General features: G+C 73.2%; 49 protein-coding genes (2 of these 49 only partly in view). 35 read left to right on the top strand and 14 right to left on the bottom strand.

Annotated elements, in window-relative coordinates:
* The 11 genes from ACOJVX_RS23150 to ACOJVX_RS23100 all read left to right on the top strand — a co-directional run.
* Window positions 1-2,995: the 3' portion of a type VII secretion protein EccC gene (locus ACOJVX_RS23150; RefSeq protein ID WP_026419494.1), read on the top strand. The gene continues 995 nt to the left of window position 1, outside the view; the window shows 2,995 of its 3,990 coding nt (coding positions 996-3,990); its start codon lies off the left edge, out of view; its stop codon occupies window positions 2,993-2,995.
* A gap of 264 nt (window positions 2,996-3,259) precedes the next feature.
* Window positions 3,260-5,173 carry a type VII secretion-associated protein gene (locus ACOJVX_RS23145; protein ID WP_026419493.1) on the top strand — a complete coding sequence of 638 codons (1,914 nt, stop codon included), beginning with the start codon at window positions 3,260-3,262 and terminating at the stop codon, window positions 5,171-5,173.
* 65 nt (window positions 5,174-5,238) lie between these two features.
* The gene (locus ACOJVX_RS23140; protein WP_418155105.1) at window positions 5,239-5,616 is read left to right on the top strand and encodes a hypothetical protein; all 378 of its coding nucleotides are present in this window, start codon (window positions 5,239-5,241) and stop codon (window positions 5,614-5,616) included.
* A 134-nt stretch (window positions 5,617-5,750) separates the two neighbouring features.
* Window positions 5,751-6,062 (top strand): WXG100 family type VII secretion target, encoded by a 312-nt coding sequence (locus ACOJVX_RS23135; RefSeq protein ID WP_035273667.1) that lies wholly within the window; start codon window positions 5,751-5,753, stop codon window positions 6,060-6,062.
* 71 nt (window positions 6,063-6,133) lie between these two features.
* Window positions 6,134-6,421 (top strand): WXG100 family type VII secretion target, encoded by a 288-nt coding sequence (locus tag ACOJVX_RS23130; RefSeq protein WP_026419491.1) that lies wholly within the window; start codon window positions 6,134-6,136, stop codon window positions 6,419-6,421.
* A 683-nt stretch (window positions 6,422-7,104) separates the two neighbouring features.
* A complete protein-coding gene (gene rplM, locus ACOJVX_RS23125; protein ID WP_026419490.1) occupies window positions 7,105-7,548 on the top strand; it encodes a 50S ribosomal protein L13 in 444 nt (147 codons plus the stop codon).
* Between the two features lie 89 nt (window positions 7,549-7,637).
* Window positions 7,638-8,081 (top strand): 30S ribosomal protein S9, encoded by a 444-nt coding sequence (rpsI, locus tag ACOJVX_RS23120; RefSeq protein WP_372493019.1) that lies wholly within the window; start codon window positions 7,638-7,640, stop codon window positions 8,079-8,081.
* 180 nt (window positions 8,082-8,261) lie between these two features.
* Window positions 8,262-9,599: a phosphoglucosamine mutase gene (gene glmM / locus ACOJVX_RS23115; RefSeq protein WP_026419488.1), complete on the top strand. Its 1,338-nt coding sequence runs from the start codon at window positions 8,262-8,264 to the stop codon at window positions 9,597-9,599.
* A gap of 576 nt (window positions 9,600-10,175) precedes the next feature.
* Window positions 10,176-10,490, top strand: coding sequence for a hypothetical protein (locus ACOJVX_RS23110; protein ID WP_155886199.1), 315 nt, complete (start codon window positions 10,176-10,178; stop codon window positions 10,488-10,490).
* Window positions 10,487-13,684, top strand: coding sequence for a WXG100 family type VII secretion target (locus ACOJVX_RS23105; RefSeq protein ID WP_337662261.1), 3,198 nt, complete (start codon window positions 10,487-10,489; stop codon window positions 13,682-13,684). The genes ACOJVX_RS23110 and ACOJVX_RS23105 overlap by 4 nt, the downstream gene beginning before the upstream one ends.
* A gap of 46 nt (window positions 13,685-13,730) precedes the next feature.
* A complete protein-coding gene (locus tag ACOJVX_RS23100; protein ID WP_030104454.1) occupies window positions 13,731-14,237 on the top strand; it encodes a hypothetical protein in 507 nt (168 codons plus the stop codon).
* A gap of 460 nt (window positions 14,238-14,697) precedes the next feature.
* On the opposite strand, the gene ACOJVX_RS23095 is transcribed toward ACOJVX_RS23100, so the two are convergent.
* The gene (locus ACOJVX_RS23095) at window positions 14,698-15,525 is read right to left on the bottom strand and encodes a dienelactone hydrolase family protein (protein ID WP_035292502.1); all 828 of its coding nucleotides are present in this window, start codon (window positions 15,523-15,525) and stop codon (window positions 14,698-14,700) included.
* A 167-nt stretch (window positions 15,526-15,692) separates the two neighbouring features.
* Between ACOJVX_RS23095 and glmS the strand changes: the two genes are divergently transcribed.
* The 5 genes from glmS to tsaE all read left to right on the top strand — a co-directional run bounded on the left by glmS (window position 15,693) and on the right by tsaE (window position 22,281).
* Complete coding sequence (gene glmS / locus ACOJVX_RS23090; RefSeq protein ID WP_026419484.1) at window positions 15,693-17,564, top strand: glutamine--fructose-6-phosphate transaminase (isomerizing); 1,872 nt, start codon at window positions 15,693-15,695, stop codon at window positions 17,562-17,564.
* Window positions 17,565-17,752: 188 nt separating this feature from the next.
* On the top strand, window positions 17,753-19,228 hold the full coding sequence (locus ACOJVX_RS23085) for an NAD(P)H-hydrate dehydratase (RefSeq protein ID WP_422647090.1): 1,476 nt from the start codon (window positions 17,753-17,755) through the stop codon (window positions 19,226-19,228).
* Window positions 19,229-19,299: 71 nt separating this feature from the next.
* Window positions 19,300-20,487, top strand: a complete 1,188-nt coding sequence (alr, locus tag ACOJVX_RS23080; protein ID WP_418152974.1) for an alanine racemase — start codon at window positions 19,300-19,302, stop codon at window positions 20,485-20,487.
* Entirely contained in the window at window positions 20,484-21,572 is a 1,089-nt protein-coding gene (locus ACOJVX_RS23075) for an alpha/beta fold hydrolase (RefSeq protein ID WP_026419481.1), read from the top strand. Before alr ends, ACOJVX_RS23075 begins: the two co-directional genes overlap by 4 nt.
* A 187-nt stretch (window positions 21,573-21,759) precedes the next feature.
* On the top strand, window positions 21,760-22,281 hold the full coding sequence (gene tsaE / locus ACOJVX_RS23070) for a tRNA (adenosine(37)-N6)-threonylcarbamoyltransferase complex ATPase subunit type 1 TsaE (RefSeq protein ID WP_051314125.1): 522 nt from the start codon (window positions 21,760-21,762) through the stop codon (window positions 22,279-22,281).
* 506 nt (window positions 22,282-22,787) lie between these two features.
* Here tsaE and ACOJVX_RS23065 read toward each other — a convergent pair.
* Window positions 22,788-23,288 carry a MarR family winged helix-turn-helix transcriptional regulator gene (locus tag ACOJVX_RS23065; protein ID WP_035292498.1) on the bottom strand — a complete coding sequence of 167 codons (501 nt, stop codon included), beginning with the start codon at window positions 23,286-23,288 and terminating at the stop codon, window positions 22,788-22,790.
* 141 nt (window positions 23,289-23,429) lie between these two features.
* Here ACOJVX_RS23065 and ACOJVX_RS23060 point away from each other — a divergent pair, with 141 nt between their 5' ends.
* From ACOJVX_RS23060 to ACOJVX_RS23045, 4 genes are all read left to right on the top strand, one after another.
* Window positions 23,430-24,944, top strand: coding sequence for an amidohydrolase family protein (locus tag ACOJVX_RS23060; RefSeq protein WP_103055987.1), 1,515 nt, complete (start codon window positions 23,430-23,432; stop codon window positions 24,942-24,944).
* Window positions 24,945-25,365: 421 nt separating this feature from the next.
* Window positions 25,366-26,637: a sensor histidine kinase gene (locus ACOJVX_RS23055; protein ID WP_422647089.1), complete on the top strand. Its 1,272-nt coding sequence runs from the start codon at window positions 25,366-25,368 to the stop codon at window positions 26,635-26,637.
* Entirely contained in the window at window positions 26,634-27,317 is a 684-nt protein-coding gene (locus tag ACOJVX_RS23050) for a response regulator (RefSeq protein WP_026419478.1), read from the top strand. Before ACOJVX_RS23055 ends, ACOJVX_RS23050 begins: the two co-directional genes overlap by 4 nt.
* Before the next feature lie 338 nt (window positions 27,318-27,655).
* A complete protein-coding gene (locus ACOJVX_RS23045; protein ID WP_051314122.1) occupies window positions 27,656-28,837 on the top strand; it encodes an alpha/beta hydrolase in 1,182 nt (393 codons plus the stop codon).
* Window positions 28,838-29,262: 425 nt separating this feature from the next.
* Here the strand turns inward: ACOJVX_RS23045 and ACOJVX_RS23040 are convergent, their stop codons facing one another.
* Window positions 29,263-29,745, bottom strand: coding sequence for a hypothetical protein (locus ACOJVX_RS23040; protein ID WP_103055990.1), 483 nt, complete (start codon window positions 29,743-29,745; stop codon window positions 29,263-29,265).
* A gap of 213 nt (window positions 29,746-29,958) precedes the next feature.
* Here ACOJVX_RS23040 and tsaB point away from each other — a divergent pair, with 213 nt between their 5' ends.
* The 5 genes from tsaB to groL all read left to right on the top strand — a co-directional run bounded on the left by tsaB (window position 29,959) and on the right by groL (window position 34,610).
* Window positions 29,959-30,681 carry a tRNA (adenosine(37)-N6)-threonylcarbamoyltransferase complex dimerization subunit type 1 TsaB gene (gene tsaB, locus ACOJVX_RS23035; RefSeq protein WP_418152965.1) on the top strand — a complete coding sequence of 241 codons (723 nt, stop codon included), beginning with the start codon at window positions 29,959-29,961 and terminating at the stop codon, window positions 30,679-30,681.
* A complete protein-coding gene (gene rimI / locus ACOJVX_RS23030; protein WP_422647088.1) occupies window positions 30,678-31,253 on the top strand; it encodes a ribosomal protein S18-alanine N-acetyltransferase in 576 nt (191 codons plus the stop codon). Before tsaB ends, rimI begins: the two co-directional genes overlap by 4 nt.
* Window positions 31,250-32,329 (top strand): tRNA (adenosine(37)-N6)-threonylcarbamoyltransferase complex transferase subunit TsaD, encoded by a 1,080-nt coding sequence (gene tsaD / locus ACOJVX_RS23025; RefSeq protein ID WP_026419475.1) that lies wholly within the window; start codon window positions 31,250-31,252, stop codon window positions 32,327-32,329. The genes rimI and tsaD overlap by 4 nt, the downstream gene beginning before the upstream one ends.
* 237 nt (window positions 32,330-32,566) lie before the next feature.
* Window positions 32,567-32,863: a co-chaperone GroES gene (gene groES / locus ACOJVX_RS23020; RefSeq protein ID WP_016700712.1), complete on the top strand. Its 297-nt coding sequence runs from the start codon at window positions 32,567-32,569 to the stop codon at window positions 32,861-32,863.
* A gap of 133 nt (window positions 32,864-32,996) precedes the next feature.
* A complete protein-coding gene (gene groL / locus ACOJVX_RS23015) occupies window positions 32,997-34,610 on the top strand; it encodes a chaperonin GroEL (RefSeq protein ID WP_026419474.1) in 1,614 nt (537 codons plus the stop codon).
* A 94-nt stretch (window positions 34,611-34,704) separates the two neighbouring features.
* On the opposite strand, the gene ACOJVX_RS23010 is transcribed toward groL, so the two are convergent.
* The gene (locus ACOJVX_RS23010) at window positions 34,705-35,007 is read right to left on the bottom strand and encodes a WhiB family transcriptional regulator (RefSeq protein ID WP_026065652.1); all 303 of its coding nucleotides are present in this window, start codon (window positions 35,005-35,007) and stop codon (window positions 34,705-34,707) included.
* Between the two features lie 323 nt (window positions 35,008-35,330).
* On the opposite strand from ACOJVX_RS23010, the gene ACOJVX_RS23005 reads away from it, so the two are divergent.
* The 4 genes from ACOJVX_RS23005 to ACOJVX_RS22990 all read left to right on the top strand — a co-directional run bounded on the left by ACOJVX_RS23005 (window position 35,331) and on the right by ACOJVX_RS22990 (window position 39,511).
* Complete coding sequence (locus tag ACOJVX_RS23005; protein ID WP_026419473.1) at window positions 35,331-36,380, top strand: MerR family transcriptional regulator; 1,050 nt, start codon at window positions 35,331-35,333, stop codon at window positions 36,378-36,380.
* Window positions 36,381-36,725: 345 nt separating this feature from the next.
* Entirely contained in the window at window positions 36,726-37,322 is a 597-nt protein-coding gene (locus tag ACOJVX_RS23000) for a response regulator transcription factor (protein ID WP_026419472.1), read from the top strand.
* A 625-nt stretch (window positions 37,323-37,947) separates the two neighbouring features.
* On the top strand, window positions 37,948-38,520 hold the full coding sequence (locus tag ACOJVX_RS22995) for a sigma-70 family RNA polymerase sigma factor (protein ID WP_026419471.1): 573 nt from the start codon (window positions 37,948-37,950) through the stop codon (window positions 38,518-38,520).
* A gap of 1 nt (window position 38,521) precedes the next feature.
* Window positions 38,522-39,511: an anti-sigma-D factor RsdA gene (locus tag ACOJVX_RS22990; RefSeq protein WP_051712979.1), complete on the top strand. Its 990-nt coding sequence runs from the start codon at window positions 38,522-38,524 to the stop codon at window positions 39,509-39,511.
* Window positions 39,512-39,701: 190 nt separating this feature from the next.
* Here the strand turns inward: ACOJVX_RS22990 and ACOJVX_RS22985 are convergent, their stop codons facing one another.
* Complete coding sequence (locus ACOJVX_RS22985; protein WP_103057047.1) at window positions 39,702-40,112, bottom strand: DUF5319 domain-containing protein; 411 nt, start codon at window positions 40,110-40,112, stop codon at window positions 39,702-39,704.
* A gap of 174 nt (window positions 40,113-40,286) precedes the next feature.
* Here ACOJVX_RS22985 and guaB point away from each other — a divergent pair, with 174 nt between their 5' ends.
* Window positions 40,287-41,831 (top strand): IMP dehydrogenase, encoded by a 1,545-nt coding sequence (gene guaB, locus ACOJVX_RS22980; RefSeq protein ID WP_030104435.1) that lies wholly within the window; start codon window positions 40,287-40,289, stop codon window positions 41,829-41,831.
* 151 nt (window positions 41,832-41,982) lie between these two features.
* Entirely contained in the window at window positions 41,983-43,113 is a 1,131-nt protein-coding gene (locus ACOJVX_RS22975; RefSeq protein ID WP_026419469.1) for a GuaB3 family IMP dehydrogenase-related protein, read from the top strand.
* Between the two features lie 24 nt (window positions 43,114-43,137).
* On the opposite strand, the gene ACOJVX_RS22970 is transcribed toward ACOJVX_RS22975, so the two are convergent.
* From ACOJVX_RS22970 to ACOJVX_RS22960, 3 genes are read right to left on the bottom strand one after another with little or no spacing between them, the layout of a single operon-like run.
* Window positions 43,138-44,616: an aldehyde dehydrogenase family protein gene (locus ACOJVX_RS22970; RefSeq protein ID WP_418152953.1), complete on the bottom strand. Its 1,479-nt coding sequence runs from the start codon at window positions 44,614-44,616 to the stop codon at window positions 43,138-43,140.
* 50 nt (window positions 44,617-44,666) lie between these two features.
* Window positions 44,667-44,882 (bottom strand): hypothetical protein, encoded by a 216-nt coding sequence (locus tag ACOJVX_RS22965; RefSeq protein WP_026419468.1) that lies wholly within the window; start codon window positions 44,880-44,882, stop codon window positions 44,667-44,669.
* Complete coding sequence (locus ACOJVX_RS22960) at window positions 44,879-46,339, bottom strand: PspC domain-containing protein (protein ID WP_103055994.1); 1,461 nt, start codon at window positions 46,337-46,339, stop codon at window positions 44,879-44,881. Before ACOJVX_RS22960 ends, ACOJVX_RS22965 begins: the two co-directional genes overlap by 4 nt.
* A 208-nt stretch (window positions 46,340-46,547) precedes the next feature.
* On the opposite strand from ACOJVX_RS22960, the gene ACOJVX_RS22955 reads away from it, so the two are divergent.
* Window positions 46,548-47,969, top strand: a complete 1,422-nt coding sequence (locus ACOJVX_RS22955) for a PspC domain-containing protein (RefSeq protein ID WP_245588882.1) — start codon at window positions 46,548-46,550, stop codon at window positions 47,967-47,969.
* A gap of 51 nt (window positions 47,970-48,020) precedes the next feature.
* Complete coding sequence (locus ACOJVX_RS22950) at window positions 48,021-48,707, top strand: response regulator (RefSeq protein ID WP_026419466.1); 687 nt, start codon at window positions 48,021-48,023, stop codon at window positions 48,705-48,707.
* Between the two features lie 205 nt (window positions 48,708-48,912).
* On the opposite strand, the gene ACOJVX_RS22945 is transcribed toward ACOJVX_RS22950, so the two are convergent.
* The 5 genes from ACOJVX_RS22945 to ACOJVX_RS22925 all read right to left on the bottom strand — a co-directional run bounded on the left by ACOJVX_RS22945 (window position 48,913) and on the right by ACOJVX_RS22925 (window position 53,835).
* A complete protein-coding gene (locus ACOJVX_RS22945) occupies window positions 48,913-50,679 on the bottom strand; it encodes a protein kinase domain-containing protein (protein ID WP_422647087.1) in 1,767 nt (588 codons plus the stop codon).
* Between the two features lie 160 nt (window positions 50,680-50,839).
* A complete protein-coding gene (locus ACOJVX_RS22940; RefSeq protein ID WP_418152949.1) occupies window positions 50,840-51,571 on the bottom strand; it encodes a hypothetical protein in 732 nt (243 codons plus the stop codon).
* Window positions 51,572-51,728: 157 nt separating this feature from the next.
* Entirely contained in the window at window positions 51,729-52,628 is a 900-nt protein-coding gene (locus ACOJVX_RS22935) for a hypothetical protein (RefSeq protein WP_418152947.1), read from the bottom strand.
* Window positions 52,629-52,707: 79 nt separating this feature from the next.
* Window positions 52,708-53,442 carry a PIG-L deacetylase family protein gene (locus tag ACOJVX_RS22930; protein WP_026419462.1) on the bottom strand — a complete coding sequence of 245 codons (735 nt, stop codon included), beginning with the start codon at window positions 53,440-53,442 and terminating at the stop codon, window positions 52,708-52,710.
* A 90-nt stretch (window positions 53,443-53,532) separates the two neighbouring features.
* Window positions 53,533-53,835 carry a hypothetical protein gene (locus ACOJVX_RS22925; protein WP_030104425.1) on the bottom strand — a complete coding sequence of 101 codons (303 nt, stop codon included), beginning with the start codon at window positions 53,833-53,835 and terminating at the stop codon, window positions 53,533-53,535.
* A gap of 91 nt (window positions 53,836-53,926) precedes the next feature.
* Between ACOJVX_RS22925 and ACOJVX_RS22920 the strand changes: the two genes are divergently transcribed.
* On the top strand, window positions 53,927-55,084 hold the full coding sequence (locus ACOJVX_RS22920; protein WP_030226469.1) for a histone deacetylase: 1,158 nt from the start codon (window positions 53,927-53,929) through the stop codon (window positions 55,082-55,084).
* Between the two features lie 34 nt (window positions 55,085-55,118).
* On the opposite strand, the gene ACOJVX_RS22915 is transcribed toward ACOJVX_RS22920, so the two are convergent.
* Window positions 55,119-55,421, bottom strand: coding sequence for a chorismate mutase (locus ACOJVX_RS22915; protein ID WP_026419459.1), 303 nt, complete (start codon window positions 55,419-55,421; stop codon window positions 55,119-55,121).
* A gap of 346 nt (window positions 55,422-55,767) precedes the next feature.
* Here ACOJVX_RS22915 and pcrA point away from each other — a divergent pair, with 346 nt between their 5' ends.
* Window positions 55,768-57,671: the 5' portion of a DNA helicase PcrA gene (gene pcrA / locus ACOJVX_RS22910; protein WP_026419458.1), read on the top strand. 598 nt of this gene lie beyond the right edge of the window; the window shows 1,904 of its 2,502 coding nt (coding positions 1-1,904); it begins with the start codon at window positions 55,768-55,770; its stop codon lies beyond the right edge, outside the window.

Genomic DNA, 57,671 nt, shown 5'->3' with positions numbered 1-57,671 from the left:
CATGGAGGAGGGGCTGATGGGCGTCACGCTCCTCGACCTCTCCAACTCCCTGGGCAAACTCACCGCGCGGCGGGGACTCCGCCTCGTCGTCGACGAGAAGCGGGTCGGCGCGCGGAGCGCGAGCGGGGTGGAGTGGTTCGGCTCGCCGGACGACCTGAGCCTCGCCGAGGCGGAGGCCCTGTCCCGCAAGCTGTCCCCCTACCGGCTCGGCGCGGCCTCGCAGGAGCAGAGCGAGGAGGAGCCGCTGCTGTCCAACCCGGGCGTGCTGGAGATGGCCGGTATCGCCGGCGACGAGATGACCTTCGACGTCCAGGAGGCCTGGCGACCCCGTCCCGTCCGCGACCGCTACAAGGTCGCCTTCGGTGTCGGGGAGCATGGCCAGCTCGTCGAGCTGGACATCAAGGAGGCCGCCGTCGGCGGGATGGGCCCGCACGGGCTGTGCATCGGCGCGACCGGGTCCGGCAAGTCGGAGTTCCTGCGGACCCTGGTGCTCGGCCTGCTGGCCACGCACTCGTCGACCGCGTTGAACATGATCCTCGTCGACTTCAAGGGCGGCGCGACGTTCCTCGGCCTGGACAAGGCCCCCCACGTCGCCGCGACGATCACCAACCTCTCCGGTGACCTCACGCTGGTGGACCGGATGAAGGACGCCATCTCCGGCGAGGTGTCCCGGCGGCAGGAGATCCTGGCCAAGGGGAACTTCAAGAACGTCTGGGACTACCAGAAGGCGCGGGAGAACGGGGCCGACCTCGACCCGCTCCCGGCGTTGTTCATCTGCATCGACGAGTTCTCCGAGATGCTGACCGCCAAACCGGACTTCATCGACATCTTCCTCCAGATCGGCCGGGTGGGCCGTTCGTTGCAGATCCACATGCTGCTGGCCTCGCAGCGGCTGGAGGAGGGCAAACTGCGCGGACTGGACACCTTCCTGTCCTACCGGATCGGTCTGAAGACGTTCTCCGCCTCGGAGTCCCGGGCCGCGATCGGCGTGCCCGACGCCTACGAGCTGCCGCCCGTGCCCGGCTCCGGGTACCTGAAGTTCGACACCACGAGCCTGGTCCGGTTCAAGGCCTCCTACGTCTCCGGCCCGTACCGGCCGGCCGGTGTCCAGGTCGGACCGACCTCGGCCCCGGTCACCGCCGACCGGCGGCCGAAGCTGTTCGTCCCGGACTACGTCGAGATCCCGAAGGAACCGGAGAAACCGGCCCAACCGGCTCCGGCCCAGAAGAAGAAGGAGGAGGAGGCCAACGAGCCCAGCGAGCTGGACGTGCTGATCAGCCGGCTCGTCGGCCAGGGGCCGCCCGCGCACGAGGTGTGGCTGCCGCCGCTGCGGGAGTCCTCCCCGCTCGACCTGCTCATGCCGCCGCTGGCGCCCGCCGAGGACCGGGGGCTCTCCCCAGCCGGCTTCTTCGCCAACGGTCGGCTCCAGGTGCCCATCGGCCTCGTCGACAAGCCCTTCGAACAGCGCAGGGACCTCCTCTGGGCGGACCTCGCCGGCGCGAAGGGGCATGCCGCGGTCGTGGGTGGCCCGCAGACCGGCAAGTCGATGGCGCTGCGGACGCTGATCATGTCGATGGCGTTGACCCACACCCCGGAGGAGGCCAACTTCTACTGCCTCGACTTCGGTGGTGGCACGTTGCAGAGCCTCTCCGGGCTGCCCCACGTCGGCGCGGTGGCGGCCAGGCGCGATCCCGACACCGTTCGACGGACCATCGCCGAGATCAGCGGGCTGATCGCGCAGCGGGAGGCCCTGTTCGGCAGGCTGGGTGTCGACTCGATGGCCGACTACCGGGTGCGCAAGCGCCGGGGCGAGGCCAAGGAGGACCCCTTCGGCGACGTCTTCCTGGTCATCGACGGCTGGCTCAACTTCAAGACGGAGTTCGAGCCGATGGAGAAGCAGGTCCAGAACCTCGCCGGGCAGGGCCTGAGCTACGGCGTGCACCTGGTGCTGACCGCCAACCGGTGGGCCGAGATCCGACCCGCGCTCAAGGACCTGCTCGGGACGCGGTTCGAACTCCGGCTCGGTGACCCGACGGAGTCCGAGGTGGACCGGCGGGTCGCGGTGAACGTGCCCCAGGGCGCGCCTGGGCGGGGCCTGTCCCCGGAGAAGCTGCACTTCCTCATCGGCCTCCCCAGGATCGACGGTTCGTCGAACTCGGAGGACATCGCCAACGGAGTGGGCGACGCGGTGGCGAAGGTGTCGGGCGCCTGGCGCGGCCCGCACGCACCCAAGGTGCGGTTGCTCCCGGAGCGGCTGCCGATCGAGCAGATGCCCCGCCTGGAGATGCCGGCCGGCAAGAAACTGGTCCCCATCGGCGTCGACGAGAACGAGCTCGCACCGGTCGCGTTGGACTTCGACTCCGATCCGCACTTCATGGCCTTCGGCGAGCGCGAGTCGGGCAAGACCAACCTGCTGCGCACGATCATCGAGGGCATCACGAAGGTCTACACGCCGCGTGAGGCGCTGATCCTGCTGGTCGACTACCGGCGCACGATGCTCGGTTTCCTCCAGACACCGCACCTGCTGGAGTACGCGGTGTCGGCGAACCAGCTGAAGGGCTACGTCGGCGACATCAAGAACTCGCTGGCCAAGCGGATGCCCGGCCCGAACGTGACGCAGGAGGAACTGCGGAACCGGTCCTGGTGGAAGGGACCCGACCTGTTCGTCATCGTCGACGACTACGAGTTGGTGGCCCCGCAGGGGGCGAACCCCCTCCAGCCGCTCGCCGAGTTCATCCCCCAGGCCAAGGACGTCGGTCTGCACGTGATCACCGCCAGGAACATCGCCGGCGGCTCGCGGTCCTCCTTCGAGCCGGTGATCGGCAAGATGAAGGAGGTGTCGACGCCGGGCATCATCATGAGCGGGCCCAAGGAGGAGGCGAACATCCTCGGCAACATCAAGCCGACCGCGATGCCACCTGGTCGGGGCACCGTCGTCAGCCGGCGGGTCGGCCAGCAGCTGATGCAGATCGCGTGGCTGGAGCCGAACTTCTGACGAATCGTCACGGCTCCTCGTCGAGCGGGGGAGGGGGCTGTCGAGTGGGACGGCCCCCTCCCGCGCGTCCGGGCGCGCCCCTCGCCGTGCGGTCACCGCGTCGGACCGGGACCAGCGGTGTCGCGGGCTCCCCCGGAACGGTGGCTACCCTGACTGCCAAGAAGGTCGGGAGGCGGTCGGTATCGCCTGTCGTGGCCGGGTGCCCCGGACCGACGGGTGGGCCGGTGCCGGCGGCCGGCGGGGTCCGGTTTGAGGGGCGTTGACGTGAGCTTGCGCGTGGCGGTCGACTTCGGGACGTCCAGCACCTGCGTGGTCGCCTCGGTCGACGGGCGTGAGCCGCAGGTCGTCGTGGTCGACGGACAGCCCCTGATGCCCTCCGCCGTCTTCGCGGCCGAGGACGGGACCCTCTTCGTGGGCGCCGAGGCGGAGCGGCAGGCCGCGATCGACCCCGCCCGCTACGAGCCTTACCCGAAACGGCGGGTCGACGAGGGCGAGCTGCTGCTCGGCACCACGGTGCTGCCGGTGTCGAACGTGGTCCACGCCGTCCTCCGGCGGGCGGTGGACGAGGCCAGGCACCTCGCGGACCGCGCCGTCGTCGACCTCCTCGTGCTCACCCACCCCGCCGAATGGGGCGCGACGCGAACCCGGCTGCTGCGGCAGGCCGCGCACGGCCTGGCCCGCGAGTTCGTCCTGGTGCCCGAACCGGTGGCGGCGGCGGTCTTCCACAGCACCCTCCAGGCGGAGCAGGCGGCGGCGGACGGACCCGCCGAACCGGTCGCGGTCCTCGACCTCGGTGGGGGGACGGTCGACGTCAGCGTGGTCCGCCGCGCCGGAACGGGTTTCGAGGTGCTGGCGACGCGCGGCAACCCCGGATTCGGCGGTGCCGACATCGACCAGGCGCTGCTCGACCACGTGGGTGGAACCGCCTCGGCGGTCGACCCGGCCGGGTGGCAGGAGTTGACCGGAGGACGTGACCTCCCCGACCGCCGCCGTCGACGGGTGCTGTTCCAGGACGTGCGGGGCGCCAAGGAGACGTTGTCCCGCCACAGCTACACCGACATCCCGCTCCCGCCGCCGTTCGCCGACGCGCTCGTCACCAGGAGCGACCTGGAGGCGCTCATCCACGACAGGATCGCGGAGGCGGCGGACCTGGTGGGCCGGGCGGCCCGGGACGCCGGAGTGGAGCCTGGCCGACTCGGCGCCGTCTTCCTGGTCGGCGGTTCGAGCCGCATCCCGCTCGTGGCGCGACTGGTGCACGAGCGGGTGGGAGTGGTGCCCACCACCCTCGACCAGCCCGAGACTGTGGTGGCGAGGGGCGCCCTGCGGGCGGTGGCCCTCGACCCGGAGCGGACCAGCGGGGTCGCCGCCGTCCGGGCACCCTCGGGAACCCCGGCCCGGGGGCTCCGGGGTCCGGTCGCGGCACCCGTGCCTCCGGCGGTCCGCTCGGGGAGCGGCACGCCTCCACCGGGTTTCCCGCCCGCCGGGCCCCCCGTCGCGGCGCCCCCGGGGCACTACGGCCCGCCCGGCCCCGCCCCGCTCGCCGGCGGTCCGTTCCCGCCGCGTGGTGGCGGTCCGGTGGTCGGCCCCCCACCCCATCCCGCGCACGGTCCGCCGCCGGTGGGGAAGGGTCGCGGGCGGCGGGACCAACGCCGGTGGTGGCTCCTCGGCGGTGCTCTCGTCGCTGCCCTCGCGGTCGCGGCGGCGCTGGTGGTCTTCGTCCTCCCCCGGAGCGACCGGGAGATCGCGCTCTACGACTACCGCTTCGCCTACCCGGCCGACTGGGAGCAGAGCGGCGGCGACGCCGCCCAGCGCAAGGTCCAGATCAGACCGGAGGGCGCGGCCGAGGACACGGACCTGGTCGTCGTGCAGGAATGGCGGCTGGACTACGACAGCGACGCCGACCGGGAGCGGGCGGCGAGCGAGCTGCGTCAGAGCTACGAGGAGCGGAACGGGTCGGTCGGTGGTTCCACCTTCGCCGGTTTCGACGTGGACGCGGAGTACGCCGGCCGGGACGTCGTCTACTACCGGCAGGACCGGGCGGACGGGCGGACCGTGGACTGGTACCACCTGTTCGACGGCAGGCTCCAGGTCGCGGTCGGCTGCCAGTACACGCCCCAGGGGGCCGAGCGGGTGGCCCAGGCCTGCGAGCGCGTGGTGGACAGCCTCCGGATCGGTTAGCCGGCGGCCCGCTCGGCCGGTGCCCGCGAGCGGCCCGACGATCCGGTGACAAGCGAGGGAGGACCATGAGTCAGGCAGCGGACGCGCTCACCCGTCTCCGGCAGCAGGTGGCCGGAGCGGTGACCAGGGGGGCTCGCGCGGCGGCCGAGGCGAGGGAACGGACGGCGGGTTTCCGCGAGTCGACCCGGGCGCTCGCCGAGCAGGCACGCGAACGTCCACAGCGGACCGGGCGCGGCGACCTCACCGACGGCGAACTGAGCCGGGAGTCGACGGCCTTCCGCACCGCCGCCGGCCTCCCGGTGGCCGAGTTCCCGTCCGAGGAGGACCCCCGCCCCGCCGGGACGGCGGGCCCCGAGGCGCGGGACGAAGCGTTCCCGCGACGGGGGGCCGATGTGGACGACGGCGACGACGAGGACTTTTCGCAACAGCGAATCCTGTGTTGACCTGCGAGAACACGGGGTCGCGTTAACGGCAGCAACTACTTGGGGGAACTTCGGGACAAAGGGGAACCGCTGCTGGCAGGGTTTGCGTCGCATGAACGTTCCATCGGATTGATCCTGAAGGGGGACTCCTCCAGATGAGCAGCTACGAGGTCACGCCGGAAGAGATGGCGCAGGCCGCTCACGACGTCTTCAACACCAACGACGAGATCCAGGGCGTGCTCAGCAGCCTCCAGAGCACCTGCGGCAACGTCGCCGGCTTCTGGTCGGGTGGTGCGGCCACCGCGTTCCAGAACCTCATGGAGCGGCTGGACCAGGGCGGCCAGAAGGTCAACGAGGCGCTGCGGGAGATCGGCGACCAGCTCAAGGGCTCGGGCGAGGAGTACGCGCGCCTGGAAGAGGAAGAGGCCGCCTCGATGAGCTCCATCGACAGCCGCCTGAACTTCTGAGCCGTCACGGCGCTTGAGTTCTTCCGTACCGACGTCTTTTCCCCGACCCGAGAACTGAGAGGGCACTCGCCATGAGCGGGATCAAGGTTACGTTCGCCGAAATCCAGAACGCCTCCGCGGAGGTGACCAGCGCGGGCAACCAGCTCGAGGAGACGCAGAACGCGCTCAAGAGCCGGCTGGCCCCGATCGAGTCGAGCTGGTCCGGTGAGGCCATGGACGCGTGGCACGCGTCGCAGGCCAAGTGGGACCAGGGTGCCGAGGAGATCCGCACCACCATCGCCGCGATCGGCACCGCGCTGAGCCAGGCCGCCGACAACTACCAGGCTGGTGAGAAGGCGAACGCCGCGCGCTTCGCCTGATCGGCCGTCCAGCCGTGTGTGGCCCCGGAGCTCCGGCCCCGGGGCCACGGGTGTGTCCGGGGCGAGGAGGCGGGCCGGGTGCTCGCCGCCGCTCCGCGTGCCGCCTCCCGGCCCGGGCTGGGTCCGCGACCAGGTGCCGTCGGGGGAGGGACCCGTCCCCCGGCGACCCCGTCGGTGGCGCCTCCGCCCCCTCCCGCCGCACCGCGCCGCCGTCGAGGGGGACCGGGCGGCGCCCCCTGCGCGCCGCCCGGTGGGCGGGTGCGCCGATGTGTTCCTCGTCATGCCCCTCCGGAGGGGGTGGGCGTTCGTGCCGTCCCCACCAGCGCCTCGCCGCAGCTCAACGAGCCGAATCCGCCGTGGCCACCCACCCGGGTGAGACACCTCCGCCCGGGGATGCGATGATGTCGGAAGCCAGGTCGCGGAACCCTTCGGCGGTCCTGGCGGGAGTTGCGCGGTGGACCTGCGGATCGGGTCCGCGGCCAGTACCGGGGTCCTGGTGAGGACCCGTTTTGACCCTTCCAGGCAGCGGCGGGTATGTTCTTCCGTTGTTGTGCGGTGTCCGGTGCGGGCTGCTACCCGCGTCCCTCGGTGCAGGACCCTGAATCACGGGCTGACCAGTCGAGGGCGACCGCCGCAGTAACATCCCGCAGCCAACCCGATGCGAACGACGACGAGGTAATCCTGTGCGCACGTACAGCCCGAAGCCCGGCGAGGTGGAGCGCGCCTGGCATGTGATCGATGCCGAGGATGTCGTGCTCGGCAGGCTCGCCACCCAGGCAGCCACCCTGCTGCGCGGCAAGCACAAGCCGATCTACGCCCCGCACATGGACACCGGCGACTTCGTTGTCGTCGTCAACGCCGAGAAGGTGGCGCTGACCGGCCACAAGCGCGACCAGAGCTTCGTGTACCGCCACAGCGGCCACCCTGGTGGTCTGCGCAAGCGCTCCTTCGGCGAGATGCTGGAGAAGCAGCCGGAGCGTCTCCTGGAGAAGTCCATCAAGGGCATGCTCCCGAAGAACCGGTTGGGCCGGGCGATGGCCCGCAAGCTCAAGGTGTACGCGGGCCCGCAGCACCCGCACGCTGCGCAGCAGCCGCAGCCCTTCCAGATCGGCAAGGTGGAGAAGTGACGACGGCGAACGAGCACCCCGAGAACGAGCTGGCCCCGGAGGTCGAGGTCCCGGTCGAGGACCAGGACCAGGCTCTGGCTGACTTCGACGTGGCCGTGGACGACGAGCCGGAGGCCTACGACGAGGTGGCTGCTGCGCCGCTCGTGGCTGGCCCGGTGCAGACCGTCGGCCGCCGCAAGGAGGCCGTGGTTCGCGTGCGCCTGGTGCCCGGCACCGGCGGTTTCACCCTCAACGGCAAGAGCCTCGAGCAGTACTTCCCGAACAAGGTCCACCAGCAGATCATCAAGGAACCGCTGGTGACGGCCGACAAGGTCGAGTCCTTCGACATCTTCGGCAACCTGCGTGGCGGTGGCCCCTCCGGCCAGGCCGGGGCGCTGCGCCTCGCCATCGCGCGTGCCCTCGTCGAGGCCGACGCGGACGACCGCCCGGCCCTGAAGAAGGCCGGCTTCCTGACCCGGGACGCCCGGGCCAAGGAGCGGAAGAAGTACGGCCTGAAGAAGGCCCGCAAGGCTCCGCAGTACAGCAAGCGCTGACCTCGACCCGGTCAGCTCAACGCGCGGGAGCGGCTGTGCGTCCTCACACTGAGAACGCCGGCTGCTCCCGTCGCTGTTTCCGGAGGTCCCCCGGCCGACCGGACGCAGGGTCGGCGGAGCTCGGTCCCGTGGCGGGCCGAGGCGCGAGGACGGTCTCAGCAGCAGAAAGGTGCATCGACCATGGGCCGTTTGTTCGGGACCGACGGGCTGCGTGGCCTGGCCAACGCGGAACTCTCCCCGGAGCTGGCCATGTCCTTGGCGGTGGCGGCGGCCGACGTCCTGTTCGAGCAGGCTGAGGGTGCCCGCCCCACGGCGGTGCTGGGTCGTGACCCGAGGGCGAGCGGCGAGATGCTGGAGGCGGCCGTGGCCGCCGGCCTCGCCTCGGCCGGCGCCGACGTGCTGCGGGTCGGTGTCCTGCCCACCCCGGCCGTCGCGCACCTGGTCTCCGACCTGGGCGCCAGCTGCGGGGTGATGATCTCCGCCTCCCACAACCCCATGCCGGACAACGGCATCAAGCTCTTCGCCGCCGGTGGCGCGAAGCTCCCCGACGAGGTCGAGGACCGGATCGCGGCCAGGATGGCGGAGGGCGGCGGTGACCGTCCCGTCGGCGACCGGATCGGTCGGATCCAGGACGTGCCGGGAGCGCTGGACCGCTACCTCGACCACCTGCTGCTGGCCACGCCGCAGCGGCTGGAGGGCCTGCGGGTCGTGGTGGACTGCGCGCACGGTGCCGCCTCCACGGTGGCGCCCGAGGTGTACGAACGGGCCGGCGCCGAGGTGATCGCGGTGAACGCGGACCCCGACGGCCTGAACATCAACGACGGGTGCGGCTCGACCCACATCGAGGTGGTGCGGGACGCCGTGCTCGAGTACGGCGCGGACCTGGGCATCGCCCACGACGGTGACGCCGATCGCTGCCTGGCGGTGGACGCCGACGGCCAGGTCGTCGACGGCGACCAGATCATGGCCATCCTGGCCGTGGCGATGGGCGAGTCCGGTGAGCTCGTCGACAACGTGCTGGTCACGACGGTCATGAGCAACCTCGGCCTGCACCTGGCGATGCGGGAGCAGGGCATCGACGTCCGCACCACGGCCGTCGGCGACCGCTACGTACTGGCCGAGCTGCGGGCGGGCGGCTACGCCCTGGGAGGCGAGCAGTCCGGGCACGTCGTGCTCCCGGCCCACGCGACCACGGGCGACGGTCTGCTGACGGCCCTCCGGCTGATGGCCAGGGTGGTGGCGACCGGACAACCGCTGTCGAAGCTGGCCGGCGTGATGCGTCGGCTGCCCCAGGTGCTGGTCAACGTGCCGGTGGGGGACAAGGCGACGGTCGCGGCCTCCTCCTCCGTCGCCGAGGCCGTCGCCGAGGTCCAGCGCGAGCTCGGCGAGACGGGGCGGGTGCTGCTCCGCCCCTCCGGCACCGAGCAGTTGGTGCGGGTGATGGTGGAGGCACCCAGCCACGAGACCGCCGAGGAGGCGGCCCACCGGCTCGCGGGCGTCGTCGCCGCCGCCGGCTGACCCGGTCCGCCGGGCCCGGCACCGCTGAGTCCGTGCCGGGTCGGACGAGGTGGTCCCCTGCTCGGCCCGAGCACGCCGGCGTGACGAGCCGGTCCCGCGACGGGCGGCCTGAACCTCGGCGCGCCACTCCGGCGGCCGGGTCGCCCCGCCCCCGCGCCCCACCGGCCCGAGCGCGGTCGTTCGCTACCGCGAGCCTGGACGTCGTTGCGGGTCGTCCGAGGGAGCGTGCCAGCGCCCGGCAGGCCCTTCGGGCTCCGGATCGACCGGGCCCGGTCGCCGGGCGGCCCTCGTCCACGACGCCACCCCGAGCTGCCACGGGCATTCGCGGCCCTCCGGGCGCCGCTCCGCCTGGCGCGGCGGTCGAGGCGAGCGAACTCCCTGGTGGTGGCCACCGGCGCCGGTGAGGCTCACGCGGTGTTCACACCTGCAAGGAGTAGCGGTAAGTCCACCCTGTGGTGCTGATCGGTCTGACACGATCGGGAACCAGGGAATGTTCACGCGCGTCGCACGTCACGCGGTGGTGCCGGACACCGACAGCGAGGCAGCAGGGGCTCCGGCAGGAGACAGGGGAGGCTGGTGCCAGTGGCCGCGGGCTACGGGACCGATACGGAAGCGATGTCGCGGGCAGCGCGGGGGATCGAGAGCGCGGCTGACGACGCGGAGTCGGTGCTGGAGGACACCGGGCCGGCGCAGGCCAGCGGGTTCGGCGTGGTCCACGTCGACCCGCCGCAACCCTACGCGGAGGGAGTGGGCGTCCTCGCCGAGAGCGGGGCCGCCTTCGTCGGGGTGCTGCGCGCCTTCGCCATGAACATCTCCGCGTCCGCCGAGGGGTACGCCGCCGACGACGCCGCCAACACCTCCACCGTCACCAACGCCGGAGGCAACCTGTGAGCGGGAACCGCGACTGGGCCGAGACCAAGGCCATCCTCGACGACCCCAACGTCGACCACGAGACGAAGCAGCTGCTGCTCCGGTCCTACGTGGCCCATCGACAGGCCTACCCCGGTGCCGAGGACGTCTGCTACGCGAACGAGCCGGAGGAGCTGGACCGGTACCTCGCCGAGCACGACGTCAGCGGGTTTCCGCCCTGGTTCCTGGCCGACCAGCTCGACTCGGTGATGGACGAGGCCCGCAGGCAGCAGGACGACCGCGGATACCAGGAGCGACAGGCGCGGGAAGCCATCAGCGAGGGGCAGCGCGATCTCGACCGGATCACGCCTCCGGGGCAGGCTGGTGGGGTGGACACCTCGGACGAGGTGCTCGACCCCGGTGAGGCCGGCCTCCGCTTCTTCGACACCTTCGGGCAGCTCCTCGCGCAGTGCCCGGCCGACACCATCCCCTACAGCCTGCCGGGCGGGAACCCCTACCCGGAGATCCTGGAGCGCTACCGGGAGCAGAACGGCATCCAGTTCGGCAAGATGCGGGAGGACGCCGAACGGCTCTCCGCGTCCCAGGCGGCGGTGGACGACGCCCTGTCGACCGTGGACCGGAAGTTGGAGACCCTGTTCGGCACCTGGGACGGGGAGGCCGCCGACACCGCTCGCCAGCACCACGCCGACAAGATCAAACCGAACGGCGTCGAGCTGTCCGAGGCGCTCGGCGGAGGCGCCGAGCTGTTGACCACCTCGATGGACACGGTGCACGGCCTGGTCGTCGACAAGGCGCAGTACGCCCTGGACAGCCACACCGACACGATGGGCGAGGCCACCCACTGGATGGCCGAGAACATCATCACGATCGCGGCGAAGGACACCGATCGAATCACCGAGGACGAGGCCAAGGTCGTCGCCGGCTGGCTGGACCAGCAGACCGGTTCTGACATCAGCGGTACCTTCGGTGGTTGCAGCTGGGGGTACGAGGCGAAGGACTACACGCAGCGGGAGTGCCGGCGCTGGATCCGGGAGTCCTTCACCGCCGAGTACGAGACGCTCTACTCGAGCTTCCTGGAGTACTGCGACACGGTCCGGGACTCGGTCGATGACTCCTGGCGGGCCCTGACCGACTACCTGGCCGACTTCGAGAACCCGTTCCAGGACGTCGAGGCCATGCCCTTCACCCCGGACGGCTTCCCCGGCGGGGACGGGACGCCCGGCGACCCGGGAGGGATGCCCGGCGGGATGCCGCCCGGGGGGATGCCGGGCGGCGGGGGCGGCTCGGAGGGCGGCGGCATGCCGCCGATCCCGGAGATGCCCGGTGGTGGCGGAAGCCCACCGGACATGCCCGAGATGCCGGAACCACCGGAGATGCCGGAGATCCCCGAGGTGCCGGAGGACCCGCTGGGTCTGGAGGACGGGGCGCCGGATCCCGAGGACCCGCTGGGTTTCGGGGGCGGCATCTACCCGGAACCGGTGGAGGTGACCCCGGAGGAACCCGGCGGACGCGTCACCCTGCCCGAACCGAACGAGGGGCTCTCCCTCCAGCCGGGCGAGGACGGCACCGTGCACCTGGAGGTCGAGGGCGAGGACGGGCAGTCCACCGAGTACGTCGTCGACTTCGGGGACGACGGCACGCCCCAGCTCACCCCCCTGCCGGCCGAACTGGGCGATGAGGGTCGTCCCGAGGTCGAGAACCAGCCGTACGGCCCTGGCGGCCCGGGCACGACCCCGCCCGGCCAGCCCATCCCGTTGCGCCCAGGGCCGGACGGGGTGGCGACCATCGAGCACGGGGGCGGCACCGTCACGGTGGAACGGGTCGAGGGCGAGGACGGGCGCTTCGACGTCACGGTGGTGGGGCCCGACGGCTCCCGGGAGTCCTACGCGGTGCACTTCGACCCGAGCTCGTCGGATGGCGGTGCGGGCGGCGGCGCCGCCGGTACCTCCCTGCCGGGAGCACCGTCGCGACCGGGACCCGGTGAGGGCGGGGACGGCTTCCGGACGATGCCGGCGGAGGCGGAGTTCCGGACTCCGGGTGAGCCCGGCGAGGGGATGCGGACGATGCCGGCCGAAGGGGGACTTCGGGCACCGACCGCCGAAACCCTGCCCGCCTCCGCCCCGGGCTTCGGCGGTGCGGGTCAGTGGACCAGCCCCGACTCGGCTCCGGCCGCCGCGGCTCCCTGGGGGCCGGCCGACCAGGGGCACACCGGGGTGGGCACCGGTGCCGTTCCGGGTGCTCCGCCGGCCGGTGGTTTCGTCGGAGGACCGACCCCTGGCGGCCCACCTCCCTCCTTCGGCGGGGTGCCGGGGCACGACCCGTCGATCGGCAACCACCCGACACCGGGCGCGCCGCCCGGGGGCGGCTGGGGGCAGGAACCGGGACGCTTCGGCGGCGGACCCGCCCCCGCTGGCGGTGGTTGGGAGCCGGGCTCGCCGGGCGGCGGTTCCGGGCCGGGCGCGGTCTCCCCGGCGGGAGCCGGCGGCGGTTCCGCTCCCGGCGGCTGGGGACCAGGCCAGTACGGCCCACCGGGTGGCGGGTACGGCCCGCAGGAGGGCTTCGGCCCCGGTTCGGGCCCCGGCGGTCCGGGTGCTCCTGCCGGTGGTCCCCCTTCCGTCAGCCCGCAGGGACTGATGGGCGGGATGAGCGGTGGCCCCGCTGGTGGACCCGACGGGCCGTTCGCCTTCGGCCCCGGTTCGGATGGTGGTCACGGTTCGTGGGGGGCTCAGCCCCACCAGGCCGGCAACCAGCCCTGGCAGGGGCCGGGTTCGGACTCCTGGCAGCACGGGCAGGGCGACCAGTACCGGGGCGGCCTGCCCAACACCTCGACGCCGCAGGCGAGTGGGCCCGCCGGCGCCGGTTTCGCGGCCATGCCGGACGGTGGTCAACCGGGCCAGGCCGGGCAGACCGGCCAGCAGGGCGCGGGCCAGTTCGGCCCACAGGGCCAGCCTGGTTACGGCCAGCAGGCGCACGCCGCTGGCCCCTTCGGGCCGGCGGGCCAGGGCGGTGGCGGAGCCGGCGGCCAGGGCGGCGGGATGGGCATGATGGGCGGCGGCATGATGGGCGGCGGCGGTCAGGGGGGCCAGGGCGGCCAGGACCAGGAACGTGGGCCCAGCCAGTGGCGGGTCCAGCACCAGGACGTTTTCGACGCCAACGAGGCCGCGGAGAAGGCGAGCCGGATGCGGTCGCTGTTCGACGGGGAGGACAAGCGATGAACGACGGGGACCACCGTGTCGCGGTCGGTGGGAGCGGGGGAGCCGGATGAGCGCGGCGGAGCGGTTGGCGGCGGCCAAGGGCCGCCTGGCCGGGATCACGAAGGAGCACGGTGACCGGCGTGCCCTCCTCGAACGTCGGGTGACGGAGAGCCGGAAGAAGCTGCGGGAGCAGACCCAGCAGCGTTTCGCGCACGCGGCGGCCGTGGCCAAGCGGCTGCACGAGAGCGCGGTGCGGCGGAAGGAGGCCGGCGGCTGGGACACCTCCGCCGCGACCCAGCGGGGCGGTGGCGGGGAGTTCGCCTTCGGCCCGGAGGACGAGGAACCCACGTCGGACCAGTACGGCGGGGCGCCCGTCGGGCACCCGCCGGCGCGTCCGGCCGCCGAGCCGGCCCCGGCTCCGGAGCCCCGGCGGCCGGACGTCCCGGTCGCCGGCCCGGCCGCGCCGTCACCCGGTGCCCCCCGGCCAGGCCTGGGCGGGCCGCCCCTGACGTCCCGGCGGCGGCGTGACGACGACGAGGACGAGGACTACTCGGAGGGCGGCTGGCTGCACTGATCGGCCAGGCCGGGGCGCGCTGGTGTCCCGGCCGTCCCGCCGGGGCCGGGTCCCGGTCGTGCGGTGTCGGGACGTCGGGTGGCCGCCGGGGAACCCGGCGAGCTGTGGCAGGGGCGCCCTCGGCGCCCCACCCGACATGGCCGGGGTGGTCTCCCGCCCATCGCCGTGGTGGGCGGTCCGTGGGAGTGCCCGGCGAGCGGCGGCCGCCGTCCCGGCGCCCCGCCCTGCCCCTGGGAGCTCGGGCGGAGGTCGGTGGTCCCCGCCCACCACCGGGAACCGTCGCCCACGGATGCCGGCGTCAGGGACCACAGCCGCCCGCTCCGGCGCCGGGCCGGTCAGCACCCGTCAGTCACGTACCCGTGCCCCGCGCCCGTCAGGCGCCCCGCGATGGCGCGAGCCCGGCTGGGAGGTGGAGCCCTTCCCGGTCCGGCCCGCCCGGCTGGGCGGCGGTGGAGGCGGGTCAGGCGGGGAGACGGCCCCGGTCCTGCCGCCGGCCACGGCTGTAGTCGAGGGTCGCGCCCTTCACCTCGGTCTCCAACAGCGTGTCGTAGCGCCGGTCGTCGGTGAGCACGCGGAGCAGGAAGGCGGTGGTCAGGGCCTTCACCAGGTCCGCGTGTTGGCGCCGGGGCCGGCCGTCCATCAACAGGTCCGTCCAGTGGCGGCCCTCGGCGAAGGTCAGGTGGTTGGCCTTGCGCACGGTGCGTAGCTGCACCGGGCCCTTCCAGCCGTGCGAGACGGGCTCGGCCATCGCCACGGGGGGAGCGATCCGGTCCTCCTCGGCGGCCAGGTGCAGCGCCGGCGCCCCGCAGTCCCGCGCCGCGTTGATCGCCGAGGGCCGCGTCTCGGTGACGGCCAGGGTGACGACGGCCCTGATCTCCGGCCAGTTCGCCGCCGCGAGCACGGCCGCGCCCGCGCCGAACGAGTGCCCCACCACTCCCATCCGGTCGGGGTCGACGCTGATGTCCCCGGTGCCCAGCCGCACCTTCGCGCACACCTCCAGCGCGGTGTGGAGGTCGGCGGCGAAGAGCCGGTGCGAGGGCAGCAATCCCTGGTGGGTGGCGGGGGCGGCGACCACGAAGCCCCAGGAGGCCAGGTGGCGGAGCAGGTCGCGGTAGCGGCGGGTCGGCTGCATCCACCCGTGCCCGAAGGCGACCGCCGGAAGGCCCAGCCCCTGCCGTGGTGTGACGACCGTCCCCGGCAGTCCGACCAGCGCGAGGTCCCCGCGCAGCACGCCGTGCGGTCCTGGCTGGCTGAGTTCGGCGATCAGCTTCTTGGCAAAGCGGGCCATGAGGGGCGACGGTAGTCGATGATCGACGCTTCCGGGCAGTCGCGCCCCACCTGACAGCCACCTCACTCGATCCGAGGCATCGCGGCGGCGGGTCGGCGACGCGAGCGCCGTCACCCGAGGGGCTGACCGGTCCGGTGACGGAGTGTTGGCTAGCTACCCTGTTCGGCGTGTGCGGAATCGTGGGATACGTCGGGAACAAGCAGGCGCTTGACGTGGTGCTCGACGGCTTGCGCCGTCTCGAGTACCGCGGTTACGACTCGTCCGGGGTCGCGGTGCTTGACGGGGCCGGCGGCCTGGCGGTCGAGCGGCGAGCCGGCCAGCTGGGCAACCTGGAGGCCCGGCTCGACGAGGTCGGGCGGGACAGCCTGCGCGGGACCGCCGGCATGGGCCACACCCGGTGGGCCACGCACGGCGCCCCCACCGACCGCAACGCCCACCCCCACGTCGACACCACCGGTCGGGTGGCGGTGGTGCACAACGGCATCATCGAGAACTTCGGCGTGCTCCGTGCCGAGCTGGAGCGGTCCGGTGTCGAGCTGGCCAGTGACACCGACACCGAGACGACCGCGCACCTCATCGCCAGGGCGTACGACGGCGTCGACGACCACGGCACGGCGGGTGACCTGGCGGCCAGCGTCCGCGCCGTCTGCCGCCGGTTGGAGGGCGCCTTCACCCTCGTCGTGACGCACGCCGACGTGCCGGGACGCGTCATCGCGGCCCGGCGGTCCTCCCCGCTGGTGGTGGGCGTGGGGGAGGGCGAGACCTTCGTGGCCTCCGACGTGGCCGCCTTCATCGAACACACGCGGGACGCCGTCGAGCTGGGCCAGGACCAGGTGGTGGAGATCGACGACGCGGGGTACCGGGTCACCGACTTCCACGGCGTGGACGTCGAGACACGCCCCTTCCACGTCGACTGGGACATGGACGCCGCCGAGAAGGGCGGCCACGAGTACTTCATGCTCAAGGAGATCGAGGAGCAGCCCGAGGCGCTCGCCAACACCCTGCGCGGCCACTTCGTGGACGGCAGGGTCGTGCTGGACGAGCAGCGGCTCGCCGACCAGGACCTCCGCGACATCGACAAGGTGTTCGTCGTGGCCTGCGGCTCCGCGTACCACTCCGGGCTGGTCGCCAAGTACGCCATCGAGCACTGGTGCCGCTTGCCGGTCGAGGTCGAGCTGGCCAGCGAGTTCCGCTACCGGGACCCGGTGCTCGACCGGGACACCCTGGTCGTCGCCGTCTCCCAGTCGGGTGAGACCGCCGACACCCTGGAGGCGATCCGCCACGCCCGGGAGCAGAAGGCCCGGGTGCTCGCGGTGTGCAACACCAACGGCGCCCAGATCCCCCGGGAGTCCGACGCGGTGCTGTACACGCACGCGGGCCCGGAGATCGGCGTGGCCTCCACGAAGGCCTTCCTCGCGCAGGTCGCCGCCAACTACCTCGTGGGTCTGGCCCTGGCCTCGGCACGCGGGACCAAGTACCCGGACGAGGTCGCGCGGGAGTTCGCGGAGCTGGAGGCCATGCCCCAGGCGGTGTCCACGGTGCTGGGCACCGCCCCCCAGGTGCGGGAGCTGGCGCGGGACCTGGCCACCGCGAAGGCCGTCCTCTTCCTCGGGAGGCACGTCGGCTACCCGGTGGCCCTGGAGGGCGCGCTCAAGCTCAAGGAACTCGCCTACATGCACGCGGAGGGCTTCGCGGCCGGGGAACTGAAGCACGGCCCCATCGCCCTGATCGAGGAGGGGCTTCCCGTCGTCGTGGTCATGCCCTCCCCCAAGGGGCGGGCGGTGCTGCACTCGAAGCTGCTGTCGAACATCCGCGAGATCCAGGCGCGGGGGGCGCGCACGATCGTCATCGCGGAGGAGGGCGACGACACCGTGCGCCCCTTCGCCGACCACCTCATCGAGATCCCGGCCGTGCCGACCCTCCTCCAGCCGTTGGTGTCGACGATCCCGCTCCAGGTGCTGGCGGCGGAGATCGCCCGCGCCAAGGGGTACGACGTCGACAAGCCCCGCAACCTCGCGAAGTCGGTCACCGTGGAGTGACCTCGCGCTCGGTGGGTCGCGGGGGCGCCCGGCGGGGCTGGCCCGATCCCGTCGCCCTGCGCGAGGCTGGACGCGGTGGGTGAGGACGGTGGTGCGCGGGTAGCCCCCGACCGGGGCGGTCCACGGGGGCGCTCCCCCACCTCGGCCGGGCCGTCCGGTCCGCCGAACTGCGGCCAGCGGGAGGGCAAGTGCGGGGTGCGTGGACGACGACGCGGGTTCGGGACGCCGAGGACCGGTTGCTGCGCCGGGTGCCGTCCGCCCGGCTGATGCGGCGCGCGGCGTACGGGGTCGCGGTGGAGGCGGCCGTGATGTTGCGGGCGCACACCGGAGGTACCAGCGGTCGACGTGTCGTGCTCCTCGTGGGTGCGGGCAACAACGGCGGGGACGCGCTGTGGGCCGGCGCCTTCCTCCGCCGCCGTGGGGTGGACGTCACGGCGCTGCTGCTGGCTCCCGGCCGGGCCCACCCGGAAGGGCTGGCCGCCCTGCGCCGGACCGGCGGCCGAGTGGTGGAGGTCGGGGACCACGACGAGGTGACCGCCGTGACCCCCCGCCTGGCCGCCGCCGATCTGGCGGTGGACGGGATCGTCGGGATCTCCGCGTCCGGGCCGTTGCGACCGGTCGCCGCCGAGGTGGTCTCGCGGCTGTCCTGCCCGGTCCTCGCGGTCGACCTCCCCAGCGGCGTCGACCCGGACACCGGAGCGGTGCCCGGGCCCGCGGTGCGGGCCACCGCCACCGTCACCTTCGGTGCGCGCAAACCCCTGCACCTCCTCGGCCCGGGAAGCGAACACGTCGGGGAGCTGCGGGTCGTCGACATCGGTCTCGGCCCGGAGCTGGGTGAGCCGGACCTCCGGGCGCTCGACCGGCACGACGTGGGGCTGGGCTGGCCGGTGCCCGGGCCGGCCGACGACAAGTACACGCAGGGCGTCGTCGGGGTGGCCGCCGGCTCCTCGGTGTTCCCCGGGGCGGCGGTGCTGGCGACGGGAGCGGCCGTCGCGGCGACCTCGGGCATGGTGCGCTACGCCGGACCGGCCGCGGACGCCGTGCGTTCCACCTGGCCGGAGGTGGTGGTCACCGGGTCGGTGGAGGACGCGGGGCGGGTGCAGGCCTGGGCCGCCGGACCGGGCATCGGGGTCGGTGAGACCGGGCGGAGGGTGTTGGAACAGGTCCTCGCGGCGGGGCTGCCGACGTGCCTGGACGCCGACGCGATCACGCTCCTGGCGCGGCACGAGGAACTGTGGGACCTCCACGACCCCGACACGACGTGGGTCCTGACCCCGCACGAGGGCGAGTTCACCCGCCTGGTCGGCGAGGTCGGCACGGACCGGGTGGACGCCGTCCGCCGGGCTGCGCGCCGGTTCCGCTGCGTGGTCCTGCTCAAGGGGAACACCACGGTCGTCGCGGACCCGGACGGCCACGTCCTGGTGAACCGCTCGACCTCGTCCTGGGTCTCGACCGCGGGGTCGGGGGACGTGCTGACCGGGATGATCGGTGCCCTGCTGGCCTCGGGGGCGGAACCGGCGCTCGCCGCCGCCTGGGCGGCCAGCGCCCACGAACTGGCCGGGGAACTCGCGGCGCGAGGAGCGCCGATCGGGGCGTCCGCGCTGGTCCCCTCGGTGTCCGAGGCGATCCGGGTGCTGCGGCGTTCCGCCGGACTGCTGCCGTGACACCAGCGGTCGCCCCGAACCCGGCCCGCCTGCCGGGACCCGGCTCCTCGTCGTGACACCATGGAGTCGTCATGAGCGCAGAACAGGACGCGCCACTGTCCCGGGCGGACGTGGTGGTGGACACGACGGCCATCCAGCACAACGTCGAGTTGCTGGTCGCCATCGCGGCCCGGTCGGGCGCCGGGACCATGGCCGTGGTCAAGGCCGACGGGTACGGGCACGGCGCGGTCGCGGCGGCGCGGGCGGCCCTGCGCGGTGGGGCTGGCTGGCTGGGTGTGCGGTCCCAGGACGAGGCCCTGCACCTGCGGGCGCATGGCCTGACGGCCCCGGTGCTGTGCTGGCTGCACCTGCCCGGGGAGACGTTCACCGAGGCCGTCCGGGCCGACATCGACCTGTCCGTGGCCACCCTCGACACCCTGCGGGCGGTGATCGCCGCCGCCGCGGAGGTGGGTGGCGCGGCCCGCATCCACCTCAAGATCGACACCGGGTTGTCCCGGGGTGGTGCCACCGAGGAGGACTGGCCGGCCCTCGTGGGCGCGGCGGCGGACGCCGAACGCGCGGGCCTGGTCCGGGTCGTGGCCGTCTGGTCGCACCTCGCCTGCGCGGACGAACCCCACCACCCCTCCATCGACCGCCAGGCGGAACGGTTCCAGGACGCGTACCGAACGGCCAGGGCCGCCGGGCTCGACCCCATCCGGCACCTGGCGAACTCCCCAGCGACGTTGACCCGGCCCGACCTGCACTTCGAGCTCGTGCGCCCCGGGATCGCGATCTACGGTCTCAACCCGGTGCCCGAGGCCGCGACACCTCCGCTGCGGCCGGCGATGACCTTCCGGTCGGTGGTGGCCCTGGTCAAACGGGTCCGGGCCGGGGAGTCGGTGTCCTACGGGCACACGTGGACCGCCGAGCGGGACACGACGCTGGCCCTCGTCCCGGTCGGGTACGCCGACGGCGTGCCCAGGGCGATCTCCGGGCGGATGTCGGTGTGGCTGGCCGGCAGACGTCGCCCCATCGCGGGTCGGGTCTGCATGGACCAGTTCGTGGTCGACTGCGGTGACGACGCGGTGTCCGAGGGAACCGAGGTGGTGCTCTTCGGGCCGGGGGACCACGGAGAACCCACCGCGAGTGAGTGGGCGGACGCCATCGGCACCATCAACTACGAGATCGTGACCGGGATGTACCGGCCGCGAGGCCACCGGTTCGAGGTCACCGGCGCCCCGCGCCCGGTGCGGGCCGTCCGCGAGGAGCGTCGCCGGTGAGGCCCTGGCAGGTGGTCGGCATGGTCGGCGGCGTGATCGGTGCCGCCCTCGGCGGTGCGGTGGTGGGCGCCGCCGCCCAGAGCGCCAGGTTCGCCGCGTTGCGGGAACGCGGTGAGCTCGCCGAGCTCGGGGTGTCGCCGGCCGACCGCGAGTACACCGTCGCCGCCGACGACGGGCTGCCGCTGGCGGTCGAGGAGATCGACCCGGTCGGTGGCGGGGCCGAGGTCACCGTGGTCCTCGTGCACGGGTACGTGGTCGACCGCCGGTGTTGGCACTTCCAGCGGCGGGACCTGCCGGAGTCGGAGTCACCGAGGGTGCGGCTGGTGCTCTACGACCAGCGCAGCCACGGCCGCTCCGGCCGGGGTCGCCGCGACTCCGCCACCATCGAGCAGCTGGGCAGGGACCTGGCCGCGGTGCTGCGGGTCGCGGCGCCCACCGGCCCGGTGGTCCTGGTGGGCCACTCGATGGGCGGCATGACGGTGATGGCCCTAGCCGAACAGCAACCGGAACTCTTCGGGGAACTGGTCAGGGGGGTGGCCCTGGTGGGCACCGCGGCCGGGGACGTGGGCAAGAGCGGCCTGCCGAGGACGTTGCTCTCCCGCCGCAACCCGGTGACCCGGGGCCTCGGGAGGTTCGCCGACTGGCAGCCCGAGCTGTTGGAGGCGGCCCGTCGGGCCGGCAACCACCTCACCTGGGGAGCGACCCGCGCGGTGGCCTTCGGCGACAAGTCGGTGGACCCCGCGCTGGTGAACCTGATGTACGACATGATCCAGGCGACGCCGATGCGGGTGTTCGCCGACTTCGTGGACACCTTCACCACCCACGACCGGGTGGCGGCCCTCAGCGGCCTGGCGCACTGCGAGACCCTCGTGCTGGCCGGGGACGCCGACCGGGTGACGCCCTTCTCCCACTCGGAGATCATCGCCGCGGAACTGCCGGACGCCGAGTTCGTCAGCGTCGCCGGTGCCGGCCACATGGTCATGTTGGAGCGCTCCGACCTGACCACCGAGGCGTTGCGCGGGTTGATCCGCCGGGTGGTGGAGAACCGGGAGTCGCACCGCGGCCGGCAGCGGAGCGGTCGGTGACCCGGGCGCGGCGGGGTCCCGGGACCCGGTGGGTGTTGGAACGGGGGACATCGCTGGCGCGGCGTTCACCGCGGAGGCATGGTGGGTTCCACCGGATCGCCAACCACGACCGGCCGGCCCGGGCGTGGGCCCACCACCGGTACGGGACGGGCACACCTCTCGACCAGCACGAGGCACGGGAAGGCTGATGAGCGACACGACGGGGACACGGACCGGCCACTGGTCGGTCGACCTGCCCACGCCCGAGGACACCGAGCGGCTGGGGCGACGCGTCGGCGAGGTGGCGCTGGCCGGCGACCTGATCCTGCTCGACGGGCCGCTGGGCGCCGGCAAGACCGTGTTCGCCCGTGGCGTCGCGGCGGCCCTCGGGGTGACGGGCCGGGTCACCTCGCCGACGTTCGTCATCGCCAGGGTGCACCGCCCGACCCCCGAGGGACGCGGGGTGCAGCTGGTCCACGTCGACGCCTACCGGCTGGGAGGGCTCGCCGAGCTGGAGGACCTGGACCTCGTCAGCGACCTCTCCGACAGCCTCGTCGTCGTGGAGTGGGGCGCCGGGACGGCGGAGCAGCTCGCCGAGGAGCACCTGCTGGTGCGGCTGCGGCGGCGGGACGACGACGTCCGACTGGCCACGCTGGTCCCGCACGGGGAGAGCTGGCAGCGTCGGCTGGCCGACCTGAATCCGCCCGACGGCAGCGGCCAGCGGAGCTGACTCCCGGTACCCCGTGTCCCGGGGGCGCGGTCGGATGCGCGGCCGAGGTGGACGCGCCCCGGTTGACGCCGCGGCTCCGCCCTGCCGGCGGTTGTCGTCTCGGGCTGCCCTGGCGTCCTCGGGGTCGTCGTGAAGCCCGGGCCGTGGGGGCGCCCCGGGCCGTCGAGGTCCGGATGGGGTGCGTGCGACGCGCCGGGCCGGCGGGGGCTGGCCGGTGGCACGCGCCGAGGACGTCCAACTCGGGCGGCGGTGCCGGGGGCTCGGGGACGGCGTTCTGACCGCCGGAATCGACCTCCGCGTGCGCAGGGGCGGTGCGATGGGCGCATCTGCCTCCGGTGCGGGCTGACGACCGGTCGCAGGAGTCACCCAGGGGCGGGTGCGCCGCCGTCGAGCACCCACGCCCACGATCGACCGGAGCACTGGGCGCGGGTCCCGGGGGCGCGGGCGGCGGGACCGCCGAGCCGGCCGTCCGGCGTTCCGCTCGCGGGGCGGCCCGGACCTCGACCTCACCCCCGCTCGGTGGCGGGCAGGGGGTCGGCGCCCTCGTCGGGCGCCCCGTCCAGCACGGCGAGGACGGTTTCGGAGATCTCGGCCACGGCGTCGAGCTGCGCGGGAGTCAGCAGGTCGACGAAGTGCCGTCGCACGTCGGCCACGTGCAGCGGCGCCGCCGACACGATGGCGTCCCTGCCGGCTTCGCTGAGAGCGACCACGGAGCCCCTGGGGTGTTCGGGGCAGGGCTCTCGCACGACCAGGCCCCGGTCCACCATCCGCCCGAGCTGGTGGTGCAACCGGCTCTTCTCCCACTGGGTGACCGTCGCGAGCTGGAAGGCCCGCAGCCGACCTCCCGGCGCCTCGGACAGGGCCACCAGCACGGCGTAGTCGGCCTCGGAGAGGCCGGAATGCCGCTGGAGGCGCTGGTTGAGCCGTCGGCGGAGGTGTCGCTGCATCGTGTAGAAGCCCCGCCAGGCCCGTTGCTCCCGCTCGTCCAACCACTCCTCGTTCGACATCACCGCATCCTAGGCAGCGGCGTCCAGGTCAGTTGACATGTCATCTCGGCGGCTCCTAGGTTCGGATCACGATCACCACCACGAGCCACCGCCGGCCGCGTGGGCGCGCGGCCGCGCACCAGGACGAGGAGAGGCGGACGCATGCGGGACCAGCGGGATGGCCGGCGCTCGAACCAGGTCAGCAGGAGGTCGCTGCTCGGAGGCGCGGCCGCCGCGGCGGGCGTGGCGGGCGTGGCGACGGGCGCGGCCGTGGTGGGCGGGGCCGCCACCGCGCACGCCGTCGAACCTCCGGCGGCCGAACGGTTCCGCCCGGGCCGCCCGATCGTCCTCCGCGGCGCCACCGTGGTCACGATGGACGACGAACTCGGTGTGCTGGCCGACGCGGACGTGCTGGTCGTGGGGACGAGGATCGAGGCGGTGGGCCACGCGCTGCCCACGCCACCGGGCACCGCCGTCGTCGAGACCGGCGGCGGGCTGCTCACCCCGGGGTTCGTCGACACCCACCGGCACGTGTGGCAGACGGCGTTGCGGGGGGTGGGGGTGGAGTGGACCCTCGCCGAGTACATGGAGCGGATGTTCGGCCGCTGGGGGCTCGCCTACCGGCCGGAGGACCTCGCGGCTGGCAACCGGATGGGCATGGTCGAGGCACTCGACGCGGGGGTGACGACCGTCCTGGACTGGTCCCACAACCTGCGGACCCCCGAGCACGCCGACGCCGCCGTGGACGGACTGCTCGCCGTGCCCGCCCGCGCCAGGTTCGGCATCGGCAACGCCTTCGCCGACTCGGCGGGCTGGATCCACGGCGGCGAGGTCGACCGCCTGCTGGACAGCAGGTTCCCCAGCAGGGACCAGTTGGTCACCCCGCAGATCGCCTACGACATCGTGCCCCCGGACGAGGAACTGCTCCCCGCCCTGCGCTTCGCCAGGGACCGGGGCCTCCAGTGGACCTCGCACGGCGGGATCGTCGGTTACGCGGCCGACGAGACCATCACCTTCCTCGCCGACAACGGCTTCCTCTCCCCGGACATCACCCTCGTGCACGGTGGCGCCTACGGCGAGGACGGGTACCGGCGGCTCGCCGACGCCGGAGCCTTCCTGAGCATCGCGGCCGAGAGCGAGCTGAACGCGGGACAGGGCTACCCGCCGAGCCACCGCGCCCGGGAGTTCGGTGTCCGGATGTCCCTGTCGATGGACACGGTGGTCTGGTGGAGCGGGGACATGTTCTCCGCCATGCGCGCCACCCTCAACGCGGACCGCGGCCTGGCGCACCTCCGCGCCCACGAGCGCGGCGAGGTGCTCCAGTCGAACGCCCTGCGTTCCGCCGAGGTGCTGGAGTGGGCGACGATGGGGGGTGCCCGGGCGCTCGGGATGGAGGCCGAGATCGGCTCGATCACCCCGGGCAAGCTGGCCGACCTCGTGCTGCTGCGGACCGACACCACCGTCATGAGCCCGCTCAGCAACCCCGTCGGGCACCTCGTCTTCCAGGCCGGGCGTGCCGACGTGGACACCGTGGTGGTCAACGGCCGGGTGGTCAAGCACCGGGGCGAGCTGGTGGGCGTGGACGTCGCGGGCGCCCGGCGCGAGGTCGAGGCGTCCCTGGAGCACCTGCGCGCCGAGATCGGTGACCAGGAGTGGGAGGCGGCGAGCCACGGGTGACGGGACGGCCCGCCCGCTCCCGGCCCGCCCGCCTGGTGATCGTGTGCGCCGTGCTCGACCGGGCTGGGGTGCCGGGAACCCGCCGTCGAGCGAGGAGGGACACCGCCCGGCCGGGGGCGGTGGTGACCTCGGCGGAGGGAGCGGGCCGGAGTCGACCGGGCGCCGGCGAGGCGGCCGTCGTCGAGACGAGGGGGTGTGGCCCTGTCCTCGGCCGGGTCGGGGACCGCCCGCCGGTCACCCGCGCCACGCGGCGCACGGACGCGAGCCGGGCGACGAGCCGGCGTGGGCCGAAGCCCCCGCACGTCCCGGCGACCGCCCCCGCGACCAGCCGCCGCCGGGCCGGAGGTCGTACCAGGGGGTGAGGGGCGACTCGGACCCCGAGGTGATGCGCCCCGGGCGGCGCCCGGCATAGCGTGGCCGGGTGCCACCCCCGCCCGCCCCGGACCGCCAGCAGCCGCACCTCCGCTTCCCCGTGCACCGGAACAGCCCGGTCGCCCTGCTGCACGGCTGGCGGCTGGCGACGGTCGGGCTCGCCCTGCTGGTCCTCCTCCTGATCACCCTGCCCAGCGGGGCCATCCAGCTCGCCGAGAACTACGCCGTCGGCGGCGGTCTCGCCGTCGCCCTCCAGACCTTCCAGACCCTGCCCCTGGTGCTGAGCCTGGTCCAGCCGGTCGCGGCCTGGGCGATCTCCCTGGCGGCCGGAACGGCGATCGCCCTGGTCTCCACACCGGGCGGCGAACCGTGGCCGTGGCCGGCGGCCGGTCTGATAGCCCACCTCGGGGTCCTGCTGGTGCTCGTGGGCTGTTGCCGGTGGTGGACGCTGCTCCTCGCCGCGCTGGCGGAGCCGCTCGCCGTCGCGGCGATCTCGTGGCTCGTTCCCGACGAACGCCAACCCGATGCGCTCGTTCCGCTGGTGGTCATCTTCGTGGTGCTGTTGGTGGTCGGCGTCGTCTGGTCGTTGCGCCGTGACCTCCGCCGACGACTGCGGGAGCACCAGCGGCTGGCCGAGGAGGAACGGGCCCGCCGCACCGTGCTGGAGGAGCGAGCGCGGATCGCCAGGGAGATGCACGACGTGGTGGCGCACCACATGTCGGTGGTGACGGTGCAGGCGGAAACCGCTCCCTACCGGATCGCGGACCTCCCCGACGCGGCCACCGAGGAGTTCGCCTCCATCGCCGCCTCGGCACGCCGGTCGCTCGCCGAGATGCGCCAGCTCCTCGGAGTGCTCCGTTCCGACTCGGGGTCGTCCGCACGTGCCCCGCAACCCGCGCTGGACTCCCTCCCCGAACTGGCGGACCTCACCAGGGGCAGCGGTGTCCCGGTCACCCTGCGGCCGCTTCCCGACGAGGTGGTCCGAGAGCTGCCCGGGACGGTGCAGTTGGCCTGCTACCGGATCGTGCAGGAGGCGCTGAGCAACGTGGTGCGGCACGCGCCAGGAGCGGCGACGACGGTGGACCTGGCGTACGCGTCCGGTCGGGTGGCCGTGGAGGTGACGAACGAGGCACCGCGCGCTTCGGGGCGCCCGCCCCTGGAGCGGGTCGGTACCGGGCACGGTATGACGGGCATGCGGCAACGGGTGGACGCGCTGGGAGGCGACCTGGAGGCCGGACCGCTGCCCGGCGGCGGGTTCCGGGTGGTGGCCCGCCTGCCCGTGGGAGGAAGCGTCCCGGACGGAGGAGACGAACGCGGATGACCACGCGACTCGTGATCGTCGACGACCAGGCCATGGTGCGGGCCGGTTTCGCCGCGTTGCTGGCGGCCCAACCCGACGTCGAGGTGGTGGGGGAGGCCTCCGACGGCGCGGAGGCGGTGGCACTCGTCGGCAGGCTTCGCCCGGACCTGGTGCTGATGGACGTCCGGATGCCCGTGATGGACGGCCTGGCGGCCGCTCGCACCATGCTGGACCCGGTTCGGGTCGCCCGGGCCGGGCACCAGCCCCGGGTGCTGATGCTGACCACCTTCGACGTCGACGACTACGTGTACGACGCCCTCCGGGCTGGAGCCAGCGGTTTCATCCTCAAGGACGCTCCGGCCAGTGACCTGATCGCCGCCGTCCGGGTCGTCGCCGGGGGAGACGCGTTGTTGGCCCCCACGGTCACCCGCCGACTGATCGCCGAGTTCGCCCGCCGGCGTCCCGTCGTCTCCCGGGCGTCGAGCAGGCTCGCCGCGCTGACCGAACGGGAGACGGAGGTGCTGCGACTGGTCGCGCGGGGGCTGTCCAACCAGGAGATCGCGGCGCACCTGGTCGTGGCGGAGCAGACCGTGAAGAGCCACTTCGGCCGTGTCCTCGCCAAACTCGACCTGCGGGACCGGGCGCAGGCCGTGGTCTTCGCCTACGAGAGCGGCCTGGTGACGGCCGGAGGGCACGACTAGCCCAGGGTCGACGGTCCCGGCCCGCCGCACGGGCCAGCGGTCCCCCGTGCGCGGTGCGCCTCGACTCCCGGTCGTTCCTCGGTGTGGCGGACGTGCTCCGCCGGCCCGGTCGGGTACCAGCAGTCGGCACGTGGGCACGCCCGCGGCCCCGGCCCGAGGGCACTCCCGTCGCGGACGGGACCCCACCCGACCTCGTCCCCAGGGGGCACTCGAGGACGCGATCCCCCTCCCCGGTGTGACGCGGAGGTGGCGACTCCGGAGTGACGACCGCGCACCCACCTCGTTCGCACACTCCCCCCGTCAGATCGAGAACGGCTTCGGCGGCGGGAGAACTGGTGATGGGGCGGCTGCGTTCGTTGTTCGGCACGGTGGTGGTGGCCGCCGCCGCGGTGGGGTCGAGCTCCGCGCTCGACGCCACCCCTACCGGGGACCTGGTAGCTCCCCCGCCGGGGACCGTGGAGTGGGCGGCCGAGCGCACCGAGGCCGGCGACAGGACACCAGCGCCGGGTGCGGGCACCCCCTCCGAGGTGTCGGAGTTCTTCGCGCGCCTCGACGGCGACGAGACCGATCGGTTGGCGCGTGAGCACCCCGGTGTGGTCGGCAACCTCGACGGCGTGCCCGTCGACGTGCGCCTGGACGCCAACGAACGGGCGCTGCGGCAGGCCCTCTCCGAGGTCGAGGCCCGGGCCTCCGACGGCGAGCTGATCGGGGAGCGGCGACGCGAGGCGGCCGACCGCGCCGAGGTCTACCGCGACCTGCTGGCCGGCGACCGGCGGTTCCTCGTCTTCGACCCCCGAGGGCGGGGCCTGGTCGCCGAGGTGTTCGGTGATGTGGAGGACGCGGACTCGGTCACGGTGCTCGTTCCCGGCAACGACAGCGACCTCGACGGCTTCGACCAGCCGACGGCCCCGACGCGGTCCGCCGCCCGCGCGGGCGAGGCGCTGTTCACCGAGCAGCGCGCCCGGCACCCGGAGGTCAGGACGGCCGTCATCGCGTGGAGCGGCTACGTCAGCCCGCGCGGACTGGGGCTCGACGCGGCCACCGCCACGCTCGCCGAGGCGGGCGCGGTCCGCCTGGAGCGGTTGCTCGCCGGCCTCGCCACCCTGGGGCGTGACGCGGGCACCCCGCCGACCGCGCACCTCGTCTGCCACAGCTACGGAAGCGTGGTGTGCTCGCTGGCCGCGCGGCGCGGCGACCTCGACGTCGGCTCGTTGGTGGCGGTCGGGTCGCCCGGTCTCCGCGCCGAGACCGCCGCCGAGCTGTCCGGGGCGAACCAGGTCTGGGCCACGCGCGCGGACGACGACTGGATCGGCTGGGTGGCGGGCCTCTCCCTCGGAGGGCTCGGTCACGGCACCGACCCCACCGAGCCGTCCTTCGGTGCCCGCCTCATCCCGACGGGGACCGCCAGCGGCCACGACGGCTACTTCGTCCCCGGCACCGAATCCCTGGGGCGGCTCGCGGAGATCACCGTGGCGCACGGCGTCGGGGTGCCAGGGCGGACCACGCCCGACGCGCCCTGACCCCGGGGGCGTCACGACGGGGCCGAAACGACAGGGCCGACCCTGGCGTCCCGCTCCGCCGGGTCCGTGCGAAGCCGGGTTCGAGGGAGTTCGCGCCGGTAGGGCCGAGGGGTGCTGGCTCGGCCGGAGATCACCGGCCGCAGCCCGCTGAGCCCGGTGTGGGAGCCGGGGTCCGCCCAGGGGGAGCGGGACCGCCAGGGTGGACGACACGGAGCCGTGCTGCTCCCGCCGCCGGTGGCCCGCTGACCGAGGAGGGTCGTCCGGCGCGGTCGGGGAAACTCGATCCTGAGCACTTCACTCGAACGAGTGGGACGGACCGGTGGACGGTCCGTCGAGTCGGCGCCCCCCCGCCACTGGCCTCGGAACAGGCCGATCCCGCGGGGTGGCGAGACGCCGCTCGACCGGAGCCCCAGCACCAGCTCGGTTCAGCGGCGGGCACCCCGGCCGAGGAACCAGCCGAGCAGCCCACCGACGAGGCCCACGCCTACGCACAGTGCCAGCTCGGTCGGTGGGAGTGACGCCGTCGATGAGCCAGCCGCGTCGAGGTTGGCTCGCAGCACTACCGGGTAGACCATCCCGAACAACCCGCCGAGCGCCCAGGAAAGGGCGATGGTGAAGCGAGGGCTGTTCGCTTGCCTGGTTCCGAGCCCCGACTTCTTCCTGCGGCCGAAGGGCTTCGCGACCACGCTGCCGAAGCTGATCGCCATCAGCAGCCCCATTCCGACCATCATCAGCAACATGGAGGGACGGCTCATCGAGTTGGTGACGCCATCCGTTCCGAACCGGGTGGCCAGTTCCTCGGGCAGCTCGTTCCAGGAACTCAGCAGTAAAGCGATTCCCGGGACCGCGCCCAGCACGGGCGGTAACGCAGCGAGCATGGTCCGGCCGGTCGTGCCGCCACCTGTCATGTGGCCTCCCCAGTCGTGGTTGGTTATCTGTTCTATGCCCACTCAAGCAGATTTCATGGGTGTGGGAAACACCTCGGGGTACGCGGAAACCGTGCGCTACCGCTCGGTGCCGGGTACCAGAACCCGCCGGCACCGCTGCTCCTCACCGCCGCCCAGGTTCGGTGGGCGGGGCGGGGCGGCCGCGCCCGTTCGGCGGCTCGTAGGCTCGGGGACGTGCTGCTACTGGCCATCGACACCGCCACTCCGGCCATCGTCTCCGGCGTCGTCGAACTCGAGGACGCCGGGCCGCCCCGCGTGCTCGCCGACGAGCCGGTCTTCGCCGCCCGGTCCCACGCCGAGTTGCTGACCCCGAGACTCCGCGCGGCCGCCACGGCGGCGGGCGTGGAGTTCGGGGAGGTGGACGCCCTCGTCTGCGGCGTCGGCCCGGGGCCCTTCACCGGGCTGAGGGTCGGCATGGTCACCGCGGCGGCCCTGGGACACGCGCTCGGCAGGCCGGTCCACCCGGTGGGCACGTTGGACGGCGTCGCGGCCGGCGTGGTGAGCCCTGGTCCGTTCCTGGTGGTCTCCGATGCCCGACGGCGGGAGGTGTACTGGAGCGCGCACACCTCGGACGGCGCCCGCGTCGAGGGGCCCGGTGTCGCCCGGCCCGACGAGCTGCGAGAACAGCTCGTGGCCATGCCCTCGGCGACCCGTCCGACGCACCTCGTCGGGAACCTCAGACCTCCGGGGGACGCCCGGGGCGAGGGCATGGCGGAACTCGCGGACCAGCTCGGCCTTCCCCTGCTCGGCACGGCGTTCCCCACGCCCGACGGTCTGGTCGCCGCCGCCTCGGCGGAGTTGCGCGCCGGGCGGCCGCCCGCCCCGCTCGTCCCTCGCTACCTCCGGCAGCCGGACGCGGCCGAACCACGGTCCCCGAAGCGGGTGAGCACGCCATGACGGTGGCGATCAGGCGGCTTCGCCGGATCGACGCCGGCCGGTGCGCCGAGCTCGAGCGGGAGTTGTTCCCGGGGGACGACCCCTGGAGCGAGCGGGCGTTCCTGGCCGAGATGGCCGCCGGCCACCGGTACGTCGGCGCGTACGCTGCGCCGCAGGAACCGGCCGACGCGGGGAAGGCGGGTCGGACCGCCGGTCCCTGGCGGCCGGTGGACATCGAGGGGCCGCTGGTCGGTTACGGCGGGCTCGCGGTGCTGGGGCGCTCCCCCGACCTCGAGGCGGAGGTGCACACCATCGCCGTCGACCCCGCCTGGCAGGGGAGGGGTGTGGGAACCGCGCTGCTGCGGTCCCTGCTGGCCCACGCCGACAGCCTGCGCGCGCCCACCTTCCTGGAGGTGCGCACCGACAACGACTCGGCGATCCGGCTGTACGAACGGCACGGCTTCGTGCGGGTCGGTCTGCGCCGGCGCTACTACCAGCCGTCGGGAGCGGACGCCTACACGATGCGGCGGGGACCCGCCGAGGTGGCGGCGCCGACCGGCGGACCAGAGCGAGACGAAGGGGAACCACGGTGACCGGAGCCAGTGCGGAGGCCTCCGCCCTCGTGCTCGGGATCGAGACCTCCTGCGACGAGACCGGAGCCGGCCTCGTCGAGGTGTTCGGCGACGGGCGGGTCCGGTTGGTGGCCGACGTGGTCGCGTCCAGCGTCGAACAGCACGCGAGGTTCGGCGGTGTGGTGCCGGAGATCGCGAGCAGGGCCCACCTGGAGGCGCTGACCCCCACGGTGCGGCGCGCGCTGGTCGACGCGGGCTGCCGGCTCCGCGACGTGGACGCGATCGCCGTCACCGCGGGCCCGGGGCTCGCCGGGGCGTTGATGGTCGGGGTGGCGGCGGCCAAGGCCTACGCGGCCGCGGCGGACAAGCCGCTCTACGGGGTGAACCACCTGGCCGGTCACGTGGCGGTGGACGCCCTGGAGCACGGCCCGCTGCCCAAGCCGTGCCTGGCGCTGCTGGTCTCCGGTGGGCACACCCAGCTCCTGCTCGTGGAGGACGTGGCGAGTTCGGTCCGTGAGATCGGTTCCACCATCGACGACGCCGCCGGCGAGGCGTACGACAAGGTCGCCAGGTTGCTCGACCTCCCCTACCCGGGCGGCCCACCCATCGACCGGTTGGCCAGGGCGGCCGGTGCGGCCGCGCGGGACTCGATCGCCTTCCCCCGCGGGTTGACCGGGCCGAGGGACAGCCGGCACGACTTCTCCTTCTCGGGGCTCAAGACGGCGGTGGCCCGGTGGGTGGAGGGGCGGCGGGCCGCCGGCGAGCCGGTCGACGTGGCGTCGGTCGCCGCGTCCTTCCAGGAGGCCGTCGCCGACGTGCTCACGGCCAAGGCCGTTCGCGCCGCGGCGGAGCTGGGCGTGGACACCTTGGTGGTCTCGGGTGGGGTCGCCGCCAACTCCCGGCTCGGCGAGTTGGCCGCCGAGCGGTGCGCGCGCGCCGGCATCCGGCTCCGGGTGCCCCCACCTCGGCTGTGCACGGACAACGGGGCGATGATCGCGGCGCTCGGAGCGCACCTGGTCGCCGCCGGGGCGCCGCCGTCAGCCCCGGGTTTCGGGGCGGATCCGGCGCTGCCGGTGGGGACGGTCGTGGTGGAATGACGGTCGTCGCCGCGACGGGGGCCGTACCGCCCGGTCGGCCACCAGCTGACGGTTTCGCTCCTGGCGGACGGGTTTTCCGGGCCCTCGGGGCACCCCGAACTTGAGAATTAGCACTCTCAACGCTAGAGTGCCAAGAGTAAACGGCACCCGCCTCACCCGGCACCCGCGACGACGGGACGGCAGGAGCCGTCGGAATCTGCCAACGCTTCGAAGGCCCCAGAAGGTGGAGGTCACACCGTGGCGAGCGTGAACGTCAAGCCGCTCGAGGACAAGATCCTCGTCCAGGCAAGCGAAGCCGAGACGACGACGGCGTCCGGCATCGTTATCCCGGACACCGCCAAGGAGAAGCCCCAGGAGGGCAAGGTTCTGGCCGTCGGCCCGGGCCGGGTGGACGACAAGGGCAACCGCATCCCCGTGGATGTGGCTGTCGGCGACGTCGTCATCTACTCCAAGTACGGCGGTACCGAGGTCAAGTACAACGGCGAGGAGTACCTGATCCTCTCCGCGCGCGATGTGCTGGCCGTGGTGAACTGACAAACCGGTTCACCGGCGATACCTCACCGCCCCGGCGGCCCAGGACCACTGGGGGCGCCGGGGCGGTTTCGCGTCTTCCGGGGGTTCCCGCCGGATCCCCGCTCCCGTCAAGAACCTTGGAGAAGAGGCCACGATGGCCAAAGAGATCAAGTTCGACCAGCACGCCAGGGGCGCGCTGGAGCGCGGCGTCAACCAGCTCGCCGACGCCGTCAAGGTGACCCTCGGCCCGCGCGGCCGGCACGTGGTCCTCGACAAGAAGTTCGGGTCCCCGGTCGTCACCAACGACGGTGTGACGATCGCCAGGGAGATCGAGCTGGAGGATCCCTACGAGAACCTCGGCGCCCAGCTGGCCAAGAACGTCGCCACCAAGACCAACGACGTCGCGGGTGACGGAACCACCACCGCGACCGTGCTGGCCCAGGCCCTGGTCAAGGAGGGGTTGCGCAACCTCGCCGCCGGTGCCAACCCGTCAGCCCTCGGGCGGGGCATCCAGGCCGCGGCCGACGCCGTGGTCGAGGTCCTCAGGACCAAGGCCACCCCGGTCAAGGGCCGCGACAACATCGCCCAGGTGGGCACCGTGTCCTCCCGCGACGAGACGATCGGCGCGCTGTGCGGCGAGGCCATCGAGCGGGTCGGCGAGGACGGCGTGATCACGGTCGAGGAGGCCTCCACGCTCTCCACGTGGCTGGAGGTCACCGAGGGCGTCCAGTTCGACAAGGGCTTCGTCTCGCCGCACTTCGTCACCGACGCGGAGCGGCAGGAGGCCGTGCTGGAGGACGCGCTCGTCCTGCTGCACCGGGACAAGATCTCCGCGCTCAACGACTTCCTGCCCTTGCTGGAGAAGGTCGTCCAGGCGGGCAAGCCGCTGCTGGTCATCGCCGAGGACGTCGAGGGTGAGGCGCTCTCCACGCTGACCGTCAACGCCATCCGCAAGACCGTCAAGGTCGTCGCGGTGAAGGCGCCGTACTTCGGGGACCGGCGCAAGGCGTTCCTCGACGACCTCGCCGTCGTCACCGGCGCGAAGGTCATCGCGCCCGAGCTCGGCCTGAAGCTGTCCGAGTCCGGGCTGGACGTCCTGGGCAAGGTCCGCCGGGTCACGGTGACCAAGGACGACACCACGATCGTCGACGGCGGTGGCGGCAAGGCCGACATCGACGCCCGCGCGGAGCAGATCCGGCGGGAGATCGACGCCACCGACTCCGACTGGGACCGGGAGAAGCTGCAGGAGCGGCTGGCCAAGCTGTCCGGCGGTGTCGCGGTCATCAAGGTCGGGGCGGCCACCGAGACCGAGATGAAGGAGCGCAAGCACCGCATCGAGGACGCGGTCGCCTCCACCAGGGCGGCCGTCGAGGAGGGCGTCATCCCCGGTGGCGGCGCCAGCCTGGTGCACGCCGGCAACCAGCTGGAGGGTGACCTCGGCCTGACCGGTGACGAGGCGACCGGCGTCCGCGCGGTTCGTCGCGCGCTGTCGGCGCCGCTGCACTGGATCGTGGCCAACGCCGGTCTCGAGGGGCCGGTCGTCGTGGCCAAGGTGTCCGAGCTGGAGTGGGGCAACGGGTTCGACGCTGGCACGCTGGAGTACCGCGACCTGCTGGACGCCGGTGTCGTGGACCCGGTCAAGGTGACCCGGTCCGCCGTGTCCAACGCCGCCTCCATCGCCAGGATGGTGCTCACCACCGAGAGCGCCGTCGTGGAGAAGAAGGAGGAGGAGCCCGCGGGCGCCGCGGGCCACGGTCACGGCCACTGACCTCCGGTCGAACCACCCGTTCGGGTGAAACGTGAAGGGGCGGCGCCCAACTCGGGCGCCGCCCCTTCCACCGTGAGCGTCCGATGCCTCCCCGTCAGCCGCCCACGGCGGCGAGCTGCCGCTTGCTCGCCTTGATGATGGCGATCCGTTCCGCCTCCGAGAGCCCTCCCCAGATCCCGTACGGCTCCTGGACCGCCAACGCGTGCGCCCGGCACTGTTGCATCACCGGGCAGCTCTGGCACACCTCCTTCGCGCGCGCTTCCCGCCTGGCCCGTGCCGGCCCCCGCTCCCCGTCGGGGTGGAAGAAGAACGCGCTGTCCATCCCGCGGCAGGACCCCTTGAGCTGCCAGTCCCACAGATCCGCGTTCGGCCCCGGAAGTCGCCGAGTATCGGCCATAGTGACCTCGCCTCCCCGCTGTTGGTGGCCGCCGCCCGCGACGGCGGTCCCACACCCCCGTGTGTAGGGACCTACGCTAAAACCGCTTCAATGGTTGTTCAAGACATTCGCTCCATAAGTTGTTCACACTTATGGGCGCTATCCTTGTTCCGACACCCAGACGACCGGCCGCGCGGGCGGTCGAAATCGAGATCACGTGAACGGACGTTGGCCCGGTGACGACGCAGCCAGCCCCTGGTGACGGTGACGACTGCGATCACGGCCAGGTCGACCCGGTCGGTGAGGTCGACACCCTGGCCGACAGCAGGAGCCCGGAACCGTTGTTGACGGTCGCCGCCGTCGCCCGCCGGCTCGGCGTGGCACCGGCGACCCTGCGGACCTGGGACCGCCGCTACGGGCTGGGCCCGAGCGGTCACACCGCCGGCCGTCACCGCCGCTACGGCCCGCTCGACCTGGCCCGGCTCGAACTGATGCAGCACGCCCTGCTGCGTGGGGCCTCCCCCCGGGAGGCGGCCCGGTACGCACTGGCCTCGGCGCTGCCGATCCAGGCCGCGGCGGACGCCGGTCGCGACGCGCGGGAGGATCCCGCCGGGTCTGGCGGAGGCTCCCGGGCCGCCACCGTGAGCCGGCGGTCCGCGCCGGCCCCGCCCACCGACCACCGCGCGGGACCCGGCGCGATGCTGGTGTCCGGGCAGGTCGTGGTGCCGGAGTTCGCCGAAAGGGTCAGGGTCGGCGGCAAGGGCCTCCGGCTCCCGGGTGCCTCGCGGCGGGCACGAGGGCTGGGACGGGCGGTCCTGGCGATGGACCTGTGGTCGGTCAACCGCCTCCTGCTGGAGGGGATCGAGTCGGACGGTGTGCTCACGACGTGGCGTGAGGTCGCGGCGCCGGTCCTCGCGGCGCTCCAGGAGCGTCGGGAGCACACCGGGGAGGGGATCGAGGCGTCGCGGTTGCTCTCCACCTGTGTCATCAGCACCGTGAGCACGGTCATCGCCCGGGCGCAGCCCCCCCGGAACCCCAGGGCGGTGCTGCTGGCGGGAGCGCCGGGTGAGCCGGACGCCCTGCCCCTCTTCCTCATCACGGCCGAACTCTCCTCCCGACGGATCGGGACCCAGCTCCTCGGCGCGGACCTGCCGCTGGACGGGCTGGTCGCGGCGGTGCGCCGCACCGCGCCAGCCGTGGCGGTGGTCTGGGCGACCATGCCCCGTTGCGGGGATCCCGAGCTCTTCACGGCGGTGCCGAGGACCCGGCAGCCGGTGCGGCTGTTCGCGGGTGGCGCGGGGTGGGAGGAGTCCTCACTGCCGCCCCGGGTCCGGTTGGTGAGCGGCGTCCAGGAGACGGTGGACGCCGTCGAGCGGGTGGTGGGCGGCTCCTGAGGGCAGCGCGCGGTTGGGGGAGGAGCGGTGCGCGGCGCCGGCTCCTCCGCCGCGTCGAGGCACTCGGACGGGCTCGGGGGCTTCACTCGAAAAACCCGGTTACGACATCGTCGCCACCCGACTGGGAGATCCGTGGCGGCCTTTGTTCACGCAAAGACGCTTGCTTTACGCCCTCTGCGTCGTCAGTGTGACTAGGTAGCCTGACGTTCGTCCAATCCGGTGAACGGATGGGCAGACTGTTAGGAGCAATTTCTTGACGGATTAAGTACCGGATCGGGTCAAGGTTTGGCGCTCGGCGTCCGATAGGGGATGTGGAACGTCACTCGGCTGCAGGAAGGAGTTCCCGTGACGACGGTCTTGATCTGCGATGACCGGCGCAGCGTCCGGGAAGGGCTCACTCGCGTGATGTCGGCTGTCCCCGGTGTGAGCCGGATCGACTGCGTTGCTCACGGGGACGAGCTGCTCGCTCGGTTCTCGCGGCAGGCTGTCGACGTGGTACTGGTCGGCACCCAGCGCGCGGTCCCGACAGGGGTGGAGGCGACCAGGAGGTTGATGGCCGCCCATCCCCAGGCGAACGTCATCGTCTTCGGTGCCCCGGACGACGCCGGCAGCATCGCGGCCGCCATCGCTGGCGGGGCCCGCGGTTACCTCCGGTGGGACGCCTCCCGACCCGAACTGGTCGCCGCGCTGGCCCACACCCTCGCCAGCACCGCCGTTCCCGCTCCTCGTCAGCCCTCCGACCCCGGAGTGCAGCTGACCGAGCGGGAGCTCCAGGTGCTCAGGGGGATGAGCCAGGGCAAGAGCAACGGGCAGATCGGACGCGAGCTGTACCTCTCGGAGGACACCGTGAAGACGCACGCCCGGCGGTTGTTCCGCAAGCTGGGTGTGCGGGACAGGGCACAGGCGGTCGCGCACGGATTCCGGCGCGGCCTGGTGTCCTGACCGGTGGCACCCCACCGGAAAGCGGACGGCGGCGCGCCGGGCAGCGACATGCCCGGCGCCACCGCGTGAGCCGTCCGCGTGGAAAGGGGCATCCCGGGTTCCGGCGCGACACCGGAACGAGGTTCGGCGGCCCGGTCGCCGTGTCACGAGGATGCCCATCCCCGGCAGTCCAGCAGAGTTCGCGCCTGACGCGGCACCGCCGTTGGTGTGTTCCCGGAGCCCGTCCTCCCGGCGGCTCGGTCGAGCGTCGCGGGCGCCCCCGCACCCCTCCCCGCGTGCCGCCGCCCAGTGGCGGGGCGCCCGCTCCCCGGGCGTGTCCCGCTGCTCCGCCCGGGTGTGAGGTTCTTCACGGATGGCCTGGTAGGGGCCTCGGAGAAGCACCAGTTGATCCGCTCGTCACGGAGTTTTGCCATACTGCTGGTTTGGTGGCCCGCCCACGCCGGGCGCCCACTACGACGTTCGAGCTCACCTGCACGTGGGAAGAGGAGTCGAGTGGTGATCACGACCAGCACACGGTCCGAACGAGTGTCCCCGGTACGGTGGACACGATCGGCGCGCTGAGTCGTGGGTTACTCACTGTCGACATTCACGTTCGCCTACCGTAACGCCAGGGCTGTTTTCTGCGATGACTAACTTGGGGGACGGGCTGGAAGCCGTCGTCGGCGACGCCGTCCGCGGCGATCGCCAGGCGATCGATCGCCTGTTGGCGACCATTCGTCCCCTGGTGGTGCGGTACTGCCGCGCCAGGGTTGGCAGGCAGGAGCGCTCCTTCGCCTCCGCTGACGACGTGGCTCAGGAGGTGTGTCTCGCCGTGCTGACGGCCTTGCCCAACTACCGGGACCAGGGGCGGCCGTTCCTTGCCTTCGTGTACGGGATCGCCGCGCACAAGGTCGCCGACGCCCACCGTTCCGCCGCGCGTAACAAGTCGGAGCCCGTCTCCGAAGTTCCAGACGCACCGGAACGTGAGGCGGGTCCCGAGCAGCGCGCCATGCAGGACGAGCTGTCCGAGCGGATGGGGCAGCTGCTCCGGGTCCTGCCAGCCAAGCAGCGGGAGATCCTCCTGCTGCGGGTGGTGGTCGGCCTGTCGGCGGAGGAGACGGCCGAAGCGGTCGACTCCACCCCCGGCGCGGTTCGGGTCGCCCAGCACCGCGCGCTGGCTCGGCTGAGGAAGACACTCGCCACTGAGGAGGTGGTCTGAAGTGGGTGAACTGGACGGTCAGGGTGATGACGAGGCCGAGCGCCAACGTCGGTCCCCGGACGACGCCCAGCCCCCGAAGGAGTCCATCAACGAGGGTGCGGAGCACATCGACCTGGCCGCGGTTCAGGACGACGACGCGCTGATCGACGCGTTGAACCGCGGGGAGACCGAAGTCGCGGGGCAGCCGATCGCCGAGCGGGAGCTGGGTGCGCTCCTGATGGCGTGGCGCCAGGACCTCGACACCGATCCGCTCCCCGAGACCTCTCGGGAGAGCATCGAGACCGCCGTGGCCGAGTGGCCGACCTCACTCGGGACGCGCCGCCGACGACCCATGCTGGTGCCACTGGCCACCGCGGCCGCGGTGTTGGCCATCGCCTTCACCGGGGTGGGCGTCGCCGCGAGGGACGCCCGTCCCGGCGACACGCTCTGGGGTCTGACCAGGGTGCTGTACTCGGAGCAGGCCGCGTCGGTGGAAGCGGCCACGACGGCGCGCAGCCACCTCGACCTCGCTCAGGCGGCGCTGCGGGCCGGCGAGTTCTCGCAGGCGAAGGAGGCGCTGGAACAGGCGCGGCTGTCCTTCGACGGGATTGGCGCCGGCGAGGACAAGGCGACGCTGCTCGCCCTCCACGAGCGCCTGCTCGGCGAGCTCAACGACCCGGACGACGGCGACGGGGGACCTCCCACCGGCAGCGGGGACACCAGCGGGAACGAGCCGCCGCCCCACATCGCCGAATCCAGCGAGGAGTCGGCGTCGGAGGAAGAGCCGCCGGTGTCGGTCGTCACGACGACGCCGGAGACCACCACTCCCAGCGCCCCGGAACCGTCCGACCCGTCACCGACGACGCCTCCGTCCTCACCGCCGGACGCCAGCGACCCGGACCCGACGGACAGCAGCGCCCCGGACGGTTCCCGCAGCGACGAGGAGAGCCCGAGCGTGGGCAACAGGATCTCGATCGTCCCCGGTGCCTCTCCGGAGGACGCCACCTCCTGAGACCGCTCCCCAGTGGCCAGTGTCACCCGATGGCACTGGCCACTGGTGTGCCCGGGGCGGGTGGCGAACCACCGGCCCCGGGCACGCGGACCGCGAGGGTCGACAGCCGACCGGCACCGGACCAGCCGGGCGCGGGTCCGGCCGGAGGGCTGACGGGGAGGAGCCTCGCGCCCCGGGGCCGGGACCCGACTCAGTGACCGGGGACGTGCGGCGTACCCGAGTGCTCCTCGCGCGCCGCCATGCCGTCCGCGTACCCCCGGCAGTACTCCCAGGTCACGTAGTTCGTGGGGTCCGGGTCGAACGCGGGCTCGTGCGGCCGCATCCGCCCGTCGGACAGCAGCTGCCCGAGGCTGGACCGCAGCAGCTCCCAGTCGTGGAAGTGGGGCTCGGCGCAGTCGCCGCAGTCCACCACGATCCCCCGAACCCCACGGGGTTCGAGGAGGTCCTGGTAGACGGCGAGGTCAGCGAGATCGGCGAGGATCTCGGCGCTCTCGTGCTCGTCCAGCGGACGGGCGGGTTCGTCGGTCGGATCGCTCAGCGCGCGAGCCGGGTCCTCCGGGTCGCCGGCGAACGGGTCTGGCGGCAAAGCATCATGCGACACGTGCCGCACAGTACCGCGCGCACCGCCGTGTTCGGCGTGGATACCATGGACGGCACCGCTCTACCAGGCCCGTGTTCCGCCCGGCGCCGTCGCGGTACCGAACTCGGGCGTGGCTTGCGGTTCTCCGATCGACACCGCACCGCGCCAGTGCTCCAGGAAGGCATCGCACCAGTTATGACCAGTGACTCGATTGCGACCCGGGGCTCCGTCGGGCTTCCGGGCGACGACCAGGGAGTCCCGGCGAAATTCGCCATGCTCGGCCTGACCTTCGACGACGTGCTGCTCCTGCCGGCGGAATCCGAGGTCATCCCCAGCGGCGTGGACACCGCCGCCCAGCTCTCCAGGAACGTCCGGCTCCGGGTTCCCCTCGCCTCCTCGGCGATGGACACCGTGACGGAGGCGCGGATGGCCATCGCGATGGCCAGGCAGGGCGGCATCGGGGTGCTCCACCGCAACCTCGCGGTCGAGGAGCAGGCAGCTCAGGTCGAGGTCGTGAAGCGGTCAGAGGCCGGCATGGTCACCGACCCGGTGACCTGCTCGCCGCTCGACACGCTGGCCGAGGTCGACGCGCTGTGCGCCCGGTTCCGGATCTCCGGTGTCCCGGTTACCGATCCCGACGGGACCCTGGTGGGCGTCATCACGAACCGGGACATGCGGTTCGAGGTCGACCACACCCGCCAGGTGCGCGAGGTGATGACGAAGGCGCCGTTGGTGACCGCCGAGGTCGGGGTGACCGCCGAGGCCGCCCTCGGGCTGCTGCGCCGCCACAAGGTCGAGAAGCTCCCGATCGTGGACGGCGCGGGTCGGCTGCGTGGCCTGATCACGGTGAAGGACTTCGTCAAGACCGAGCAGTACCCCAACGCGACCAAGGACCCGGACGGGCGCCTGCTCTGCGGTGCCGCCGTCGGGGTCGGACCGGACGCCCGGGAACGGGCGATGGCCCTGGTCGACGCCGGGGTGGACGTGATCATGGTCGACACCGCGCACGGGCACGCCAGGGCCGTGGTGGAGACGGTCACCGCCCTGAAGAAGGAACTCGGTGACGCCGTCGACGTGGTCGGCGGCAACGTGGCCACGAGGGCGGGGGCCCAGGCCCTGGTCGACGCCGGCGCCGACGGCGTCAAGGTGGGGGTCGGGCCCGGGTCGATCTGCACCACCCGGGTCGTGGCCGGAGTCGGTGTCCCCCAGATCACGGCCATCTACGAGGCCAACCTGGCGTGTCGCCCCGCGGGCGTCCCGGTGATCGGCGACGGGGGCATCCAGTACTCCGGCGACATCGCGAAGGCCATCGCCGCGGGCGCCAGCACGGTCATGCTCGGAAGTCTCCTGAGCGGCACGGCCGAATCCCCCGGTGACCTCATCCTGGTGAACGGCAAGCAGTTCAAGACCTACCGGGGCATGGGTTCGCTCGCCGCCATGGAGAGCCGGGGACAGGCCCGGTCCTTCTCCAAGGACCGGTACTTCCAGGACGACGTCCTCTCGGACGACAAGCTCGTCCCGGAGGGCATCGAGGGTCGCGTCCCGTTCCGGGGCCCCCTGGCCCAGGTGGTCCACCAGCTGGTGGGCGGCCTGCGGGCGGCGATGGGCTACACGGGGTCCAACACGATCGCCGAGCTGAACGACGCCTCCCTGGTGCGCATCACCGCCGCCGGGCTCAAGGAGAGCCACCCGCACGACATCACGATGACGGTGGAAGCCCCCAACTACACGACGCGCTGACGGCGCTGGGGCGCGTCGGGCCCGGTTCCGACGCGCCCCACCCGCCCCCCGCGACCGCCCGAGCCCGGCGACCGACGACCCACTGTTGGACGCCGGAACCGGCCGAACCACAATGTAGGGTCCGGTACGGAGGATGGTGTAGGGAGTTGACGTGCGGGATCAGGTGGAGATAGGCAGGGGGCGCACCGCCATGCGCGCCTACGACCTCGACGACGTCGAGATCGTCCCCTCACGGCGGACCAGGTCGTCGAAGGACGTGTCGCTGTCCTGGCAGATCGACGCGTACCGCTTCGACATCCCGCTCATGACCCATCCGACCGACGCCGTGGTGTCCCCGGCGACCGCGGTGCGGATCGGTGAGCTCGGCGGTCTCGCGGTGCTGAACGCGGAGGGCCTGTGGGCCAGGCACGCGGACGTGGAGGACGCGATCTTCCGGCTGGTGACCGCGGCGGAGGAGGCCGAGGACGCCAGCTCAGCGGTGTCGCTGCTCCAGGAACTGCACGCGGCCCCGGTGCGGGTCGACCTGCTCTCCGCCGCGATCAAGCAGATGCGCGAGTCGGGCGTGACTGTCGCTGCCAGGGTGAGCCCGCAGCACGCCGAGGAGCTGACCCCGGACCTGCTCGCCGCCGGCGTCGAGATCCTGGTGGTGCAGGGCACCATCATCTCCGCCGAGCACGTGGAGCGGGACGGCGAGCCGTTGAACCTGAAGCGGTTCATCGGCGACCTCGACGTCCCGGTGATCGCGGGCGGCGTCGGCGACTACCGCACGGCGATGCACCTGATGCGCACGGGCGCGGCTGGGGTGATCGTCGGGTTCGGCGACTCCTCCGCGACCACCACCACCCAGACGCTGGGCATCGGGGTTCCGATGGCCACCGCCATCGCGGACGCCGCCTCGGCTCGGCGGGACTACCTGGACGAGACCGGCGGCCGGTACGTGCACGTGCTCGCCGACGGCGGCATCCGCACCTCGGGTGACATCGCCAAGGCCATCGCCTGCGGTGCGGACGCCGTCGTGCTGGGTGAGTCCTTGGCCACCGCCTCCGAGTCCCCGGCGCAGGGCTACTACTGGACGGCGGCGGGCGCGCACCCGTCGCTGCCCCGGAGCGACCTCTACCCGTCGCTGAACCCGCCGCACGATCTGGAGACCCTGCTGTTCGGGCCGTCCTCGGAGCCCTACGGGACCGTGAACCTCTTCGGTGCGCTCCGCCGCGCGATGGCGAAGACCGGCTACTCCGACCTCAAGGAGTTCCAGAAGGTCGGTCTGACCGTTCGTCGCTGACCGGGTGGGGACCCGGTGCGGTGGTCAGCCGAGCCACCCACCGGCCCCGCCCCGGAGGACCAGGCGGCGTTCCACGGTGAGGGCCTCGACCGCGGCGTCCAGCGCGGCCCGCGCCGCCGCCGCCGCGGCGTCGAAGGCGGCGAGTGGCCACACGGACGGAAGCCCACCGACCACGACCTCCGCCGCCGGCCCCCGCGTGAGCGCGGTGAGGGCCGGACCGAGCCGGCGGGTGAACACCGCCAGCCGACCGGCAGCGGAGCTGGCCACGGCACGCGTGGCGGCCGTGTCGTCGGTGGTCTCGGTGACCAGCAACACCGGGCCGAGCGGGGCTGGCTCGGTCCACGCGGCGGCATCGGCTGGCACGGAGGTGAGGACGGTGGGTTCGAGGACGCTGCCGTCACGGTGACCGCCGGCCCGCAGCACGGCTCCCGCCGACACGGCGCGTTCGACCCAGCGCAGGGCGGCCCGGGCCGCCAGCTCGTCGCCGAGCGGGCCCACCTCCACGGCTGGATCATGAGGACTGCCCGTGGTGAGTGCTCGGGTCGTGGTCAGAATGCGGCTCACGAGGTCCTCGGCGGTGGCTGCGGGCACGACCACCCGTCGGACCGACGCGGCGGACCTACCGGCCTGGGCCATCGCGCCGTCCACCACGAGCCTGGCCACCACGTCGAGGTCGGACGGGGACGACCAGTCCGCCGCCACCAGCACCGCGGTGTCCCCCGGGCCGTCGGGGCGGGCCGGGCCGAGACGCGGGGAACCTCCCCCGTCGGGGACCGGGGGCGCCAGGACGCGCACGTGCTCGTCCCATCCGAGTTCGGGGAGCCGGGCCGGTTCGAGGGGGAGTACGGACAGCTCACCCCTCGGGAGTTCGGTGGAGGCGAACAGCTCACCGACCAGCAGGGCGGACAGCGGTGTCGCCGGAGGGGGAGCGAGCAGGACCGGTGCTCCCACGACGACCGCCGCCGTCACCCAGGTGACCGAACTCAGCAGCGGATCGTCCGAGGACACCAGCCCGAGCGCCGGGCCGGCGGCGAGCCGTCGGCGGACCACCACCTCGCCGCTGCCGTGCCACCGGGACCCGGCCCCCGGCGTTCCGTAGGTGGCGGCGGCGCTGGCGGCCGACCCGGCCCGCAGCACGGCGACGGCGTGTTCCACCTCGGCCCTGGACCAGGTCAACGGCTTGCCGCTCTCGGCGGTGATGGTCTCGGCGATGTCCTCGGCCTCGGAGACCAGTCGCCGGGCGACCCGATCCAGCACCGCGGCCCGCTCACCCGGGCCGAAGGCGTGCGACCGGTCGTGGGCCGCGGCGGCCTGGGTGACCGCCGTCCGCAGTTGCGCGCCGTCCGGGATCGAGACCGTCGCGACCTCACTGCCGTCGTAGGGGTGCGACACCACCTCGACGCCCGCCCGCCCCGGTTCCTCCTCCCCGGCGAGCCAGCACCCCCGGGGAGTGGGGGTCACGGCCGGCGACTCGGGGTCGGGGAACGAATCCGTGTTGCTCACGCCCACACGGTAACGGCACCATCACGGGGTGTCCTGCGGCGCGCTGCCGGTCAGCCCCGTCCGCGCCGGGAACGCAGCGACAGCGCCAGGATCAGGACCCCGATGAACACCGCCACCGCCGCCAGGCCCACGCGCAGGTCGTTGGCTCCCAGGTACCCGGCGGCGCCGTCGGCCACGTAGCCCGCCACCCCCAGCGTCGCCAGGCCGGCGAGCAGCGTGCCCAGATCCACTCCCCGCCGCCGGGCGTTCTTCCCGTTCCCGCTCATCGCACGACCTCCACGGCTCCCATGCCGACGTGGACCTCGAGCTCGAGGACGCCGGACTCCAGTTCGTCGGCCTGGCCGACGCTGTCCACTCGCTCGACCAGGTCACTGCCGCTGGACTCGGTGCCAAGGCAGGAGTTGTCGCCGAGGTTGACGCTGCAGGTGACGTCGACGGGCAGGTCCGGGGGCAGGACGACCAGGGACTTCCCGACGACACCGACCTCGACCCTCGCGCTGGCCGTCTCCCCCTCGGGGATCGTGAGCTCGGACAGGTCGAGGTGGAGCTGACCGGCCGACACCTGGTACTCGTCGCGGAGCTGGCTGACGTCGGAGACCGTCCAGACGTGGCTCCCGATGCCCTGCCAGCCGGTCGGCGGGGCGACGGCGCTGAGCAGCAGCGTGATCGCGGCGAGCGGCCCAGCCACCCAGAACAGCCCCCGCCCGCCCCGGACGAAGGCACCGATGATCATGCCGATGCCGAGGACACCGAGCACGAGGGCGGGGATCTCCAACCAGCCCAGGCCGACACGGGTGCCGTCCAGCAGGGCGATGGCCAGGACGACCAGCGCGACGGCCAGGGTGATCGGGGTGACCTTGGACCGCCTGGTTGGTTCGGCGGGCGGTTCCTCCTCACGGTCGACGAGACCAGTGCCGGGATCCGGGAGGTCCCAGGCGAACGGAGCGACGCCCAACGGGTCCCACTCGGGGGGGCCGTCGTGGGCGGCGCCCGAGCCGGGGACCGGGTCCGGACCGGAGGTCGACGGCGCACCCGGTTCGTAGACCGCGGTGGTCTCGGCGGGGGTGGCCGGCGTCGAGGTGTCCGCCGTGGCCGCACCCGCCGGGCTCGCGCTCGTCGCGGACCAGGAACGCCAGCCCGGGTCGGTGGCGGCGACGCCGAGGGTGGTGGCCGGCTGGCGTTCGTCCAACGGGCGCTGGCGGTGGAGCAGGAACAGCGCGCCGCCCCCCAGGACGAGCCCGGTGAAGAGGGTCAGCGTGCTGTTGTTGAGCATGATGATCACGCTGATCACGATCAGCGCGCCCAGGGCGATCGGCATACCGGGGGAGGTACTGGTGGAGCCACGGCCGACCAGCGCCTCCGCGGGGGCGGACTCGTCACCCTCCTGCGCGAGCATGAGCCAACCCAGGAGGTAGAGGATCAGGCCAGCCCCACCTATCGTGGCGAGCACGACGAACCCGACCCGGGCCAGGATCGGGTCGATCTGGTAGCGGCGGGCGATCCCCGAGGCGACACCCGCGATCTTGCGGTTGTCCACCGGTCGAGCCGGTCGGGTCCGCCACATCTCCCGCAGGGTCTCCTCGACGCCCTGGTCGCCGCGCCTGGGCGGCCGGGCGCCCGAGGACCCCCCGAACGCATGGGTGAACTGGGCCGCCCCTCGGGCGCCGTCACCCGTGCTGGGTCCACCGGGGTGTCCCCCCGGCCCCCGCTCGGAGTCGTTCACTGGAATGCACCGTCCCCTCGTTCGCTGCCGCCGGGTGGGTCGCACGGGAGTACCCGGCCCCGCTGACGTCGTGCCTGCCCGCCGTTGGGTCCATGGTCGCCCGGGGGGTACCGCGAACACATCAGGGTGCCCCCTGAAAGGTTCCCGGAGAGCCCGGGGTGGGAACGGGGGTGCACCCCCGATGACCGGCGGGAGCCTCGGTGTGACGATGGGTCCCGTGGCCGCTCAGCTGAACAGCAACCCGGACGTTCGACCGGACGCCGCGGACGAACCGCGCGCCCACCGCGCCGCGTCCCACCCGCCGCACCGGGGTGCCCCTTCCAGCAGGGAGAACCTCGGGAGCAGGGTGCCGCTACGTCGGAGACGGTCCGCGCGGGCACTCGCCGGCGTCGCGGGCGGGGTCGCCGACCACCTCGGGGTCAAGGTGCTCTGGGTGCGGGCCTTCTTCGCGCTGCTCACGGTGTGGAACGGCGTCGGCCTGCTCGCCTACGCCCTGCTGTGGGCCTTCGTTCCGCAGCGGCCGGTGGACACCGGGAAGGACCCGTCGTCCAGCGAGCGCCAGCAGACCATCGCCGTCGTCATGCTGGGCATCGGCGCGTTGGTGGCCGCCGGCTCCTTCGGCAGCATGTTCGTGGTCCCGTTGCTGGTCGTGCTCGTCGGCGCCGCCGTGGTGTGGCGGGAGGCCGACGACGCGCAGCGCCGGCGCTGGGCGGCCGGCGCGCGTTCGGGGATGCGGGGGGTCTTCGTCGGGCAGGGGGGCCGCTCCGCCCTGGCCCGGACCCTGGCCGGGGCGGCGCTGGTGGTCACCGGCATCGCGCTGTTCCTGGTCGGCAGCCTCGACCTCAGCCAACTCCAGTTCGGTCTTCTCGCGGTGATCGCCACCCTCGCCGGGGCGGCCGTGCTCACCGTGCCCTGGTGGTTGCGGACGGTGCGGGCGCTGGACGAGGAGCGGCGGGCGCGGATCCGGTCCCAGGAACGGGCCGAGATCGCGGCCCACCTGCACGACTCGGTGCTCCAGACCCTGGCGTTGATCCAGAAGCAGGCCGAGGACACCAAGGAGGTGCGTCGGCTCGCCCGCAGCCAGGAACGGCAGCTCCGCGGCTGGTTGTACGGGCCCTCGGGCTACGGACGCGGGGGCGGCGGCGCGGCGGCGGGGCCGCAGGGGCCGGCCGGTCCGCCGCCCGCCGCCGACCCCACCGACAGCGGTTCGGTGGCTCCCCACAGTCCCGTCGGCCGGTCGCTGTCGGAGGTCATCGCGGAGGCCTGCGGCGAGGTGGAGGACACCTTCGCCATCAAGGTGCAGCAGGTGGTGGTCGGCGACTGCGTGGTGGACGAGCGCATCGCGGCCGCCGTCTCCGCCACCAGGGAGGCCGTCGTCAACGCGGCGAAGCACGCCGAGGTCGGTGAGGTCAGCGTGTACGTGGAGATCGAGCCCACCCAGGTGGAGTTCTTCGTGCGGGACCGGGGCAAGGGCTTCGACCAGGAGGCGGTGCCGACGGACCGGCACGGCGTCGCCGACTCGATCCGGGGCAGGATGGAGCGCAACGGCGGGAGCGCCAGGATCCGAACCGCGCCCGGGGAGGGCACGGAGGTCCAACTGCGGGTGCCCCGGGACGCGAACAGGCAGTGAACGCGGTGCCGCCGGCGTTGACGGCGGGCCGGGGAGGTGGAGGCGAACCACATGAACAGCAGCGAACAGACGCCGACCGGTGGACGTGATCCCGTCCGGGTCTTCCTGGTCGACGACCACGCGCTGTTCCGCACCGGGGTGCGGGCCGAACTGGAGCGGGCCGGCGACGCCGTCACGGTGGTGGGGGAGGCGGGCTCGGTGGCCGAGGCGGTGGCCGGTGTCGCGCACTACCAACCGGACGTCGTGCTGCTGGACGTGCACATGCCCGACGGCGGCGGCGCGGAGGTCCTGCGCAGGGTGCGTTCCACGCGCTCCTCCGTCGTGTTCCTCGCCCTGTCGGTCTCGGACGCGGCCGAGGACGTCATCGCCGTGATCCGAGCGGGGGCCAGGGGCTACGTCACGAAGACGATCTCGGCGAGGGAGCTGGTGGACGCGGTGGTGCGGGTCCGCAACGGTGACGCCGTCTTCTCACCCCGGCTGGCGGGATTCGTGCTGGACGCGTTCGCCGACCGCCCCGGCGCGCCGCCGATCAGCGACCCCGAGCTGGACCTGCTGACACCCCGCGAACGTGAGGTGCTGAGGCTGTTGGCGCGGGGGTACGCCTACAAGGAGATCGCGTCGGAGCTGTTCATCTCGGTCAAGACCGTCGAGACCCACGTGTCCAGCGTCCTGCGCAAGACCCAGTTGTCCAACCGCTACGAGCTGTCCCGGTGGGCGAGTGACCGCCGGCTGATCTGACCCGGCGGACCCGGGGGGCCCGACGGACCGGTGCGGTACGAGGAGGCGGAGCCGGTACCTCCGGGCGGGACGGCCCCACGCGGGCGGTGGGCGGGGGAGTGGCTGCCGGCCGCGTCCCCGCCGGGCAGCCGTGGTGACGTGCGGTGGTCCCCCCGGTGCCGTCCACCGCGAGCCGGGACACCCGGCGCCCCCGGCGCACGCCGCGTCACACGGGGTGCGAGTCGGCGATCAACAACCGCCCGTCGATCTCCTCGAAGTACAGGCGCACGGTCTCGTTCGACCGCCGACCGTCCTCCTTCATCTCGTACCGCACCTTGATGTCGACGGTGCCGTCGCCGTTGTACCGGGGGTTGCCCCGGACGTCGACGTCCTCCACCGAGCCCCACCAGTTCCGGTAGCTCTCGGGGTCGTTCTGGGCGGAGGGGGCGAGCAGCAGCCAGGCGTCCTCGACGTCGTCGGGCAGCATGTCGTAGTAGTCCTCGGCGGCGTCCTCGTACCGCTCGGCGGTGTCCTCCGGGTCCTCCTGCTCCTCGGTCTCCTCGACGCGTTCCGCCTCCGTCGTCGGCGGGGGTTCCGGAGTCGTCTCCTCGGTGGTCGTCTCCTCCGTGGTCTCCGGCGGTGCCTCTGGTTCGGCCCGTTCCGAGGTGTCGGAGACCTCCAGGGAGGTCTCCGCGCCGGTGAGCCGGCCGCCGGTACCGGCGTCGATCGAGTCCCCGCTGTTGTCGAAGATCACGCTCGCGAGCAGCACGCCGATGAGGGCGGCGGCCACCACGGCGATCCCGGTCAGAGCCATCGCCCTGCGGCGGGACGTGACCTCCTGGGGCGGGGCGGCGCCCTGGTTGGACGGGGCGTGCGGTGGGCCGGAGCGAGCCTGGTGCGCCTGGTGCGCCCGGTCACGGGGCGGACCTCCGTGCGGGGCGTGCTGCGCGGGCGGCGGTGGGTCGTCGGCGAACGGGTTCGGCCCCACCCTGGTCGGCTCGGGACGACTGGCCGGCCTCAGCGGTTCGGGGCGGGGCCCCTGCTGACCGTTCGCGGGCGGGACGGGGGTGGTCGCCGCGGCGGCGATCGGTCCCGGCGGCCGGGCGGGGCCCCCGTTCCCGGTGGTCGCGCCGGGTGGGGAGGGGGGCATCGCCGTCGCCGGCACCGGCTGGCCGGTGGCGACGGCGTGCAGACCTTCCCGAACCTGGGCCATCGTCGGCCGCTCGATCGGTTCCGCGCGGAGCAGCCGCATCATCAGCGCGGTCAGCGGCCCCGCGTGGCGCGGTGGGTTCACGCGTCCGGCGGCGACCATGTGGAGCAGGGCGAGGGTGTTCTCGTGCACCCCGAAGGGCGGCTCGCCCTCCACCGCCGCGTAGAGCGTCGCCCCGAGGGAGAACACGTCGGCCGCGAACCCGGGGTCGTACCCCTTGGCCACCTCGGGAGCGAGGTAGGCGGGCGTGCCGGCCAGCATCCCCGTCTTCGTGACCGTGACGTCGCCGGTCGCGCGGGAGATGCCGAAGTCGGTGATCTTGACGACGCCGTGCTCGCCGAGCAGGATGTTGCCCGGTTTGATGTCCCGGTGCACGATGCCGGCGGCGTGGGCGGCGGCGAGCGCCGCGGCCACCTGCTCGCCGATGCGGGCGACCTCCCTCGGGGGGAGGGTCCCCTGTTCCGAGAGGACGGCGGCGAGGCTGCTGGAGGGCAGGTACTCCATGATGAGGCAGGGTTGCCCCTCGGAGTCCTCCGCGACGTCGTAGACGGCGATGGCGTTCTGGTGCTGGAGACGAGCCGCGATCCGGCCCTCACGCATGGCGCGCTGTCGCGCCTCCTCCGCCTCGGAGGGGCTCAGACCGCCCTGGGGAAGTAACTGCTTGATCGCGATGACCCGGCCGAGCCGCTCGTCCGCGCCCTTCCAGACGACGCCCATCGCGCCGCTGCCGATGCGCTTCTCCAGCCGGTACCGTCCAGCGACCAGGCGACCCTCGTCGCTCACTGGCAGCTCCCATTCCTGCTCACTCCGCCACCGGGGACTCGCGTCCCGCTGGTCGCGCCGTCATCCCGAGGTCGGTGAGCGTTCGTGTTCCATCCGTGCGTCCGCGTCCGAACCGGTGGCCGCTCGGACCACCTGGCCGGAGAGGACACCCGGTGCGACTCTAACCCTGTTGGGCTGACACCAGTTCGACCTGAATGATCCGCCAAGGAGCCGACCCGCTCAACGAGACGAGGTGTTGGGCACGGAACCGGCCACCGTCGGGGTGCTCGATCGCGACGGTCGCCAGCACCCGCTGGCCACCCCGGCGCACGGCGCTCAGCACTTCGACCGAGGATACGGCCCGCCACGCGCTGACCAGCCGACCGGGGTCGGGGTTGGACAGTTCGGGGGCCAGCAGGCCCACCGCCCGGTCCGGGTCCTCGTCGAGGAGCCGGTAGAAGAGGCGGACCAGTTCGTCCCCGCTCCGGGGGCGTTGGGTGGACGCGCGCGGGTTGACGGTCGGTTCCGAGGACGACGCGGACCGTGCCGCGAGGTCCTCCTTCCCCCGTTCGCGGGCCGCCGGGTCGGAGGGGGTGGGCGTGGGGGTGGTGCTGTCCGGGGGAGTCCCGGTGAGCAGGGCGGAAACCTGGCCGGGATCCAGCGCTCCCTGCCCGACCAGCCTGCGGGGTACGGCCGGGTCGGACTCGTTCGGCGGACGCAGGTTGGTGGTGGCGTCGGTGGCGACGACGGCTCCGAACAGGACGAGCGCCCCCGCCACGGTCGCCAGTCCGTGCCGCCGCCCGGGCCGGTCCGGCACCGCCTCGACGGGGGAGGGCACGCCGTCGGGGTTGGCCTCGACGGCCGGCCCCTGGCCGGGGGTGGCGGTGTGGAGGCTGGAGCTCGAACGCCGCACGACCCCGCCCTCGTCCTCGGATACCTGTCTCCCGACCGCACCGCACATGGGCGCACCGGTGGGACAGCTCTACCGCGACGGGCCGACGCGTGGCCAGGGTTCCTCCCCAGACTCACCCGGTCGTGGTGCCCGCGTGGCCGGTGCGGCGGCCTGGGGGTCAACCGGCGGGTTTCGCCACCACCTGGTCGTCCTCGATGCGCAGGCCGCCCACGTCGCGGAACCGCAGCTGGCGGTACTCCTTGGTCTGGCTGCCGTCCGGGCGGGTCACGACCAGGGTCGACACCGTCGTGGCGTTGGCCGGATCGATCAGGATGTGCTCGATCGAGATGTCCCGCACGTCCTCGTACCGGTCCCGCAGCGCTGGCAGGCCCGCCGCTCGCAGTCGGCCCCCCAACAACGCGTAGGCGGCCGGGAGGTCGTGCACCACCGAGTCGAGGAAGGCCACCGTCTGGTGCTTGTACTCGTCGGTGGGCACCTCGCTCGCCTGTTCGGGGCGGGCCGCCGTGGCCGTGGGCCCCAGGGTGCTGATCTCGGGCTCGGACCCCGGGGACCCCCCGCCCTCGCCCGGTGTGGTGCCAGGGGGCTCCTCGGCGTCCTCGGCCTGCCCACTGGCCGCGTCGCCGTCGGGACCGTCCGCCTGGGTGCCCTGCCCCCAGCGGGGGGACGCGGAGCCCTCGTGCTCCGACTGGTCCGCCACCGCCGTCGGCGGGGAGGGGAAGGTCTCCCGGTCCGGACCGGGCACCAGTTCCAGCCGAGGCATCGGCTGCCCGGTGGGGACCGCGGGCAGCGAGTCGATCGAGAACTCGGGACGGGGGCTGAACAGGGCGACGCTCATGCCGACGAGGCCGGTCAACGCGGCCGCCGTGGCGATGCCGGTGAACCAGGCGGCTCGCCGCCAGGTGCGCGGCGGCGTGACGGAGGCGGGTACCAGGCCCAGGTCGAACTTCTGGAGGCCATGTGGCCCGGGGGCGTCCTCGTCCGGCGGGGCCTGGGACGGCCGTTCCTGGCCGGGACGCCCGCACGGCGAACCCGCCCCCCGCGCGCGACGTCCGGCCACACCCGGCCTGAGCCGATGCCGACCGCCGCCTGGATCAACCTCACCGCCCATGTCCTCGCCGCCCCTCTCGTTGCCCGGTTCAGCCGACGTCGACCAGCTGGAACACCTCCGCGAGCTGGTCGGCGCCGAGCCCGTGGGCCCGGCCGTTGGCCGCGAGCTCGGCGCGGAGCCACTCCTCCAGGTCGGCCAGGTGGCCGGTCTGGGAGGCGTGCGCGCGCAACGCGGCCATCTTGTGGGGGAAGGTCTCGGTGATGTCGACGGCGTGGTTGACCCGCTCCGGGGGAGCCTCGGACAACCACAGCTCCCGGACCTTCCACGCCGCGAGCCCGGCCGAGGCCAGCTCGGGGTGCGCGTACTGGTTCCGGGAGTCGGGGTAGACGGCGGCGACGGTGGCCTCACCGACGGCGCGGTGGTCCGGGTGCGACACGGCGAGTCGAGCCCAGTTGATCTCCGGCGAGTGGGTCAGGACCCGGTCCGGGCGCACGGTCCGGATCACGCGGGTGATGTCCCGGCGGAGCGCGAGGCTCGGGGTCACCGTGCCGTCGTGGTAGCCCAGGAAGGTCACGTCGGTGACCCCGACCTCGGCCGCCGCGGCGCGTTGTTCACGCTCGCGGAGCGTGGGTACCTGGGCGCGGGGCAGGTCGGCCACCTCGCCGGCCTGCCCCGAGGTGCAGACGCAGTAGGAGACCTCGACGCCCGCCGCGCGCCAGGCCGCGACGGTGCCGGCGGCCCCGAAGTCGACGTCGTCCGGGTGTGCCGTGACGACGAGCACCCGGGCGACCCTCGCCCCCGCTGTTCTCGTCCCGGTGCTCACCTGAGCAAGGGTACGACGGGCGCGGTGGGACTCCGGAGAGGGGTCGGTCGACTACTCACGGCCACGCCCCGGATGTCGTGGCGCCGCCGCTCAGGTGCGGTAGCGTTCGCGGACGGCGGTCAGCTGCTTCGTCGCGGCGAGGCCGGTTCCGGCGCCGACGATGATGGCCAGCACGTCCACGAACCCACCTCCCGTGCTGAACAGGAGTCCGAGGAGGCCGGCCCCGACCAGGCCACCGGCCATCGGCATGCGGCTGCGCACGAACTCCGCGACCGGGCCACCGCCGGCCCGCTTCTTGGCCGCCGACCCGAGCAGGGCCAGGTAGCCACCATGGGCGATGGCGGCCAACAGGCCGACCAGCGCCACCACACCAGCAATCACATCCAGGACCATGGTGACCAGTCTGCCTGCCCGGTGCCCCGGGAGGCCATCAGTGATGTCCCCGAGATCGCGGGAGCGGGCCGGTAGGACGGACGGGAGGCGGATGACCGAGACGTGGGCAACGGCCCGGGGCGGGCTGGACCTCTTCTGGGACGACGCGTGCCTGGACCACGACCCCGGCGTCGGGCTGTGGGAGCACGCGGAGGTCCCGCCCTGGATCGACGTGCCCGAGCCCCACCCCGAGTCCTCGGCCCGGTTGCGGACCTTCCGGGCGGCCCTGACCCGCGGCCCGCTCTCCGACCGGCTCCGCTGGTACCCGGGCCGGCCCGCCACGGTGACCGAGCTGCTCGCCGTGCACGAGGCGGACTACCTGCGGCTGCTGCGGGAGGCCACCAACGGCCCGGAGCCCACCTCGCTGGAACCCAACACCACCGTGGGGCCCGGTTCCTGGCCGGCGGCCCTGGCCGCGGCCGGCTGCGCGATCGAGGCCGCCAGGTCAGCCGTGCTGCGGGGACGACCCGCCTACGCGTTGGTCCGCCCGCCCGGGCACCACGCCCAGCCGGACCAGGCGGACGGCTACTGCCTGCTGAACAACCCCGCGCTCGCCGCGCGGGCCGCCCTCGACCTCGGGCTCACCCGGGTGGCGGTGCTGGACTGGGACGTCCACCACGGCAACGGGACCCAGGAGATCTTCTACCGCAGCCCGGACGTCCTCACCGTCTCGCTGCACATGAGGCACGGTGCCTGGGGGCCCAGCCACCCCCAGCGGGGAACCCCCGACGAGACCGGCGCCGGGAGGGGCGCCGGTCACAACGCCAACATCGAACTGTCGTTGGGGGCGGGCGACGCCGCCTACCTGCTCGCGTTCGACGAGCTGGTGGAGCCGTTGTTGCGGGAGTTCCGGCCGGACGCCCTGGTGTGCGCCTCCGGGTTCGACGGGTCCGCGTTCGACCCGAACGGCCGGCACAACCTCACCCCCGCTGGGTACCGGGAGATCGGCCTGCGGGTGGGACGGCTGGCCGCCGAGCTCGTCGGTGGCCGCCTGGTGCTCACCCAGGAGGGGGGTTACCTGCGCGGTTACGCGGCCCTGTGCCTCCATGCCCTGGTCGAGGGGCTGCTGGGGGAGCGAGGTGCCCTGGTGGACGACCCGCTGAGCTACCTGCCGGACGACCACGAGAGCAACCCGGAGCGGACGGAACGTGATCTGGACGCGGTCCGAGCCGCCCTGGGTGACCACTGGCCGGTGTTGCGCGGGGGGTGACGGGCCCGCGAGCCCGGTCAGAACGCGCGCGCGGTCAGCTGGACCGCCCGAGGTGGCCGCGGCCCATGCGCAGCAGCGCCATCGCCAGCTCCCGCCCGTCCGGCCCGAGCTCGCGGTAACGGGCGAGCACCGCCATCTCCCGGTTGTGGACGATGCGCGGGCCGCCGGCGGCCATCCTGGCGCGTCCGATGGTCTTGGAGACCTCCGCCCGCCGCTGGGCGAGTCGGAGGATCTCGGCGTCGAGCCGGTCGATCTCCAACCGCAGGTCGGCGACCTCGTCCTCGGTGGGGACGCGGTCGGGACGTTCTGGCGTGCTGGCCGGTACCGAGTTGTTCACGGGACTCCTCCAGGGAAAGGGTGTGGGCCCGGATCCGGAGCGCGCGAAGCCCCGGGTCCTGGGACTCCGGGGGCTGCGTGGTGGGGGTGCTGGCAGGTCACACGACCACGGGCGCCGGAGTCCGGTGCCCGTAGCTAAAGTAGGAGAAGACCTGCCGCACGTCGACGAGTCTGCCACAGGCTGGGACGGCGGTGGGCCGACGGGCGAGCTCCATCGCCTGATCGGGAGCGGGTTTCCCCCGGTCAGCCGCTGACCGTGACCAGTTCCGCCCGTCGGCGCCGGGGCGGAACGCACTGGGATCCGTGGTGTCCGGCCGCGGAGGGTGTGGGAGTACGGTGGCTGACTGATGAGCGCGCTCTTCGACCTCTCCCCGGATGCTCCCGCCCACCACGGCCACGACCCCGCCGCCGTCCCGGAGGACCTGCTGGCAGGCCTCAACGCCCAGCAGCGGATGGCGGTGACCCACACCGGCGCGCCCCTGCTCGTGGTTGCGGGCGCCGGGTCGGGCAAGACCAGGGTGCTGACCACCAGGATCGCGTACCTGATGGCCGCCAGGGGAGCGCACCCGGGCCAGGTGTTGGCCATCACCTTCACCAACAAGGCCGCCGCCGAGATGAAGGAACGGGTGGCCGCGCTGGTCGGGCGCCGGGCGAACCTCATGTGGGTGTCGACCTTCCACTCCATGTGCGCCCGCCTGCTGCGCCGGGAGGCGCGCGGCCTACGCGAGCTGCTGGAGGCGGAGGCAGCCGAGGCCGGCCTCGCCGAGGTGTCGCTCAACTCGAACTTCTCGATCTACGACGGCGACGACTCCCGCCGGCTCATCACCCAGGTCAGCCGGGACCTGGACCTGGACGCCAAGCGCTACCCACCGCGGACCCTGGCGGTCGGGATCTCCAACCTCAAGAACGAACTGGTGACGCCGGAGGAGGCCGAGGAGGCGGCCGGCACCGACCTGGAACGGAAGGTCGCCGACGTGTACGCGGCCTACCAGCGGCGGCTGCTGGTGGGCAACGCCCTCGACTTCGACGACCTGATCCTGCGCACGGTCCAGCTGCTCCAGCGGTTCCCCGCGATCGCCGAGTACTACCACCGGCGCTTCCGGCACGTGCTCGTCGACGAGTACCAGGACACCAACCACGCCCAGTACGTCCTGGTCCGGGAGCTGGTCGGCGGTGCGGCGGCCGGGGTCGACCCGTCCCGGCGGGGAGAGCCGGGGGAGGGGGAGGACGGACATCCCACCGTCCCGCCCGCGGAACTGTGCGTGGTCGGCGACGCCGACCAGTCCATCTACGCGTTCCGGGGCGCCACGATCCGCAACATCGAGGAGTTCGAGCGGGACTACCCCGACGCCGACACCGTCCTGCTGGAGCAGAACTACCGGTCCACCCAGACCATCCTGTCGGCGGCCAACGCCGTCATCGCGCGGAACGCGGAGCGGCGGGACAAACGGCTGTGGACCGACGCCGGCGAGGGCGAGCGCATCGTCGGGTACGTCGCCGACAACGAGCACGACGAGGCGGCGTTCGTCGCGGGTGAGATCGACCGGCTGGTGGACGCGGGGGACGCCGCCAACGGGGACATCGCCGTCTTCTACCGGACGAACAACCAGTCCCGGGTCTTCGAGGAGATCTTCATCCGGCTGGGGCTGCCCTACCGGGTCGTGGGCGGGGTGCGGTTCTACGAGCGGCGCGAGGTCCGGGACGTCCTGGCCTACCTGCGCGTGCTGGACAACCCCGACGACGCGGTGAGCCTGCGGCGGGTGCTGAACGTGCCCAAGCGCGGGATCGGGGACCGCACCCAGGAACTGGTGGCCCAGCACGCCGACCGCGAACGCGTCGGCTTCTCCGCCGCGCTCCGAGCCGCGGCGCGGGGAGAGGTCGCCGACGTCAAACCGCGTTCGCGACGGCCGATCGCCGAGTTCGTGGACCTGCTCGACGAACTGCGCGCCAGCCTGGACGCGGGTGCGGACATCGCCGAGGTGACCGAGCGGATCCTCGGCTCGACCGGTTACCGGGCGGAGCTGGAGGAGAGCGACGACCCCCAGGACGCCTCCCGGCTGGACAACCTGAACGAGTTCGTCACGGTGGCGCGGGAGTTCGTCGAACAGGCAGGGGCGGCGGTCACCGAGGACGAGGGCGAGGACGGGGGCGAGCCCGACGGGCCGGCGCCCGGATCGCTCGCCGCGTTCCTGGAGCGGGTCGCGCTGGTCGCCGACACCGACTCCGTACCGGAGCACGGCGAGGGCGTCGT

The organism is Actinoalloteichus caeruleus, from assembly GCF_049311605.1.
Taxonomy (GTDB): domain Bacteria; phylum Actinomycetota; class Actinomycetes; order Mycobacteriales; family Pseudonocardiaceae; genus Actinoalloteichus_B; species Actinoalloteichus_B caeruleus.
The sequence above is the reverse complement of the archived record's forward strand: the minus strand, read 5'-3'. Positions and strand labels throughout refer to the sequence as shown.

Excerpts from the sequence above, each read along its gene's own strand:
- ACOJVX_RS23140 (WP_418155105.1), top strand. The coding sequence starts at position 5,239 with ATGAGTCAGGCAGCGGACGCGCTCACCCGTCTCCGGCAGCAGGTGGCC.
- ACOJVX_RS23135 (WP_035273667.1), top strand. The coding sequence starts at position 5,751 with ATGAGCAGCTACGAGGTCACGCCGGAAGAGATGGCGCAGGCCGCTCAC.
- ACOJVX_RS23130 (WP_026419491.1), top strand. The coding sequence starts at position 6,134 with ATGAGCGGGATCAAGGTTACGTTCGCCGAAATCCAGAACGCCTCCGCG.
- glmM (WP_026419488.1), top strand. The coding sequence starts at position 8,262 with ATGGGCCGTTTGTTCGGGACCGACGGGCTGCGTGGCCTGGCCAACGCG.
- ACOJVX_RS23100 (WP_030104454.1), top strand. The coding sequence starts at position 13,731 with ATGAGCGCGGCGGAGCGGTTGGCGGCGGCCAAGGGCCGCCTGGCCGGG.
- ACOJVX_RS23095 (WP_035292502.1), bottom strand. The coding sequence starts at position 15,525 with ATGGCCCGCTTTGCCAAGAAGCTGATCGCCGAACTCAGCCAGCCAGGA.
- alr (WP_418152974.1), top strand. The coding sequence starts at position 19,300 with ATGAGCGCAGAACAGGACGCGCCACTGTCCCGGGCGGACGTGGTGGTG.
- tsaE (WP_051314125.1), top strand. The coding sequence starts at position 21,760 with ATGAGCGACACGACGGGGACACGGACCGGCCACTGGTCGGTCGACCTG.
- ACOJVX_RS23065 (WP_035292498.1), bottom strand. The coding sequence starts at position 23,288 with ATGTCGAACGAGGAGTGGTTGGACGAGCGGGAGCAACGGGCCTGGCGG.
- ACOJVX_RS23060 (WP_103055987.1), top strand. The coding sequence starts at position 23,430 with ATGCGGGACCAGCGGGATGGCCGGCGCTCGAACCAGGTCAGCAGGAGG.
- ACOJVX_RS23050 (WP_026419478.1), top strand. The coding sequence starts at position 26,634 with ATGACCACGCGACTCGTGATCGTCGACGACCAGGCCATGGTGCGGGCC.
- ACOJVX_RS23045 (WP_051314122.1), top strand. The coding sequence starts at position 27,656 with ATGGGGCGGCTGCGTTCGTTGTTCGGCACGGTGGTGGTGGCCGCCGCC.
- ACOJVX_RS23040 (WP_103055990.1), bottom strand. The coding sequence starts at position 29,745 with ATGACAGGTGGCGGCACGACCGGCCGGACCATGCTCGCTGCGTTACCG.
- rimI (WP_422647088.1), top strand. The coding sequence starts at position 30,678 with ATGACGGTGGCGATCAGGCGGCTTCGCCGGATCGACGCCGGCCGGTGC.
- groL (WP_026419474.1), top strand. The coding sequence starts at position 32,997 with ATGGCCAAAGAGATCAAGTTCGACCAGCACGCCAGGGGCGCGCTGGAG.
- ACOJVX_RS23010 (WP_026065652.1), bottom strand. The coding sequence starts at position 35,007 with ATGGCCGATACTCGGCGACTTCCGGGGCCGAACGCGGATCTGTGGGAC.
- ACOJVX_RS22995 (WP_026419471.1), top strand. The coding sequence starts at position 37,948 with ATGACTAACTTGGGGGACGGGCTGGAAGCCGTCGTCGGCGACGCCGTC.
- guaB (WP_030104435.1), top strand. The coding sequence starts at position 40,287 with ATGACCAGTGACTCGATTGCGACCCGGGGCTCCGTCGGGCTTCCGGGC.
- ACOJVX_RS22965 (WP_026419468.1), bottom strand. The coding sequence starts at position 44,882 with ATGAGCGGGAACGGGAAGAACGCCCGGCGGCGGGGAGTGGATCTGGGC.
- ACOJVX_RS22955 (WP_245588882.1), top strand. The coding sequence starts at position 46,548 with ATGGGTCCCGTGGCCGCTCAGCTGAACAGCAACCCGGACGTTCGACCG.
- ACOJVX_RS22950 (WP_026419466.1), top strand. The coding sequence starts at position 48,021 with ATGAACAGCAGCGAACAGACGCCGACCGGTGGACGTGATCCCGTCCGG.
- ACOJVX_RS22925 (WP_030104425.1), bottom strand. The coding sequence starts at position 53,835 with ATGGTCCTGGATGTGATTGCTGGTGTGGTGGCGCTGGTCGGCCTGTTG.
- ACOJVX_RS22920 (WP_030226469.1), top strand. The coding sequence starts at position 53,927 with ATGACCGAGACGTGGGCAACGGCCCGGGGCGGGCTGGACCTCTTCTGG.